The 57,671-nt window shown below is 55.2% G+C and carries 46 protein-coding genes, 1 tRNA gene and 1 other annotated feature; of the genes, 30 read left to right on the top strand and 17 right to left on the bottom strand.

Annotated elements, in window-relative coordinates; genetic code table 11:
* Window positions 1-125 precede the first annotated feature (125 nt).
* Window positions 126-1,871: an ABC-ATPase domain-containing protein gene (locus tag B5E84_RS13520; RefSeq protein ID WP_087223624.1), complete on the bottom strand. Its 1,746-nt coding sequence runs from the start codon at window positions 1,869-1,871 to the stop codon at window positions 126-128.
* A 392-nt stretch (window positions 1,872-2,263) separates the two neighbouring features.
* Here B5E84_RS13520 and B5E84_RS13515 point away from each other — a divergent pair, with 392 nt between their 5' ends.
* The 8 genes from B5E84_RS13515 to B5E84_RS13480 all read left to right on the top strand — a co-directional run bounded on the left by B5E84_RS13515 (window position 2,264) and on the right by B5E84_RS13480 (window position 13,808).
* Window positions 2,264-3,544: a DUF1576 domain-containing protein gene (locus B5E84_RS13515; protein ID WP_087223622.1), complete on the top strand. Its 1,281-nt coding sequence runs from the start codon at window positions 2,264-2,266 to the stop codon at window positions 3,542-3,544.
* 122 nt (window positions 3,545-3,666) lie between these two features.
* On the top strand, window positions 3,667-4,047 hold the full coding sequence (locus B5E84_RS13510) for a hypothetical protein (RefSeq protein WP_143469231.1): 381 nt from the start codon (window positions 3,667-3,669) through the stop codon (window positions 4,045-4,047).
* Between the two features lie 146 nt (window positions 4,048-4,193).
* Complete coding sequence (locus B5E84_RS13505) at window positions 4,194-5,822, top strand: ABC-F family ATP-binding cassette domain-containing protein (protein ID WP_087223618.1); 1,629 nt, start codon at window positions 4,194-4,196, stop codon at window positions 5,820-5,822.
* Window positions 5,823-6,100: 278 nt separating this feature from the next.
* Window positions 6,101-6,943, top strand: coding sequence for an SIMPL domain-containing protein (locus tag B5E84_RS13500; RefSeq protein ID WP_162612865.1), 843 nt, complete (start codon window positions 6,101-6,103; stop codon window positions 6,941-6,943).
* A 132-nt stretch (window positions 6,944-7,075) separates the two neighbouring features.
* A complete protein-coding gene (locus B5E84_RS13495) occupies window positions 7,076-9,289 on the top strand; it encodes a DNA topoisomerase III (RefSeq protein ID WP_087223613.1) in 2,214 nt (737 codons plus the stop codon).
* A gap of 106 nt (window positions 9,290-9,395) precedes the next feature.
* A complete protein-coding gene (locus B5E84_RS13490) occupies window positions 9,396-10,154 on the top strand; it encodes an exodeoxyribonuclease III (RefSeq protein ID WP_087223611.1) in 759 nt (252 codons plus the stop codon).
* Window positions 10,151-11,947: an ABC-F family ATP-binding cassette domain-containing protein gene (locus tag B5E84_RS13485; protein WP_087223610.1), complete on the top strand. Its 1,797-nt coding sequence runs from the start codon at window positions 10,151-10,153 to the stop codon at window positions 11,945-11,947. Before B5E84_RS13490 ends, B5E84_RS13485 begins: the two co-directional genes overlap by 4 nt.
* Before the next feature lie 10 nt (window positions 11,948-11,957).
* Complete coding sequence (locus B5E84_RS13480) at window positions 11,958-13,808, top strand: alpha amylase C-terminal domain-containing protein (protein WP_087223608.1); 1,851 nt, start codon at window positions 11,958-11,960, stop codon at window positions 13,806-13,808.
* A gap of 21 nt (window positions 13,809-13,829) precedes the next feature.
* Here B5E84_RS13480 and B5E84_RS13475 read toward each other — a convergent pair whose 3' ends face one another.
* Window positions 13,830-14,309, bottom strand: coding sequence for an S-ribosylhomocysteine lyase (locus B5E84_RS13475; protein ID WP_087223606.1), 480 nt, complete (start codon window positions 14,307-14,309; stop codon window positions 13,830-13,832).
* Between the two features lie 739 nt (window positions 14,310-15,048).
* Between B5E84_RS13475 and B5E84_RS13470 the strand changes: the two genes are divergently transcribed.
* The 7 genes from B5E84_RS13470 (at window position 15,049) to B5E84_RS13440 (ending at window position 23,227) form a co-directional block, all read left to right on the top strand.
* On the top strand, window positions 15,049-17,676 hold the full coding sequence (locus B5E84_RS13470) for a cation-translocating P-type ATPase (RefSeq protein ID WP_087223604.1): 2,628 nt from the start codon (window positions 15,049-15,051) through the stop codon (window positions 17,674-17,676).
* A gap of 103 nt (window positions 17,677-17,779) precedes the next feature.
* Entirely contained in the window at window positions 17,780-18,589 is an 810-nt protein-coding gene (locus B5E84_RS13465) for a PepSY domain-containing protein (RefSeq protein ID WP_087223602.1), read from the top strand.
* Window positions 18,590-18,889: 300 nt separating this feature from the next.
* Window positions 18,890-19,258, top strand: a complete 369-nt coding sequence (locus B5E84_RS13460) for a RidA family protein (protein WP_087223600.1) — start codon at window positions 18,890-18,892, stop codon at window positions 19,256-19,258.
* A gap of 113 nt (window positions 19,259-19,371) precedes the next feature.
* Entirely contained in the window at window positions 19,372-20,778 is a 1,407-nt protein-coding gene (locus B5E84_RS13455; protein ID WP_087223598.1) for a YfcC family protein, read from the top strand.
* 12 nt (window positions 20,779-20,790) lie between these two features.
* Window positions 20,791-21,972, top strand: coding sequence for a M20 metallopeptidase family protein (locus B5E84_RS13450; RefSeq protein ID WP_087223596.1), 1,182 nt, complete (start codon window positions 20,791-20,793; stop codon window positions 21,970-21,972).
* A gap of 62 nt (window positions 21,973-22,034) precedes the next feature.
* Window positions 22,035-22,925 (top strand): S8 family peptidase, encoded by an 891-nt coding sequence (locus B5E84_RS13445; RefSeq protein ID WP_087223594.1) that lies wholly within the window; start codon window positions 22,035-22,037, stop codon window positions 22,923-22,925.
* A 222-nt stretch (window positions 22,926-23,147) separates the two neighbouring features.
* Window positions 23,148-23,227 (top strand) — tRNA-Leu (locus B5E84_RS13440).
* 251 nt (window positions 23,228-23,478) lie between these two features.
* Here B5E84_RS13440 and B5E84_RS13435 read toward each other — a convergent pair.
* From B5E84_RS13435 to B5E84_RS13415, 5 genes are all read right to left on the bottom strand, one after another.
* Window positions 23,479-24,357, bottom strand: coding sequence for an MBL fold metallo-hydrolase (locus B5E84_RS13435; RefSeq protein WP_087223592.1), 879 nt, complete (start codon window positions 24,355-24,357; stop codon window positions 23,479-23,481).
* Window positions 24,358-24,360: 3 nt separating this feature from the next.
* Window positions 24,361-24,837: a GNAT family N-acetyltransferase gene (locus B5E84_RS13430; RefSeq protein WP_330374262.1), complete on the bottom strand. Its 477-nt coding sequence runs from the start codon at window positions 24,835-24,837 to the stop codon at window positions 24,361-24,363.
* 479 nt (window positions 24,838-25,316) lie between these two features.
* Window positions 25,317-25,592, bottom strand: a complete 276-nt coding sequence (spoIIID, locus tag B5E84_RS13425) for a sporulation transcriptional regulator SpoIIID (RefSeq protein ID WP_087223590.1) — start codon at window positions 25,590-25,592, stop codon at window positions 25,317-25,319.
* Between the two features lie 96 nt (window positions 25,593-25,688).
* Complete coding sequence (locus B5E84_RS13420) at window positions 25,689-26,570, bottom strand: radical SAM protein (RefSeq protein WP_087223588.1); 882 nt, start codon at window positions 26,568-26,570, stop codon at window positions 25,689-25,691.
* Window positions 26,571-26,583: 13 nt separating this feature from the next.
* On the bottom strand, window positions 26,584-27,483 hold the full coding sequence (locus B5E84_RS13415) for a radical SAM protein (protein WP_087223587.1): 900 nt from the start codon (window positions 27,481-27,483) through the stop codon (window positions 26,584-26,586).
* A gap of 181 nt (window positions 27,484-27,664) precedes the next feature.
* Between B5E84_RS13415 and B5E84_RS13410 the strand changes: the two genes are divergently transcribed.
* Window positions 27,665-28,027, top strand: a complete 363-nt coding sequence (locus B5E84_RS13410) for a winged helix-turn-helix transcriptional regulator (protein ID WP_087223585.1) — start codon at window positions 27,665-27,667, stop codon at window positions 28,025-28,027.
* A gap of 146 nt (window positions 28,028-28,173) precedes the next feature.
* Here B5E84_RS13410 and B5E84_RS13405 read toward each other — a convergent pair whose 3' ends face one another.
* The 5 genes from B5E84_RS13405 to B5E84_RS13385 all read right to left on the bottom strand — a co-directional run bounded on the left by B5E84_RS13405 (window position 28,174) and on the right by B5E84_RS13385 (window position 32,309).
* The gene (locus B5E84_RS13405) at window positions 28,174-29,676 is read right to left on the bottom strand and encodes a M56 family metallopeptidase (RefSeq protein WP_242963374.1); all 1,503 of its coding nucleotides are present in this window, start codon (window positions 29,674-29,676) and stop codon (window positions 28,174-28,176) included.
* A gap of 25 nt (window positions 29,677-29,701) precedes the next feature.
* Entirely contained in the window at window positions 29,702-30,061 is a 360-nt protein-coding gene (locus B5E84_RS13400) for a BlaI/MecI/CopY family transcriptional regulator (protein WP_087223581.1), read from the bottom strand.
* Window positions 30,062-30,275: 214 nt separating this feature from the next.
* Window positions 30,276-30,818 carry a chromate transporter gene (locus B5E84_RS13395; protein WP_087223579.1) on the bottom strand — a complete coding sequence of 181 codons (543 nt, stop codon included), beginning with the start codon at window positions 30,816-30,818 and terminating at the stop codon, window positions 30,276-30,278.
* Entirely contained in the window at window positions 30,799-31,377 is a 579-nt protein-coding gene (locus tag B5E84_RS13390) for a chromate transporter (RefSeq protein ID WP_087223577.1), read from the bottom strand. The genes B5E84_RS13395 and B5E84_RS13390 overlap by 20 nt, the downstream gene beginning before the upstream one ends.
* 107 nt (window positions 31,378-31,484) lie before the next feature.
* Window positions 31,485-32,309 (bottom strand): MerR family transcriptional regulator, encoded by an 825-nt coding sequence (locus B5E84_RS13385; protein WP_087223575.1) that lies wholly within the window; start codon window positions 32,307-32,309, stop codon window positions 31,485-31,487.
* Window positions 32,310-32,438: 129 nt separating this feature from the next.
* On the opposite strand from B5E84_RS13385, the gene B5E84_RS13380 reads away from it, so the two are divergent.
* The 10 genes from B5E84_RS13380 (at window position 32,439) to B5E84_RS13335 (ending at window position 45,485) form a co-directional block, all read left to right on the top strand.
* Window positions 32,439-33,827, top strand: coding sequence for an IS1096 element passenger TnpR family protein (locus B5E84_RS13380; RefSeq protein ID WP_087223573.1), 1,389 nt, complete (start codon window positions 32,439-32,441; stop codon window positions 33,825-33,827).
* 372 nt (window positions 33,828-34,199) lie between these two features.
* Entirely contained in the window at window positions 34,200-35,996 is a 1,797-nt protein-coding gene (locus tag B5E84_RS13375) for an N-6 DNA methylase (protein ID WP_087223571.1), read from the top strand.
* Window positions 35,989-36,759: a toll/interleukin-1 receptor domain-containing protein gene (locus B5E84_RS13370; RefSeq protein ID WP_087223569.1), complete on the top strand. Its 771-nt coding sequence runs from the start codon at window positions 35,989-35,991 to the stop codon at window positions 36,757-36,759. Before B5E84_RS13375 ends, B5E84_RS13370 begins: the two co-directional genes overlap by 8 nt.
* A gap of 398 nt (window positions 36,760-37,157) precedes the next feature.
* Window positions 37,158-38,165: a rod shape-determining protein gene (mreB, locus tag B5E84_RS13365; protein ID WP_087223567.1), complete on the top strand. Its 1,008-nt coding sequence runs from the start codon at window positions 37,158-37,160 to the stop codon at window positions 38,163-38,165.
* 111 nt (window positions 38,166-38,276) lie between these two features.
* The gene (gene recD2, locus B5E84_RS13360) at window positions 38,277-40,499 is read left to right on the top strand and encodes an SF1B family DNA helicase RecD2 (protein WP_087223565.1); all 2,223 of its coding nucleotides are present in this window, start codon (window positions 38,277-38,279) and stop codon (window positions 40,497-40,499) included.
* 124 nt (window positions 40,500-40,623) lie between these two features.
* Complete coding sequence (locus tag B5E84_RS13355) at window positions 40,624-41,379, top strand: ComF family protein (protein WP_242963372.1); 756 nt, start codon at window positions 40,624-40,626, stop codon at window positions 41,377-41,379.
* A 97-nt stretch (window positions 41,380-41,476) separates the two neighbouring features.
* Window positions 41,477-41,615, top strand: a sequence feature (ribosomal protein L10 leader region).
* Window positions 41,616-41,650: 35 nt separating this feature from the next.
* Window positions 41,651-42,139 (top strand): 50S ribosomal protein L10, encoded by a 489-nt coding sequence (gene rplJ / locus B5E84_RS13350; RefSeq protein ID WP_087223563.1) that lies wholly within the window; start codon window positions 41,651-41,653, stop codon window positions 42,137-42,139.
* Window positions 42,140-42,196: 57 nt separating this feature from the next.
* The gene (rplL, locus tag B5E84_RS13345; RefSeq protein WP_087223561.1) at window positions 42,197-42,571 is read left to right on the top strand and encodes a 50S ribosomal protein L7/L12; all 375 of its coding nucleotides are present in this window, start codon (window positions 42,197-42,199) and stop codon (window positions 42,569-42,571) included.
* Between the two features lie 265 nt (window positions 42,572-42,836).
* Window positions 42,837-43,412: a biotin transporter BioY gene (locus B5E84_RS13340; protein WP_087223559.1), complete on the top strand. Its 576-nt coding sequence runs from the start codon at window positions 42,837-42,839 to the stop codon at window positions 43,410-43,412.
* Window positions 43,413-43,787: 375 nt separating this feature from the next.
* Window positions 43,788-45,485, top strand: coding sequence for a DEAD/DEAH box helicase (locus B5E84_RS13335; RefSeq protein ID WP_087223557.1), 1,698 nt, complete (start codon window positions 43,788-43,790; stop codon window positions 45,483-45,485).
* Here B5E84_RS13335 and B5E84_RS13330 read toward each other — a convergent pair.
* From B5E84_RS13330 to B5E84_RS13320, 3 genes are all read right to left on the bottom strand, one after another.
* The gene (locus B5E84_RS13330; RefSeq protein ID WP_087223630.1) at window positions 45,482-47,338 is read right to left on the bottom strand and encodes an ABC transporter ATP-binding protein; all 1,857 of its coding nucleotides are present in this window, start codon (window positions 47,336-47,338) and stop codon (window positions 45,482-45,484) included. The genes B5E84_RS13335 and B5E84_RS13330 overlap by 4 nt on opposite strands.
* 80 nt (window positions 47,339-47,418) lie before the next feature.
* Window positions 47,419-49,188 (bottom strand): ABC transporter ATP-binding protein, encoded by a 1,770-nt coding sequence (locus B5E84_RS13325; protein ID WP_087223555.1) that lies wholly within the window; start codon window positions 49,186-49,188, stop codon window positions 47,419-47,421.
* On the bottom strand, window positions 49,151-49,645 hold the full coding sequence (locus B5E84_RS13320) for a MarR family winged helix-turn-helix transcriptional regulator (protein ID WP_087223553.1): 495 nt from the start codon (window positions 49,643-49,645) through the stop codon (window positions 49,151-49,153). The genes B5E84_RS13325 and B5E84_RS13320 overlap by 38 nt, the downstream gene beginning before the upstream one ends.
* Before the next feature lie 206 nt (window positions 49,646-49,851).
* Between B5E84_RS13320 and B5E84_RS13315 the strand changes: the two genes are divergently transcribed.
* Window positions 49,852-50,772, top strand: coding sequence for a LysR family transcriptional regulator (locus tag B5E84_RS13315; RefSeq protein ID WP_087223551.1), 921 nt, complete (start codon window positions 49,852-49,854; stop codon window positions 50,770-50,772).
* 277 nt (window positions 50,773-51,049) lie between these two features.
* On the top strand, window positions 51,050-52,189 hold the full coding sequence (gene nagA / locus B5E84_RS13305) for an N-acetylglucosamine-6-phosphate deacetylase (protein ID WP_087223547.1): 1,140 nt from the start codon (window positions 51,050-51,052) through the stop codon (window positions 52,187-52,189).
* 252 nt (window positions 52,190-52,441) lie between these two features.
* Here nagA and B5E84_RS13300 read toward each other — a convergent pair whose 3' ends face one another.
* Complete coding sequence (locus B5E84_RS13300; protein WP_087223545.1) at window positions 52,442-53,371, bottom strand: LysR family transcriptional regulator; 930 nt, start codon at window positions 53,369-53,371, stop codon at window positions 52,442-52,444.
* Between the two features lie 348 nt (window positions 53,372-53,719).
* Here B5E84_RS13300 and B5E84_RS13295 point away from each other — a divergent pair, with 348 nt between their 5' ends.
* Window positions 53,720-54,556, top strand: coding sequence for an MBL fold metallo-hydrolase (locus tag B5E84_RS13295; protein ID WP_087223543.1), 837 nt, complete (start codon window positions 53,720-53,722; stop codon window positions 54,554-54,556).
* Between the two features lie 21 nt (window positions 54,557-54,577).
* On the top strand, window positions 54,578-55,855 hold the full coding sequence (locus tag B5E84_RS13290; protein WP_087223541.1) for an SLC13 family permease: 1,278 nt from the start codon (window positions 54,578-54,580) through the stop codon (window positions 55,853-55,855).
* Window positions 55,856-56,220: 365 nt separating this feature from the next.
* On the opposite strand, the gene B5E84_RS13285 is transcribed toward B5E84_RS13290, so the two are convergent.
* Complete coding sequence (locus tag B5E84_RS13285) at window positions 56,221-57,513, bottom strand: PspC-like choline-binding domain-containing protein (RefSeq protein ID WP_087223539.1); 1,293 nt, start codon at window positions 57,511-57,513, stop codon at window positions 56,221-56,223.
* Window positions 57,514-57,671 lie beyond the last annotated feature (158 nt).

Genomic DNA, 57,671 nt, shown 5'->3' with positions numbered 1-57,671 from the left:
CTTTTTTTGTATCATGGTAGGAAACTGCGCCCCTATGACACAAAAGCCTCCGGCGGGAGGCGCGCTCCGGTGCGAGTGCACGCTACTGCGCACACTTTTTCGTAGGAAACCGAAACCGCGTCCCCCTATCCCCGGAACCGGTTCAAGCAGGCGAAGATTTCCTGCACCCTGGGCTTTGCCAGGCCGCAGGGCACATAGGAGCTGCAGAAGGGCTCCCAGCCCTTTTTCTCCAGCAGGTCGTTTAGCACCTTCACCGTCTGCTGAACCGATTTTTTCCCGTCGATCACCTGCTCCAGGGCGTAGCGGAGCAGATGGGCCAGGGCGGAGGTCTGCTCGGAGTCCGCCAGCTGCTCTACGTAGCGCAGATCCACGGTCTCCTTGTCCAGGGAGAAGGAATCCCGTCCGAAGGTCTTTACCTTCATGTGCTCGTGGCGGCTGCCGCCGTCTCTCCCACGGCCTCCGTCCCGGCCTCTGCGGAAATCGCCGCCGTCCCGTCCGCCCCGTCTGGCAGGGGGCAGCGCCCGTGAGAAGGCGGGAACGGCAAAGCCGGGAGCCTGGATCCTGGGAGCCAGGTGCTCTCCGCAGAGGGATTTTACCCGTTCAGTGATGTCCACCGGCCGGTAGCAGTCCATCTGTACGATCTTGTCGGCGATGTAGAAAAAGGCGCCGGAGCTGCCCGCCACCAGGATGGTGGAAATGCCAGCCTGCTCAAATAAATCCCTGGCCCGCTCTAAAAACGGGGTGATGGGCTCCTTCTCCCGGCTGATCACCTGCTGCATAAAGTCGTCCCGCACCATAAAGTTGGTGGCGGAGGTGTCCTCGTCGATGAGGAACAGCCGGGAGCCGGCCTCGATGTTTTCCACCACGCCGGCCGCCTGGGAGGTGCTGCCGCTGGCGTCAGGGGTGGAGAAGGAGGTGGTGTCCTTTTTATTCGGCAGATCGTTGATAAACATGGAAATGTTCACGTTCCGGATGGAGCGCCCGTCCTCCGCCCGCAGTTTTACGGCGGTGTCATCGGTGATGACAAACTCTCTGCCATCCCCGGCGATGTGGTCGTAGACGCCGTTCTGGAGGGCCTCCAGCAGGGTGGATTTTCCGTGGTAGCCGCCGCCTACGATCAGGGTGATACCCTCCGGGATGGCCATTCCGGTGATAGCGCCCCGGTGGGGGAGAGTGAAAGTCCGCTCCATGGACGCGGGGGAGCAGAAGGGCACGCTGTCCTTTAAGGGCAGGTCGGAAACGCCGCTTTTTCTGGGGAGAATGGAGCCATTGGCCACAAAGGCCACCAGCTTTTCCTCCTTCAGGATGCGGCGCACCGCCTCCTGATCCTCCGCCAGGAATACGGCCTGTTCCACCGCCTTTCCGTCCAGTTTCCGGTAGAAAAAGCTGCTCTCCACGCAGCGGGGCAGGAAATCAAAGAGGATTTTTTCCAGCTCCCCGGCGTTGATGGTGCGGCCGAAGGCGGGAAAACCTACGTGGAAACGGGCGGTGATGCTGTTTGCGGAAATCTGGCAGGCGCTTCGCTCCAGCACCTCCTGGCCGCAGCGGGTGATGGAGAGCAGGCCGCTTTTTCCGGAGCCTTTTGCCTTGAAGTTAAAGTCCTCAAACTGGGAGGCAAACCGGCGGGTCAGAAAGTCCTGAAGGGCGACGCGGGAGCAGTCCCGCTGGTAATAAGCCGCCGGAAAACCAGCGTTTTTGTGAGAAATTTCCACATGAAGGCTGGATGGTGAGGCAAAGGGGTCTCCCTGTACGTGGTCGATGGACAGCAGATAGGTGCCAAACTGGTAAGTCCCGGCCAGGGATTTGTAGGCCGGGTAGCTTTTATGGTCGATGGAGCGCAGCATGGTGCGCAGCTCATTGGATGATTTCATGATCAGTCTCTCCTCTGAAAAATTAATAGATGTTGGGGCCAATAGGTATTTTGCCCCTATGATACCGGATTGCTCCGCGCGATGTGCTTCCGCAATCCCCAAAAACATTCACAATCCGCTCATTTTTCTTCGGAAAATGACCTCGTATTCCTGTTTTTGGAGGCCCCAAGGCCAAACATTCTCTTGCGGGCAAGCCTGCGCCGGATGTTTGATCCCAGGCCTCTGGTATCATTAATATAGAACAGCATAACGCAGTCCGGCTCCGGTTTCAAGGAAAAAAAGGGTGAAATGTTTATAAAAAATTTCTTTGTGCCAGCGGGGGTTATCCGTTATAATAGAAGAAACTGTAAGAAAAACGGCGCCGGAGGAGGCGCCACGAGGGGGTATGGCGAATGGCCGAGAGACGGGCGTTGACCAGGGGGGAGCTTTACGCGCTGCTGGCGCTGGTTCCGATTTATTTTATTGTCACAGGGCTGCTGTTTCAGCCGCCGGCGGAGATTTTGCAGGGGTTGAGGCAGATCATCCATGAGCCGGATTTTTTGATTACTGATTATTTTGTGGTGGGAGGGGTGGGAGCCGCCCTGATTAATGCCGGGCTTTTAGGTCTGGCCAGCGTAGGTATTGTGTACGCGCTGAAGATGGATTTCACCGGCCACACGATCACATCCTGCTTTCTGATGCTGGGATTTTCCCTGTTTGGAAAGAACATTCTGAATATCTGGTCCATTCTTCTGGGCACCTGTCTGTACGCGTTCTACCATAAGACGTCCCTGACCAGGTACATATACGTGGGCATTTACGGCACCAGCCTGTCGCCCATTATCACTCAGCTGATGCAGGTGATCAACCTGCCCTTTGGGTTTCGTCTGATCATCAGCCTCACGGTGGGCCTGATGATCGGTTTCGTGCTGCCGCCGCTGGCGACCCACGTGCACTACGCCCACAAGGGCTATTCCTTATACAATGTGGGGTTCGCGTCGGGAATCATCGCCACGGTGATCGTTTCCCTGTTAAAATCCTTCGGCGTGGAGATTCAGTCCCGGCTCATCTGGTATACGGGAGGAGACCGGCTGTTTCTGGTGCTGCTGACCATCCTTTTTGGCGGCATGATCCTCTCCGGCGCGCTGTGGCGGGGAAAGGGGACGTTTGCCGCCTACCGGCGCATCTGGAAATCCACGGGAATTTCCGGGACGGACTATGTAAAGGATGAAGGATTCGCCATGACGCTGGTAAACATGGGGATCAATGGCCTGTTCGCCACCTATTTCGTGGTGGCTGTAGGCGGAGATTTAAACGGGCCCACCATCGGAGGCATTTTCACTATCGTGGGATTCAGCTCCACGGGAAAGCACCTGCGCAACATTGCGCCCATTATGCTGGGAGTGTACCTGGCCAGTTTCACGAAGGAATGGGAGATCTATGAGCCGTCGCCCATGCTGGCGCTGCTGTTTTCCACCACCCTGGCTCCCGTGGCCGGGCAGTTCGGGGTGATTCCCGGGCTGATCGCCGGGTATCTCCATTCTTCCGTGGCCTTAAATGTGGGCATTCTCTACGGCGGCATGAACCTTTATAACAACGGATTCGCCGGGGGAATCGTGGCCATTTTCATGGTGCCGGTCATCCAGTCCATCGAGGACCGGAGAGCGAGGGCGAGAGGCAGCCTGTCCCTGTAAAAGGGCGGCAGCCGGTTAAAAACCGTCTTAAGAAAACCGACAGGAAACGTAAGGCGTTTCCCACTTTACAACCTGGAAAAATGGGAGTATGCTGAGCTTAACCACGGAAAGGAGGACGGAACATGAGACATAGAACACAGATGCTGGCCCTGGGTGCAGCGATGATGATAGCCTCCGCGGCTGCGGCCTGCGGACAGAAGACGGAACCAGAAACCACCGCGGCCACTACTGCCACGGAGGCAGTTACGGAAACGGACACGGAGGCAGAGGCTACGGAGCCGGATACGGAGGTTTCAGAGGAGCAGACCGTTACCGGTGAGATCGTGGCGGCAGGGATGAGCTCTATCACCATCAAGGCGGAGGACGGCTCCGAGGAGAGCTATCTGAAGGAGGATACGAAGGTGGAAATGGAAGGCGATCAGGTGGAGGGGACGAAGGTCACTATCACCTATGTGGAGCGGGACGGAATGAAGTACGCCCTGACCATCACAGACGCCCAGTGAGAAAGGGCCCGGCAAAGAGGAAAATTTCCAAAAAACCTTGAAAAATCGGGAAAAACCTGTACAATAAGAGTGATAACAGAGAGAGGGGCCAGCGGTGACCCCTCTTTTCAGGCGCAAGTATAGGGAAACCTTTAAGGAGTAAAAGAATGATTAGTGCAAACAACATTACACTGAGAGTAGGGAAAAAGGCGCTGTTTGAGGACGTAAACATCAAGTTTACGGAGGGAAACTGCTACGGCGTCATCGGAGCCAACGGAGCGGGAAAATCTACGTTTTTAAAGATCCTGTCCGGCCAGCTGGACTCCACCTCCGGCGAGGTGGTGATCGGCCAGGGAGAGAGAATCTCCTTCCTGCAGCAGGACCACTTTAAATATGACGATTATCAGGTATTGGATACGGTGATCATGGGAAATGCCCGTCTCTATGAGATCATGAAGGAGAAGGACGCCATCTACATGAAGGAGGACTTCACCGACGAGGACGGCATCAAGGCCGCGGAGCTGGAGGGAGAGTTCGCCACCATGAACGGCTGGGAGGCGGAGTCTGACGCTGCCAACCTGTTAAACGGCCTCGGCATCGAGACGGAGTTCCACTACAGCATGATGCGGGATCTCACCGGCGCCCAGAAGGTGAAAGTGCTTTTGGCTCAGGCCCTCTTTGGAAACCCAGACATCCTGCTTTTGGACGAGCCCACCAACCACCTGGACCTGGACGCCATCGCGTGGCTGGAGGAGTTCCTCATCAACTTTGAGAACACGGTGATCGTGGTATCCCACGACCGTTATTTCCTCAATAAAGTCTGCACCCACATCGCGGACATCGACTACGGCAAGATCCAGCTCTACGCCGGAAACTACGATTTCTGGTACGAGTCCAGCCAGCTGATGATCCGTCAGATGAAGGAGGCCAACCGCAAGAAGGAGGAGAAGATCAAGGAACTGCAGGAGTTCATCCAGCGTTTCTCCGCCAATGCTTCTAAGTCCAAGCAGGCGACCTCCAGAAAGCGGGCATTGGAGAAGATCGAGCTGGACGACATCCGTCCTTCCAGCCGGAAATACCCCTACATTGATTTCCGCCCCAACCGGGAGATCGGAAACGAGGTGCTGACGGTGGAGCACATTTCCAAGACCATCGACGGCGAGAAGATTCTGGACGACATTTCCTTTATCTTAAACCGGGAGGACAAGGTGGCTCTCGTAGGCCCCAACGAGCGGGCGAAAACGGTGCTGTTCCAGATCCTGGCCGGAGAGATGGAGCCGGACGAGGGTTCCTATAAATGGGGTCTGACCACCACCCAGTCCTACTTCCCCAAGGATAACTCCGCTGAGTTTGACAACGAGGACACCATCGTGGAGTGGCTGACCCAGTATTCCGAGGAGAAGGACGCCACCTACGTGCGCGGATTCCTGGGAAGAATGCTGTTTGCCGGCGAGGACGGCGTGAAGAAGGTGAAGGTGCTTTCCGGAGGCGAGAAGGTGCGGTGTATGCTGTCCAAGCTGATGATTTCCGGGGCCAACGTGCTCATGCTGGACGAGCCCACGGACCATCTGGACATGGAGTCCATCACGGCCCTCAACAACGGCCTGATGAAGTTCCCCGGCGTGCTGATTTTCTCCTCCCGTGACCACCAGATCGTGGAGACCACGGCAAACCGGATTATGGAGATCGTAAACGGGCAGCTGATCGACAAGATCACCACCTACGACGAGTACCTGGCCAGCGACGAGATGGCCAGAAAGCGCCAGGTATTCGAGATGACGGAGAAGGACGACTGATTTTAAAGATCGGGGAAAAGAGAGATTACAGGAAAATAAAACTAGAAGGCAGAGCCTGGTTCCGCGGAAAGTGGCGGGACGGAAGGCTCTGCCTTTTCCCGTTCTGAAAAAGATTTGGGGAAGACAAAACTCCGTAAAATGTAATCGAACCTTAAAGGAAAAGAAATGAACCGTTTTCCCGTTTGTGATATGATAATGATAAGAAGGTAATGAGAAACCGGGGAAGTCGGATGTTTTGTCCGGATCGTCGGAAAACAGACAGGAGGAGGAATCGGATTATGAAAAAAATGAGAAAAATGGAGAATCATACAGGATTTTTAGGGGGAAACCTCTCCGCGGAGGCCGGAAAAAACGGGAAACGGGCAGCGATGGCTTGCGCCGTACTCACCTGCGGGGCCGTTCTGCTCGCCGGCTGCGGGGCTGCACCCGTGTCGTCCAATGTGAGCGTGCCTTCCTCCATCCAGGTGACGAACGTGGAAAATCAGGTGATTTCCGTCAACGCCAGGGAGGAAGTCAAGGTGGTTCCTGACATGGCGGAGCTGGAGCTTTCCGTCACCACGGAGGAGGCGGACGCCGCTGCCTGCCAGACGGCCAACAGCGAGGCAGTGGATAAGGTGGTGGCCGCCATCACCGCCAAGGGGATCGGCGAGGAGTCCATCCAGACCTCCAGCTACAATTTAAACCCCATCTACGACTGGGAAAACGGCCGCACCATCACCGGATATTCCATGGACACCTCCATCACCGTCTCTGATGTGCCGGTGGATGTGGTGGGAGAGGTGATCTCCGTTTCCGTGGGAGCCGGAGCCAACAGCATCCAGTCTGTCACCTATATGTCCAGCAAGTACGACGAGAGCTACCAGGAGGCCCTGGCAAAGGCCGTGGAGTCCGCCTATGCCAAGGCAAACGCCATGGCCATCGCCGGCGGCTGCAGCCTGGGAGATGTGGTAAAGATCGAGGAGCACACCACGAACAGCCAGGCCCGCTACACCGCCGTTACCAATATGAGCGCCAGGGACGGCGCCATGGCTGTCCCGGAGGCCGCAGAAGGCGCGGCAGTGATGCCGGGACAGGTGAGCGTGGTGGCGGATATTTTGGTGGAGTATGCGGTGAACCGGTGATTTTCCCGGTGCCTGCCGTTTTTCAAAACAGAACCGTCTTTTTCCCGGCCGGAGCTTTTCGCCCCGGCCGTTTTGCATTATAATACAAGAGAAGGCCGCCAAAAAGGCGGAAAAGGAAGGAAATCCAAGGACATGAAAACACTGGTTATTGCAGAAAAACCCTCCGTGGGCCGGGACATCGCCAGAGTGCTGGGGTGTAAAAAGGCCTCCGACGGGGCGTTGGAAGGAGAAAAATACATTGTAACCTGGGGCCTGGGCCATCTGGTGGAGCTGGCGGACCCGGAGGGCTACGATCCAAAATACAAAGAGTGGAAATTGGAGCAGCTCCCCATGATGCCGGAGCCCTTCAAGCTGGAGGTTATCGGCCAGACCGCCAAACAGTACAAAATCGTGAAAAACCAGATTCACCGCAAGGACGTGGGAGAGATCGTCATCGCCACGGACGCCGGGCGGGAGGGAGAGCTGGTGGCCCGGCTGATTTTAAAGAAAGCCGGGGCGGAGAAACCGCTGAAACGGCTCTGGATCTCCTCCGTCACCGACAAGGCCATCCGGGAGGGCTTTGCTCATTTGCGGAGCGGAAAAGAGTACGGGCCCCTTTACGATGCCGCCATGTGCCGGGCGGAGGCAGACTGGCTGGTGGGGATCAACGCCACCCGCGCCCTCACCTGCAAGTACAACGCCCAGCTCTCCTGCGGCCGTGTCCAAACGCCCACCCTGGCCATCATTGCCAGGCGGGAAAAAGACATCCGGGAGTTTGTGCCAAAGCCCTACTACGGCCTCACCGCCTACGGGACGCCGGGAGTGACCTTAAGCTGGCGGGATAAAAGCTCCGGCAGCTACCGCAGCTTTGACCGGAACCGCATCAATGAGCTGGAAAAGCGGCTGCGGGGACAGGACGGAGTGGTGACGGAGGTGAAACGGACGGCGAAAAAGACAGCCGCCCCCCTGCTCTACGATCTGACGGAGCTGCAGCGGGACGCCAACCGGCGGTTCCACTACTCCGCCAAGGAGACCTTGAGCATCATGCAGCGCCTCTATGAGAATCACAAGGTGCTCACCTACCCGAGGACGGATTCCCGGTATTTGAGCAGCGACATTGTGCCCACCATCAAAGAGCGCCTGAAAGCCTGCGGCACCGGCCCCTACCGGAAACTGGCGGGAAAGCTGGCTGCCCAGACCTTTTCCCCGAAGGCCTCCTTCGTCAATGACGCCAAGGTCACCGACCATCACGCCATCATCCCCACGGAGCAGTTTGTGAGCCTGGAGCACATGACCATCGACGAGAGACGGATCTACGACCTGGTGGTGCGCCGGTTCCTGGCAGTGCTCTACCCGCCCTATGAGTACGAGCAGGTGAGCCTGACAGTGGACATCGGCGGCGAGCAGTTCGCGGCCGGAGGAAGGACGGTGAAGGCCTCCGGCTGGAAGGAAGTCTATGAGACGGGAGAGGAGAGCTGGGAGGACGAGGAAGAAAACCGGGACTACGAGGCGGGAAAGGCCGTCCGGGAGCAGAAACTGCCGTCCATCCAGCAGGGAGACCGTTTCACGAAGTTAAATTTCACCGTCACTGAGGGAAAGACAAAGCCGCCGGCCCCCTTTACGGAGGCGACGCTTTTGTCCGCCATGGAAAATCCTGTGGCCTACATGGAAAGCGGAGACAAGGCCATGGCCAAAACCCTGGGAGAGACCGGCGGTCTGGGGACCGTGGCCACCAGGGCGGATATTATCGAAAAATTGTTTAAGAGTTTCCTTCTGGAAAAACGGGGAGAGGACATTTTCCTCACCTCCAAGGCAAAGCAGCTGTTGGAGCTGGTGCCGGAGGATCTGCGCAAGCCGGAGCTGACGGCAGACTGGGAGATGCGCCTCTCCAAAATCGCCAGAGGGGAGCTGAAACGAGGCGCCTTTATGAAGGACATCCGCGGCTACACCGTGGATCTCATCGGCCAGATCAAGGCCGGCGAGGGCACCTTCCGCCACGACAACCTGACCAACAAAAAATGCCCCAACTGCGGCAAGCGTCTCTTGGCCGTAAAGGGAAAAAACAGCGAGATGCTGGTCTGCCAGGACCGGGAGTGCGGCTACCGGGAGACGGTGTCCCGCACCTCCAACGCCCGCTGTCCCAAATGCCACAAGAAAATGGAGCTGCGGGGCAAAGGCGACGGCCAGATTTTCGTGTGCAGATGCGGCTACAAGGAAAAGCTCTCCTCTTTCCAGGAGCGGAGGAAAAAGGAGGGGGCCGGCGTCAGCAAGCGGGACGTGGCCAAGTACCTGAACCAGCAGAAAAAGGAGGCCGAGGCCCCGTTAAACAATGCTTTTGCCGACGCTTTCGCGAAACTGAAACTGTGACCGGGTCTGTCGGAGGGAAACTGTGATAATTGTGGAAAATCCCCCGGCGGATGTGTTATACTGTATTTGTCAGGCAGACAAAAAGAAAAGACAAGGAGACACAGCTATGACGAAACTCATTTCCTGGAATGTCAACGGCCTGCGGGCCTGCGTGACGAAGGGATTTTTAGATTATTTTAAAGAGGCGGACGCGGACGTGTTCTGCCTGCAGGAGACAAAGCTTCAGGAGGGCCAGATCGACCTGGATCTGCCGGGCTACCATCAATATTGGAATTACGCGGAGAAAAAGGGCTATTCCGGCACCGCCATGTTTACAAAAGAGGAGCCGCTGTCCGTCACCTACGGAATCGGCGCCGAGGAGCACGACAAGGAGGGGCGGGTTATCACCGCGGAGTTTGAGGACTACTACGTAGTCACCTGCTACACCCCCAATTCCCAGGACGGCCTGGCCCGCCTGCCCTACAGGCGGGAGTGGAACGCGGCCTTTTTGGCGTATTTAAAGAAACTGGAGGAGAAAAAGCCGGTGGTGTTCTGCGGCGATTTAAACGTGGCCCACAAGGAAATTGACTTAAAAAACCCGAAAACCAACCGGAAAAACGCCGGCTTTACCGATGAGGAGCGAGAGGATTTCACCACCCTGTTAAACGCCGGTTTCATTGACACCTTCCGCTATTTTTACCCGGACGCCGAGGGGATTTATTCCTGGTGGTCCTACCGGTTCAGCGCCCGCGCTAAGAACGCCGGGTGGCGCATCGACTATTTCTGCGTATCGGAAAGCTTAAAAGACCGGCTGGAGGGGGCCTCCATTCACACGGAGGTCTTCGGCTCCGATCACTGCCCGGTGGAGGTCGTGCTGAAACCATGAACATTGTAACCATTGAACATCTGACAAAATCCTATACGGAGCGGCTGCTCTTTGACGACACCGACTTTTCCATCCAGGAGGGAGAAAAGGTGGGCTTAATCGGCATCAACGGCACGGGAAAGTCCACCCTGCTAAAGATCGTGGCCGGGCTGGAGGAGCCGGATTCCGGCACCGTGACCCGCAGGCGGGGATTGGACATCCGCTACCTGCCCCAGAATCCCCAGTTTGTGGCGGGGGAGACCATTCTGGAGAGCATCGTCCGGGAAAACGAGGGCCACTCCCACGTCTGGGACCTGGAGAGCCAGGCCAAGACCATGCTCACAAAGCTGGGCATCCATCAGTTTGACGCTAAGGTGGAAACCTTATCCGGCGGCCAGAGAAAACGGATTGCCCTGGTGAGCGTCCTTCTCTCCACCGCCGAGCTGCTCATTCTGGACGAGCCCACCAACCATCTGGACAGCCAGATGGCGGACTGGCTGGAGGACTATCTGAAAAAATTCAAGGGCGCGCTGCTGATGATCACCCACGACCGGTATTTCCTGGACAGCGTCACCAGCCGCATCGTGGAGCTGGACAAGGGAAAGCTCTACAGCTACCAGGCCAACTACGAGGGATTCCTGAAACTGAAGGCGGAGCGCCTGGATATGGCGCTGGCGTCGGAGCGGAAACGCCAGTCTATTCTGCGGGTGGAGCTGGAATGGATGATGCGGGGAGCCAGGGCCAGATCTACAAAACAGAAGGCCCATATCCAGCGCTATGAGGCCCTTCGGGATCAGAAAGCCCCGGAGTTTGACGCCCAGGTGGAGCTGGACTCCGTTTCCAGCCGCTTAGGAAGGACGACGGTGGAGGTGGAGGGCCTGTGCAAGGCCTACGGTGATAAAGTGCTGATAAAGGATTTCACCTATATTTTCCTGAAAAATGACCGCATCGGCATCATCGGCCCCAACGGCAGCGGAAAGTCTACCCTGATGAAAATGATTGCCGGCTGGGTGGAGCCGGACGCGGGCACCGTGACCATCGGCCAGACGGTAAAACTGGGGTATTTCTCCCAGGAAAACGAGGCCATGGACGAGAGCCTGCGGGTGATTGACTACATCAAGGAGGTGGCGGAGTACGTGCCCACAAACGACGGGCGCATCACCGCCAGCCAGATGCTGGAGCGGTTTCTGTTTCCGTCCAGTGTCCAGTACAGCGTCATTTCCAAGCTCTCCGGAGGGGAAAAGAGACGCCTGTACTTATGCCGCATCCTTATGGAGGCCCCCAACGTGCTGATGTTGGACGAGCCCACCAACGATCTGGACATCCAGACCCTCACCATCCTGGAGGACTATCTGGACAGTTTCCAGGGCATCGTGATCGCCGTTTCCCACGACCGGTATTTTCTGGACCGGATCGCCAGGCGCATCTTTGCCTTTGAGGGTGACGGGGCCGTGCGCCAGTACGAGGGCGGGTTTACGGACTATCAGGTGGCCTGGGAGCAGATCCACGGCGGCGACATTCCGGAGCCGAAGAAGGAGAAAAGCTCCGGCCCCAAGGAAAAGCCGCGGGAGAAAAAGCTGAAATTTACTTACAGGGAACAGAAGGAATGGGAGACCATCGAGGAGACCATCGCCTCCCTGGAGGAGGAAACGGCCGCGTTGGAGCAGGAGATAGAGGCGGCCGCCACGGATTACGAAAAACTGAAAGAGCTCATGGCCCGGAAGGAAGAAACAGAACGCCTTCTGGAGGAAAAAATGGACCGCTGGATGTATCTGAACGATCTGGCAGAGCGGATCGCGGCCCAGCAGTCGTAGGGAGGAAAAGATGGGAGATTTTTATATCGCGGAAAATGAGAAATGGTATCCCCTGGGCGTGACGGAGGTGAGGGGCGGCTATCATTTTGCCACCACCGCCGGCAGGGAGAGCTGTGCGCTGGTGCTGTTTAAAGCGGGAAAGGAACAGCCCTTTCAGAAGATTTCATTCCGGAAGGAGGACCGGGTGGGGGATGTGTGGAACATGACCCTGATGGGAACGGATTTCCGGGGGCTGGAATACGCCTATGAGGCGGACGGAGAGCTGATGGCGGACGGCTGCGGCACCGCCTTTCGCGGCCACGAGCGCTGGGGCAATTTGAAGCAGGTGAAACAGGTGCGGAAAACGCCTCTGTGCCAGGAGGAGGCAGACTGGGAGGGAGATCATCCTCTGGAAATTCCCTATCAGGACACAGTGATCTACCGGTTGCACGTGAGAGGCTTTACGAAACATTTATCCTCCGGTGTCCAGGAGCGGGGCACCTTCGCGGCCATCGCGGAGAAGATCCCTTATCTGAAAGAGTTGGGAGTGACGGCGGTGGAGCTTTTGCCGCCTTCGGAGTTTGAGGAAGTGATGATGCCGGAGCGGGCTGACGGGAACCCTTACGGGAAGGACGAGCCCACCGGAAAATTGAACTACTGGGGCTACACAAAGGGCTATTCCTTCGCCCCCAAGGCGTCCTACTGTTCCGGGAAGGAGAAGGCGCCGGCAAAGGAGTTTCGGGAGCTGGTAAAGAGCCTTCATAAGGCCGGTCTGGAAGTGATCATCGAGCTGTTTTTCACCGGCACGGAGCGGCCGGGCTACGCCGTGGATGCGGTGCGCCACTGGGTACAGCACTACCATGTGGACGGCGTCCATCTGGTGGGAAATGCCCCCTTAAAGCTCATCGGCGAGGATCCCTTCCTCAGCCGCACAAAGCTTTTGGCCACCTCCTGGGACGGAGTGGATCCGGGGCGCCACCGCCATCTGGGCGAGTGCAATGACGGCTTTCTGGTGGATGCCCGCCGCCTGCTAAAGGGGGACGAGGATCAGATCAACAACCTGGTGTACCGGGTGCGGAGAAATCCGAAGGATGTGGCCCCCATCAATTACATCGCCTCCACCAACGGATTTACCATGATGGACATGGTCTCCTACGACCGCAAGCACAACGATGCCAACGGCGAGGGCGGCCACGACGGCACGGATTATAACTACAGCTGGAACTGCGGCGTGGAAGGCCCCACCAGGAAGAAAAAGATCCTGGAAATGCGGGGAAAACAGCTGCGAAACGCCATGCTACTGGTATTTTTAAATCAGGGGACGCCCCTCATTCTGGCGGGAGATGAGTTTGGAAATTCTCAAAACGGCAACAACAACGCCTACTGTCAGGACAGTGACCTCTCCTGGCTGAACTGGAACCTGTTAAAGACCAACAGCAGCCTTTACGAGTTCACCCGCTACCTGATCGCCTTCCGCAAGGCTCACCCGGTGTTCCACATGGAACAGGAGCCGAAGGTGATGGACTACAAGGTCTGCGGCTACCCGGACGTTTCCTTCCACGGTGTCAAAACCTGGTGCCCGGAGTTTGAAAACTTCCGCAGGCAGTTGGGCGTTCTCTACTGCGGCGATTACGGGGTGAGACCGGATGGGACAACGGACGATTTCTTCTATGTGGCCTATAATTTCCACTGGGAGCCTCACGAGTTTGCCCTGCCCCATCTCCCCAAGGGCCGGAAATGGCACGTGGCCATCAATACGGACGCTGCGTCCCGCAACGGCATTTACCCGGCCGGGGAGGAGGCGCTCTTAAAGGAGCAGAAGAAATTTATGGTTCCGCCCAGGAGCATTGTGGTGTTTATCGGGAAAAAAGAAGAAGAATAGGAGATGGGCCGGGCCGGAGGATTACTCCGGATATACCAGCCGCTCCTCTCCGATGTCATACAGTACCTCGTCCAGATACTTCCGGGCGAGGTATTTTGCCATGGGAAGATTCATGTCCAGGTAGTTGCCGCAGTCCTTGGCGCAGGCGCCGGGCACTTCGCCCTCATAGTCACGGATGAATTCGAACAGCTCTGTCATCAGGGGCACGATGTCCACAGACTGGAAATCCCCGCACAGCAGCAGGTAAAAGCCGGTGCGGCAGCCCATGGGGCCAAAGTAGATGATTTTATCCCCGTATACCGGGTGATTGCGCAGAAACGTGGCCGCCAGGTGCTCGATGGCGTGCATTTCCGCGGTGTTCATCACCGGTTCGCAGTTGGGGCGGGTCATGCGCAGGTCGAAGGTAGTGATGACGGCGTCCCCCGCCGGGTCTTTCCTGGATACGTAAACGCCGGGCAGAAGCCGTAAGTGGTCGATAGTAAAGCTGGTGATTTTTTCCATAGGGATGTCTCCTTTCTCATAGTCAGCTGTCACTGGAAACAGTATAGCGGACGGGGAGGGAAAAAACAAGTGGGGGTGGCAGAGAAGGTGCTTGGATGGAAACAGTTACCATGTTCTTTGTGACTGTCGCAGCTGGTGTGGTTTGCCACCTCATCAGCAAATGGCTAGACAGGCACGATAAGGGCAACAAATAGCCGAGTGGGTGCTTTGCCACTATAAAAGAAAAGAAGAAACCCTCGGCTGTGCTGCCACACAACCGGGGGTTTCGTTCTTTGTTCATATGGAATTTGCTACATTCCTTTGCCTACTGGCATTATAGCATATGCAAAAAGAATTGACAAGATACATAAAACGATGTGGATTTGCCAATTATAAAATGATGTGTATATGTCAACGAATTACTGGACAGCGCAAAAGGAAAGAGTTCCCCAATAAAAACGCGTAAATAAACCGTTAAACATGAAAAAAAGGGGGTTGCATTTTCCACAGAAATCCCATATACTGTCATACGAAGCATCCGGGAGCCCGGGAACGAAAACAAACTGAATAGGAAAAGGGAGTAGTTTAAACGCCTCGTCAACATACGCGGCCATTCGGCCTGGTGGGGTGTGTCCCGGTATCAGTGGGATTACAAGACTTTTCATGCGTGACGTGTACAAAGTAAAGAGTTTGTACAATTTACGCATGAAAAGTCTTTTTTCGTTCATACCATATAGGATAGAGAGAGGAGAATTAGGCGATGAGAGCATGGTATCAGATGTCGGAGGAGGAAACGCTGCGGTCCCTGGGCGTTGGAAAGGAGGGGCTGTCTGCGGCGCAGGCGGAGGAACGGGGCCGGGAACACGGCCGCAACGTGCTCCAGGAATCGAAGAAAAAGAGTGCCCTCCAGGTGTTTTTAGAGCAGTTCCAGGATCTGTTGGTCATCATCCTGATCGTGGCGGCGGTCATTTCCATGGTGTCCGGAAATATGGAGAGCACGGTGGTCATTTTCGCGGTCATCATTTTAAACGCCATCCTGGGCACGGTGCAGCATGAGAAGGCGGAGAAATCCCTGGACAGCTTAAAGGCTCTGTCCTCGCCCATTGCCAGAGTGATGCGGGACGGGAAAAAGATGGAGATCGACTCCAGGGACGTGGTGCCGGGGGACATCCTTCTTCTGGAGGCGGGAGATCTGGTGGTGGCCGACGGCCGCGTGCTGGAAAGCTATTCCCTGCAGGTCAATGAAAGCTCCCTCACCGGAGAGTCCACCAACGTGGACAAACGGGCAGTCAGCCTGACGGCGGAGAAAGTGGCCCTGGCGGATCAGATCAACATGGTGTTTTCCAGCTCTTTAGTCACCTTCGGCCGCGGCGTTGTGGTGGTGACGGGCACGGGAATGAACACGGAGATCGGAAAGATCGCCTCCCTGATGAACGACACGAAGGAGAAAAAGACGCCGCTGCAGATCAGCCTGGATCAGTTCAGCGGAAAGCTGGCAGTGGTGATTATGGTGATCTCCGCCCTGGTATTTGCCTTAAGCCTTTACCGCCGGATGCCGGTGATCGACTCTCTGATGTTTGCCGTGGCCCTGGCGGTGGCGGCCATTCCGGAGGCATTAGGCTCCATCGTCACCATCGTGCAGGCCATGGGAACCCAGAAAATGGCGGCGGAACACGCCATCATCAAGGACCTGAAAGCAGTGGAGAGCTTAGGCTGCGTGTCCGTGATCTGTTCGGACAAGACGGGAACCTTGACTCAGAACAAGATGACGGTGCAGCAGATTTATATGAACGAAAAGCTGTGCCCGGCGGAGGCGTTAAAGGAGCGGGGAGAGCTCTCCCAATATCTGTTATATGCGGCTGTACTGGCAAATGACGCCGCTTTCACCGATGGAAAAATGATCGGCGACCCCACGGAGTTCGCGCTGATCGAGATGGCAAGGCGGGCGGGAATGGATGAAACCTCCCTTCGCGGCCAGCTCCCCAGAACGGGGGAGATTCCCTTTGACTCTGACCGGAAACTGATGAGCACCCGCCACACCATTTTCGGCACGGACACCCTTCTCACCAAGGGCGCGGTGGACGTGCTGCTGCCCAGGCTGACTCATATCATGACTTCCTCCGGGGTACGCCCCATCCGGAAGTCGGACTGCCGGAAAATCCTGGCCCAGAACATGGATTTTTCCAGGCGGGGACTGCGGGTGCTGGCCTTTGCCTACCGGGAGCCGGAGCCGGGAGAGCGGCTGACGCTGGAGAGTGAGCGGGATTACACCTTTATCGGCCTGATTTCCATGATGGATCCGCCCCGCCCGGAGTCGAGAAACGCGGTGTTAAGCGCCAAACGGGCTGGAATCAAGCCGGTGATGATCACGGGAGATCACAAGGTGACGGCCTCTGCCATCGCGGAAAAGATCGGCATTTTGGAGGACGGCGACCTGGCTGTGGAAGGCGTGGAGCTGGATCAGATGGACGATCGGGAACTGAAGGCGAAACTGGAGCAGATTTCCGTCTACGCCAGAGTGTCGCCGGAGCACAAGATCCGCATCGTAAAGGCCTGGCAGGAAAAGGGCCGCATTGTAGCCATGACGGGAGACGGGGTAAACGACGCCCCGGCCTTAAAGAAGGCGGACATCGGTGTAGCCATGGGAATCACCGGCACGGAGGTTTCCAAGGACGCGGCGGCCATGATCCTGGCGGACGACAACTTCGCCACCATCATCAAAGCCGTGGCCAACGGCCGGAACGTGTACCGGAACATTAAAAACTCCATTAAATTCCTTCTTTCCGGAAACACCGCCGGGATTTTGAGCGTGCTCTACACCTCCCTGGTGGCCCTGCCGGCGCCCTTTGCCCCGGTGCATTTGCTGTTTATCAACCTGCTCACCGACTCCCTCCCGGCCATCGCCATCGGCATGGAGCCGGCGGAGGAAGGCCTTTTGGAGCAGCCCCCCAGAGACCCGAAGGAGGGAATCCTCACCGGGGAATATCTGCGGGACATCGCGGTGCAGGGCGGCCTGATCGCCGTCTGCACTATGCTGGCTTACTACACCGGGCTCTACCGAACCGGATTTATGGGCGCCCCTGGAAACGCCGCTGTGGCCAGCACCATGGCCTTTGCCACCCTGACTTTGGCTCGGCTGTTCCACGGCTTTAACTGCCGCAGCAAGCATTCCATCATCCGTCTGGGGCTGTTTGGAAATCCCTGGAGCCTGCTGGCTTTCGCTGCCGGCGTGGTGCTGTTGGCGGCGGTGCTGTTTGTGCCCGTACTGCAGAACCTGTTTTCCGTGGCGGATTTATCGGTACAGCAGCTGGCTACCATCGGCATTTTCGCCCTTTTGCCTACCCTGATCATCCAGGCGGTAAAGACGGTGAGAGAGAGCCTGGGATAAAATTTCAAAATTTTAAAGCCTTTAATGTTTCTTTAATACTTTTCCCGTATGATAGCATCAACAAGAGGAAAACAAATCCGGAAAGAATCATGGAGGTAGCGATATGAAGAAATGGACCATTGGACTGGGAAGTTTATTGGCGGCCGGCGCGCTGACCGTCGGGATGGCGTTAAACGTGGGAGCGGCGCAGATCTCTGAGGCGCGGGCGAAGGAAATCGCGTTAAAAAACGCGGGCGTGAAGGAAGCGGATGTTTCCTATATTAATGTAAAGACGGACTGGGAAGACGGCAGACAGGTTTACGACGTGGAGTTTTACACGAAGGACTACCGGGAATTCGACTATGAGATCGAGATGGACGGCGGCGCGGTGGTGAGCTGTGATTACGACGCGGAGACCAGTTTCTGGAAAAACCTCTCCGAGAAGGACCGCACCGTGTCCGTCACGGAGGCAAAGGCGAAGGAAATCGCCTTAAAGAACGCGGGACTTGAGGAGGACGAGGTAACCTTTGTAAAGTCTGAACTGGACTACGACGACGGGGTGGCGTTCTACGAGGTGGAGTTTTACGGGGAGAACGGCGCGGAATACGACTACGAGATCAGCGCCTGGACCGGGGAGATCGTGAGCAGGGATTACGACGCCGAGAATTACTGGAAAAAAGAATGGGCGGAGAAAAAGAACAGGCCTTCTACGTCTGAGGCGGATGTGACCGCGGAGGAGGCGAAGGCGGCGGCCCTGAAAAAGGCCGGTTTAAAGGAGTCCCAGGTGGACTATATGGAGGCCCATCTGGACCGGGACGACGGGAGACTGGTCTATGAGGGAAAATTCTTCAGCGGGGAGCTGGAGTATGAGTTTGAGGTGGACGCCTCTACGGGAAAGGTGACGGATTGGGACGTGGAGAGCATTTACGACTGAGCATCGGTTGATTTCCCGGCTGAAGGAGAACCTCCGCTTTCTGAGACAGAAGGCGGGGGTTTTCCTTATGAGCTGGCATTGAATGAGAGGAGATGGGCGCTGCGGGCCGCAGCCGGCGGCCTGGACGGCCGTGTTCTGGAGCTGGCTGAGCTGGATTTTTATGCGTGCAGTCCCTGTTTTGTCTTTTATTTTCCTGTTCCTGCTCCATGTATTGCGGAAAATACTTGCCATAAAACAGTTTAGAGGGTAAAATATTAAGACAAAGACCAAAGACATATTTTGTAAGAGGAGGTAATTATTATGGTAGTAATTTCCACAGAGAAGGCTCCGGGCGCAATCGGACCGTATTCCCAGGGCTTTGAGGTAAACGGCATGGTTTACACTTCCGGACAGATTCCGGTAGATCCGGCAAACGGTGAGGTTCCGGAGGGAATCGCCGCACAGGCAGAGCAGAGCTGCAAGAACGTAGGCGCTATCTTAGAGGCAGCCGGCAGCGGCTTTGACAAGGTATTCAAGACCACCTGTTTCCTGGCTGACATGGGCGACTTCGCCGCTTTCAACGAGGTGTACGCAAAGTACTTCGTTTCCAAGCCGGCCAGAAGCTGCGTAGCAGTAAAGACCCTTCCGAAGGGCGTGCTGTGCGAGATCGAGGCCATCGCCGTTAAATAATTAAGCAGCTAACAAAATGCTTCAGCATCGTCCATGGCGGACGGGAGCTGGAGCATTTTGTGTTTTCTGGGACTGCCTGCGGGGGTGGGCCTGAAAACGGTTAGGAGGGAAGTATGGAGAAAAAGAAAAAGGGGCTGCATATGCCCCACGTGTTTGTGATTTTGTTTTTCCTGGTGTTGGTGGCGTCCATTTCCACGTGGGTCATCCCGCCGGGACAGTTTGACTATGAGCAGGTGGACGTGGGCGGCACCATGCGGGAGCTGGTGGTTCCCGGTTCCTTCCACTACCTGGATCCGTCGGAGGCGTCTCCCACGGGGATTTTGGACTTTTTCTGCTCCTTTCACCGTGGTATGATCAGCGGGGCGGAAATCATGATGATGATTTTCATTGTGAACGCCGCCTTTGGCATGATCATCAAGACGGGGGCTTTTGACTGCATTATGGGCGCCCTGCTGCGGAAGTTTGACGGGAAGGAAAAGATTCTGGTGCCCTTATTTTTCCTGATTTACGCCCTGGGGGCGACGATGTTCGGGATGTGGAACGATTTTAACGGCCTGATTCCCATTATGGTGGGAATGGGAGTGGCCCTGGGGTATGACTCCCTGTTTGGCTTTGCCATCATCGAGCTGGGCATCGGCCTTGGCTTTGCCTCCGCCCTTATGAATCCTTACACCATCGTCATCGCCCAGTCCATCGCCGGGATTCCGGTGTACTCGAATTCTGGGATCCGGATTGCGATGTTTGTCATCTTTTCTGCCATGGGCGTATGGTGGATTTTCCGTTACGGCAAACGAATCAAAGAAAATCCCTCCAGGAGCCTGATGGCGGGAGTGGAGTCCAAGTTTCATTTTGAAAAGAGCGAGCTGGTGAAACTGAAGGTGGGAACGCGGGAAAAGCTGGTGCTGGCGGATATTCTGGTCTGTCTGGGAATCATTATGTACGGATTTCTGAAATCTGGCTGGGGCACCATTGAGCTGACCGGCGTATTTCTGATGATGGGCATTATCGCGGCCCTGATTTACGGCTGGAGCCCGGATAAGATCGCCGTGGAGTTTATCAACGGCTGCGCGGACATCGTGTTCGGCGCCCTGATCGTGGGAATTGCCAAGGCCACCCTGATCGTGCTCCAGGACGGCATGGTCATTGACACCATTATCAACACCATGGCAAACGCCCTCACGGGACTGCCCACAGCGGTGGCGGCTCAGGGAATGCTGGTGATCCAGACTCTGATCAACTTTATCATTCCCTCCGGCAGCGGCCAGGCCACCACCATCATTCCCATTATGGCGCCTCTGGGGGACCTGATGGGGATCAGCCGGGAGATGACGGTGCTCACCTTCCAGATGGGCGACGGTTTCTCCAACCTGCTGTGGCCTACGGCAAATATCGCCATCGGCTGCGGCATCAGCGGCGTGCCCCTGTCCAAGTGGTGGAAATTTTTCCTTCCCCTCTTTGGACTCATGTATGTGGTTCAGATGCTGCTCATTGTGTTTGCCCAGCTGTTTCTGGGATTTTAAAGGAGGTTTTGAATGGACAGGATTAAAGAGCTTACGGCAGCCATGGAGGCGGAGCTGGTGGAAATCCGCAGGGATCTGCACCGCCATCCGGAGCTGTCCAACGAGGAACGGCGCACCTCCGACCTGATCTGCGCCCGCCTGGAGAGTTGGGGGATCCCTTATGAAAGAGGACTTGCCGGCACGGGAGTGATGGCGGTGATCCAGGGGGTAAAGCCAGGGAAAACCGTGGGAATCCGGGCGGATATGGACGCCCTTCCGGTGGAGGAGGCGGGAAATCCCCCGTACCGTTCGGAGTGCCCTGGGGTCATGCACGCCTGCGGCCACGACGCCCACACCGCCATTTTGCTGGGGGCGGCGAAATTGTTTAAAGAAATGCAGGGGGAGCTTTCCGGGACGGTGAAATGCTTTTTCCAGCCGGCGGAGGAGACCACCGGCGGGGCACTGCGGATGATCGAGGCCGGCTGTCTGGAAAACCCTCACGTGGACTATGTGCTGGGCCTGCACGTGAGCAGCGCCTATGAGGCCGGCCATGTGGGAGTGCGCTACGGGAAAATGATGGCGGCGTCGGATGAGTTCACCATTGTGCTAAAGGGAAAATCCTGCCATGGCGCCCACCCGGATCTGGGAAATGACACCATGGTGATGGCGGCGGCGGTGATAGGCGGACTCCAGACCATCGTGAGCCGGAACATTTCCCCCACGGACTCCGCCGTGTGCACCATCGGAAAAATCAGAGGCGGCGTGGCGGGAAACGTGATCTGCGACCGGCTGCAGATGGACGGGATCCTGCGCAGCCTGACGCCTGCGGGGCGGGATTTTCTGCGGGAACGGCTGGTTTCTATTGTGGAAAATACGGCGAAGGCCTACGGCGGCGAGGGAACGGCAGAGTTTCATTTCAGCTATCCGGCCCTGATCAACACGGACGAGGCGGTGGACGCGGTGAAGGCCGCCGCCGTGGAAACCCTGGGAGAGGCGCAGGTGACGGTGGAGACGGAGCCGGAGCTGGGAACGGAGGATTTCTCCTATTTTGCGGAGCGGCGGCCCGCCTGTTTCTGGCATTTGGGCTGTGCCAACCGGGAGCGGGGAATCGGCGCCGACCTCCACAGCTGCTACTTTGACATTGACGAGAGCTGTCTGGCCCTGGGTGTGGAAATCCAGGCGCGGGCGGCCTTAAAGCTGCTGAAAACGGAATAGATCGGGTTGCCAATCGGCCTGTCTCCTGAATATCCTAATAAAAAAGACTGAGGATGATAGGAGTGAATCAGGCAAGAACGGTGATCCGCTGCGAAGAATGCTGGCGTGAGGGCTACACCGGCCGAGGGATCGGCGTGGCAGTCCTGGACACCGGCATTTTTCCTCATGAGGATTTTGGAGACCGGATCGCGGCCTTTGCGGATTTTGTGCAGAAACGGCCGGATCCCTACGATGACAACGGCCACGGCACCCACATTTCCGCCATCATCGGCGGCAGCGGGGCGGCGTCCCAGGGGGGCTACAGCGGAGTGGCCCCGGAGTGCAGCCTGATCTGCGCCAAGGTGCTGGACAAAAGGGGAAACGGCTACGCCTCCGACGTGCTGTCCGGCCTGCGTTGGATCCGAAACAACCGGGAAAAATACGGGATCCGCATTGTAAACGTGTCTGTGGGCTCCTTTGCCCGCCGGGGCATGGGGGAAAATTCTGCCCTGGTAAAGGGGGTAAACGCCGCCTGGGACGACGGACTGGTGGTAGTGGTAGCTGCCGGGAACAATGGCCCCGGGCGCATGACCATCACCACTCCGGGCATCAGCCGGAAGGTGATTACGGTGGGGTGTTCGGACGACCACAAAGAGGTGAATGTGATGGGAAACCGGATGGTGGACTATTCCGGCCGAGGCCCCACGGGAGCCTGCGTGTGCAAGCCGGACATCGTGGCCCCCGGCTGCGCCATCATCAGCTGCGCCAACCGGGACGGAGGCTATCAGACCAAGAGCGGCACCTCCATGTCCACGCCGCTGGTGTCCGGTGTCCTGGCCCTTTTGCTGCAAAAATATCCGGACATGACCAACCGGGATGTGAAACTGCGCCTGCGGGAGCGGGCGGTGGACATGGGGCTGCCGCGAAATCAGCAGGGGTGGGGACTTTTGGACGCGGCCAGGCTGCTGCGGTGAGAGGCGGGGATGGGGAAACTGCGCGCTGAGGTGGTTTTGCCGGAGGGAGCCGAGACGTTTCCGGCCGGAATTGCCTGCTGGTTTTACGCCTGCTGGTTTCCGGCCGGATCAGCGCGTAAATCGTTGACAAGTGACGCCAAATCATATATGATAAGAAGGCAGCAAAATGGTATGGTTCAGCGTGTCAGATACAAAAGAATCTGGCGCGAACCTAGCATATATGCGGGCATGGCGGAATTGGCAGACGCGCCAGATTTAGGTTCTGGTGGGAGACCGTGCAGGTTCGAGTCCTGTTGCCCGCAGGAGAATAGCCACTGCATATCCTGGAAAGGCGGGATGTGCGGTGGTTTTTTATTTAACAAGAAACTGCGTTTTCTGTTAAACAAGAATGCTCCGCAAGGAGGCGCACTCCGAGCAAAGGAAAATGGCTGTTGGCGCAGCCGCGCTCCGGCGCGAGTGTGCGCCGTGGAAATCCGCGTTTTCGATGCTGCAAAACCATCCGGCGCGGGAGTGCTCTGAAACAGAGACCGGTGGGGCTTTGTCAGACGGCCATTCAGGCCTGTTTCCACAGCAGCAGGTTGTCTTCAAATACGGCGTCCAGGCGGCCGCTGTCCTTCAGCCATGCCAGGTAGGAGCGGACGGTGCTGCCGATCAGGACGTACTGTTCAAAATTCATGGTCAGGCCGTACTCGGAAAATACCTTCTGGAGCAGCATTTCAAAGGAAATGGGACGGCCGCACATGGAAACCAGGCGGTCGCCGATGGAGAGCACCTTGTCGATGTTGTACTGCGCCAGGGGAGCGATGTCCTCGGTGGCCTCCGCGTGGGCGGGGACAAACATTCTGGCGTTCAGGGTTTTTACCATTTCCAGGGTGTTTAAGTAAGCGGCCACATCGTAGAGGAAGGTGAGCTGGTACTTGTCCAGGGTCTGGCGGCTGGAGAGGCAGTCCGCCAGATAGACCACGTTGTCCGGCGTCCGGTAGCCGACCATATCGAAGAAATGGCCGGGCAGAGGCAGGATTTCAAAACCCTCCGGGAGCGATTCTTTCGTGAGGGGGCTGGCGTCACTCTCCTGAGCCATGAGAAATTTGTGGCGCAGGTCGCTGGGCGGAAATCCGCCGTAGAGGAAGGCGGGCTCCAGGATGGGATGGCGCGTAAACTCGCATTCAATGCCGGGGGCGTAGGTCTGACATCCCGTTTGGGCCTGAAGATATTTGTTTCCGCCGATGTGGTCGGCGTTGGAATGGGTGAGGTAGATGGCTTTCAGGTTCCAGTCGTTGGCAGTCAGAATCTGGCGCACCTTTCTGCCCGCATCCTTGTCGTTTCCACAGTCGATCAGACAGACGTCCCGGCCGCCGACGCGAATGAGACCGATTTTTGAGGGGCTCTGGATGTAGTAGCTCTGTTCTCCTACGGGAATCAATTCATACATAGTCTATTTTCCGCCTTTCTCTGTGGGTATTTTTTCCATAATATAGTTTGTCAGCAGTACGCCCTGCCGCTCCACCTGCTGCTCCTTTACCACCCGGTATCCTCTGGCCTGGAAAAACGGCCTGGCGGTGATGGAGGCGTGGGTGGTGTAGCGCTCCGAGGGCACAGCCCGCTCCAGCTCCCGGCAGATGGCGGTGGCGGCGCCTTTTCCCTGGAAATCCTTGTGAACAAACAGCCGGTCCAAATATCCGGTATGGTCCATGTCCCCGAATCCCACGATCCGTTCCCCGTCTACGGCCACTACGGTGTAATGTTCCAGAAACGACTGATTCCATTTCTCCAGGTCCACGGTGCCGGTGGCCCAGACGGCAAGCTGCTCTGGGGTGTAGTCTCTGGCGTTTACGGTGTGAACGGTGTCAAAAAATAACTGGCTTAAGGTCCGGCAGTCCTCCGGACGGTATTTGCGGATTTGGATTGGCATGGGAGGCTCCTTTTTAGTGAAATTTGTGTAAATAGGAATAGGTTGATACCAGGGTCAAAAGGTCAGAAATCCGATGCAAGCTTGCAAGAGGATTTTTGACCTTTTGACCCGCCAAAAACATGAATAAGCAGCCATTTTTCGTAGAAAAATGAGCGGATTATGAATGTTTCCCAGGATTGCGGGAGCACGTAGTGCGAAACAATCCGGTATCAAAGGGGTCAAAATACCTTTTGACCCCAACATCATAGGTTCATTTTAGCATGATTTTGAGGGAGAGGGAATAGGGGCGAAAGAAAATCCCGCTGCCCGGAAGGCCAGATGCCGGGAAACGGGATTCTTGTGACGGGAAATTTCAGGGAAACCGCCTGCGCCGGTTCCCGGTTTTGGAAAAATGGGAGAGATGAGCGGAAACGTCATTTCGGTTTGCTGTTCTGGCTGCTACAGGGTGGCGGGAGAGGTTTGAGAGAGGACGGCCCGGTTTATTTGGATTCTTTGCTGCAAATCGCCAACCGGTGCTGATACTTCTCCCTGGTAGCCATTCCGCCCCGGATGTGACGCTCCGACTTGTTCACATCTAGAACCACCCGCGCCCGCGCGGCCAGGGAGGGGTTGATGTGCTCTAAGCGGTCGGTGACGTCCTTGTGCACCGTCGATTTACTGATTCCAAACTTCTTCGCCGTCTGCCGTACTGTGGCGTTGTAGTCTATGATGTAGTTGGCTATGGCCACCGCACGTTCCTCGATATATTCCTTCATGGGCTTACCCCTGAGAACGTTTTTTACATCATATTAGAAAGAAGTACAATTTATGCAGGCTGATGGGAGGGAATTTGGAGATTGTCAGATCGCCGCTTAGCCTAACGATTTTAAGCAATTCCGGTATTCTATCATTTGCGTTTCATCAGTTGTATCAAGGACATCCTGTAATTCATTGATGACAGAATCGCGCTCCTTTGGTAAATATGCCGTTACAGGGTAAAAATTTGATTTGGAATTCGCGAACAGATGAGTGCGTATCTGCAAATTCTTTATAAATATCTGCAACTCTTTCAGCCGTTCTTTTTCTCCCGCAGGGAAAAATGCGCCTGCCTGTGCCATTTGATATAATTCTGTATCAGGAAACAGGGTCAGCGAATCAACAGAAATAAAACGAGGATTTACCTTGCTGAATACTCTTGCGCTGTTTACCGCGTTTCGGCATCCGTTCCCCTTTCCTGCAAGTCCTGTCATATAAACGAAATAGTATTCAATGCCCGCCTCATCCAGCTTTCTGCACTGTTCGATCAGCTCTTTCGCGGTATATCCCTTATTTGCTAAACGCAGTGTGCCATCGTCCCCCGACTCTGTTCCAATACTGAGGCCATTGATGCCTAACGTCCGCAGTTTTCTGAGCTGCCATACTTTTTTGTTCTTTATATCACGAATACTTGAAAACATGGCAATGGTCTGACATTCGGCCAGATAATCGTGTACCAGTAGCGCCCGTTCCACTAAGTTCTCATAGCTCATAGCGAAAGGATTCGCGCCTGTCAAAAAAATCCGCCGCGCGGTGGGCTGATAGTTTGCTAATTCTTCTAAGTCCTCTTTGAATTCCTGTAATGGTGACATACGGAAACACTCATCTTTATACAAGTTGCAAAATCCGCATTTATTATATGTGCAGCCGGACGTTGCCTGCAGGATAAAGGAGCTTGCTTCATACGGCGGCCGCCATGTTCTGCCTGTAAAATGCAAAGGAATCCCCCCATTATAGATGTTTCAGATTTTTCCGGTAATGGCGCAATTCTTCTTCGCTCACACCCGTGATAATTTTATCCAGCGCAGCCAAAAGTTTCTGTTTATCCCGGGGCAGATTCCCGACAATCTGGAAGGCATTGGAGGCTCCCAGAGCGGCGAATGTCACGGGAATTTCTAATTTATCAACGAGTGTCCGAACCTCTTTATATTTTTCCAGCTCGCTTTCTTCGTTCCAGTTTCCCTTCTGGATCTCCTGATACAATTCCGAGTCGGGATAAATGGTCAGCATATTCGCGCCGATCAGAGCCGGGTGGAGCTGATTGCATAGTTCCGCGGTCAATTCGGCTCCCGTTTCTCCCCGTCCTGCCCCGGATATGCCTGTAAGATAGAAAAAGCTGTAGTGAATGCCGGCCTTGTCCAGCCGTCTGCACTGAGTCACAATATCAGTAGCTAAATAGCCTTTATTCATAAATCTCAGGGCGTCATCGTCGCCGGTTTCCATCCCGATCGTCAATCCGTCGTAGCCTGCCTGACGCAGTTTAGTCAATTCTTTATCTGTTTTCAGCGTGACATCCGTAACGCGGGCAAAGCAGCCTATCGTATTACAGGATGGAATGTATTTTTTTATCAGATCTGCGATTTCCAGCAGCTTTTCCGTTTTCAGTACAAAAGGATTGGCGCCTGTGAGGAATGTCCGGCGGTATGCCGTTCCCTGCCATAATTTCATTGTCTTGGCCGTCTCTTTTAGATCCGTTTCAATGTCCTCAGCTGGCGACATTCGAAACGGAAAAGGGAGATCATTATAAAGCGTGCAAAATTTACATTTATGGTGGGTACACCCTGCTGTGACTTCCAGCAATAGAGAAGAAACCTCATAAGGTGGCCGCCAAATGGTCCCGGTATAGTGCATAAGTGTATCGCTCCTTTTCGTTGTTCTCTTTTCATCACTAAAATACCTGATTGCGCGATGGCATACAAGTACTGTCTTTTTTTAGCGGTAGTATCATTTTTCGTACTAAGAACAGCTGATAGGAGCATCTTGTATTTTGAGAAATTTTAAAATATACTCTTGTGGAGAGAGGTGCATATAGATGTCTGAAAACAAGTTTAGTGATAAGGACGTGATTGCGCGCTGCGTGCCTATGAGCAAGCTGCAGTCTGTCATCGGCGGAAAGTGGAAAATTCTGATTTTGTGGTATGTGGCTTTTTATAAGGTACAGCGGTTTGGAGAACTTATGCGCCGCCTTGACGGCATTACGCAGTCCACACTGACAAAACAGCTCCGCGAATTGGAAAATGACGGATTTCTTCACAGGGAAATTTATAAAGAGATTCCTCCGAAGGTAGAGTATTCCCTTACAGATCTTGGAGAGAGCTTTATTCCGGTTCTTCAAACTATGATGACATGGAGTGAAATGTATTTATGCCCGGATTATATCAATCCATATGAATAAACGCTGTAAAAGAGCGAGAGGACAAGTTTTAGATTTGTTTCGTTCTTCTTGGGAATTCTGGCCGCTGTCTGCAACCGCTGTTTTTAGGCCGATAGGAAACTTCATTCCCTATGGCCTAAAAGCCACCGGCGTATGAGCCGCACTTTCTATTCAATCCCATACCGATACGGATAATAATTCCGCAGCTCCTCTGGCCTTACCTCCTTTCCCGCATACGTTTCAAACCACTGGCTGTAATGTGGATTATTCCATGTGGAGCCATCTTCAAAAACCACTTGTTTTAAACAGAACAGGGAATATGCGACCTGGTTTCTTTCGCCGTTTCCAATCACAGGCCAATTCTCCATGGCCTCCCCGTCGTACAAGGACCAGCCGCCGTGATAATCTGCCGTTTCATGGGGAGCGATGCGCAAGCCGTCAATCCTCGCGAGATAGTCATAGCTTTGCTCTTGGCTGCTGTCAAAAAAGTTCCAGTATAATTTTAAAGGTGTGCCATGCTCATCATATGCCAGCATACAATACTCCATTTCAGTTATGGTTCGGTCGGTGTTGTTCGTGAGGATGTCATGAAGATAAGGCCATCCGTTTTCGTAATAAAGGAGTTCCACGCTTTCATGGATAATGGACATAGAATTCTCGGCATCCGCTCCGGTTTTCCCCTTGTCGGTCCCCGTTTCCGTGGCAAAGGGGGTATGGGACGCGGCAGTGTTTGGCGGCGCGGCAGCGGAGGTGGCAAATATACTGATGGCAGCAAATACAGTCAAACAGGAAATCAGTATGGCGGCCATGGGCGGCCGTTTTGTTTTCATAATAGCGGTAATTCGTTCCTCAACCGCGTTTTTGCTAAACTCATTACAAAACGGCATGAAACCGCTTTTCTTTGCCTCCATATGGATAAGCATTAACGCATAGTCCTTCTTGGCGGTTTCCCCGGACAGCCGCACAACGCTTTCGTCACAGGCCAGCTCCATATCCCGGTTAAAAAGAAGGTACATCCCCCACACCAACGGATTAAACCAGTGAACGCACAGGGCAAAGGCGGCAATCAGTTTCGCGGCAGCGTCAAACCGGCGGATGTGAATGTATTCATATAAAAAAATATATTGCAGCTGTCTGGTGTCTTTCCAGTTGGTTGTCTTGGGCATTAAGATAACTGGCTGGAGGATCCCATAAGTCAGAGGGGCAAAAATGCGGTCGCTTTGCCTTATGGAAATGGAGCGCGTCAGCGGATGATCCTTCAGCCATTTTTCCGCGAACACGTTCTGAACGGGCAGCGACATGGAAAATTCAAGCCGGCACCGCAGGTAAGATATGGAAAAAAACGCCGCGAAAAATAGCGTTCCCGCCAGCCAGATGGCAAACGGTGCGGAAATGGGAGAGACAGGCACATTTAAAAGCTCCCCTGTGAATGCGGGAGTCTCTCCCTGCATCATTGCCATAACATTGCCGATGGGAGTTTGCCCGGAATGTGCCGCTGTCCGCTCTAAGAAAGAATACACGCTGAGGGCAGACGGAACGGAAACAGGTATGAGCAATCTTAAAATGGTAATCCACCACAAAATTAAAAAGGTTCTTTTCGGCAATCGGTTGACCGCGACCGCCCGGATAAAAAGAATGAATAAGATCAGCACAGCGCCGGAAATGCTCATTTGCAGTAAACTCATATGCGTCACCTCACTGGAATTCCCCAACGATCTGCTTTAACCGTTCGATCTGTTCCGCGGTAAGTTTCTTCCTTCCCAAAAGAGCGGCGAACAGCTTGTCGGCAGAGCCGTCATAAATCTTATTGATCAGTTCGTTTGTTTCCGATTCCTGAACCTCCTCTTTAGGAATCAGGGCATGGCACATAAAGTTTGGTTCGGAGCGCTCAATCGCCCCTTTTTTGATGCACCTTTTTATCAGCGTATATGTGGTATTTACGTTCCAACCAACTTCTGCTTTCAAAACGTCGGATATGTGTTTTGCCGTGGCATCGCCCTCCCGCCAAAGTACGTTCATCACTTTCAGCTCTGAATCGAATAGTTTGATATTCATCTGCGGCCTCCTTTCTATACGACTGGAGTAGTTTGTGTTTCTGATTACACGATACAGGATTTTTGGGAAAAAGTCAATACTACTGCAGTCGTATAAGGCGGAAAATGGGAAAAACGGAACCGCAAAAAAAGACGGCAGTTTTATTCTATAAAAACCGACCGCCTTTTAACACGAAACAACAAAAAATGATATATCCAATCAACAGCCCAGCAACTCAAAACACCCCAAACAACACAAGCCCCAACCCCGCGCTGAGCAGAATCACCTTGGGAATGCTCACATCCCATTTAAACAGCAGCACAGCGTCGATGGCGCCGATGAGGATGGCCGGGATGCTGACGGCGGATTCGATCACATAGTTAGTCTGCATAAAGGATACGATGACGCCGATGAGCAGGCCGATGCACACGGGGCGGACGCCGGTGAGGATCTGGGTCATGCGCCGGCTTTTCTGGAATTTCTGGAAAAAGACGGCGGCCAGGGCGGTGAGGGTAAGGGTGGGGGTGAGTACACCTAAGTTTGCCACAATGGCCCCGGGAATGCCGGTGGCATGGATGCCGGCGAAGGTGGCGCAGTTTAGGCCCAGAGGGCCGGGAGTCATTTCCGCGATGGCTACGATGTCAGAGACCTCGCTCAAATTCATCCAGCCGTGGGAGACGACCTCATGGCTGATGAGGGGGATCATGGACAGGCCGCCGAAACTGGTAAACCCGATTTTCACAAAGCTCCAGAACAGGTCAAGAATGACGGGAATCATGGTTTTTCAGCTCCTTTCTCTCGTAGTACTCACAGATCAGAATTCCTCCGACGATGCCCATGACCACCAGCTCCACGCAGCTGATGCCAAAGAACAGATACAGGGCAAAGGCCGCCGCAGTCAGAAGATAGCAGGGCGGAAACCGGAACGCGCCCTTGACCATATTGACGGCGGCGCAGGCGATGATGGGCACAATGGCCGCCCGGACACCGGTCATGGCGTTCATCACCCAGACGTTTTCCCGGAAAATCGTGTAGAAATAGGTGATGAAGGACAGAATGATCATCGGTGGGGTGATCATGGCGATGACGCAGGAGATGCCGCAGAGCACGCCGCCCACCCGGTAGCCGTAAAGCATGGCCACGTTTCCGATCATGGTGCCCGGCAGGCTGCGGCCGACGCTGGTGATGTCTAGGAGCTCCTGGCTGGTGATGGTTTGTTCCTCCTCCACGTACAGCTTTTGCATCTGCGCTACGATGCTCCAGCCGCCGCCGAAGGTGAAACAGCCGAATTTGAAGAACTGCCCAAAGAGGATCAGGGCTTTTTTCCAGTTTTTCATGAGTAAATGGTTCCCTCCTTTTGTTTCCTCTGAAGTTTAGAGACATTATAAGCCTTAAACCTTGTGTAAAGTCAAGGAAAGTGTGGGAGAGAATGAAAGATGGCCGGTCAGCCGTTTTCCATTTCCACCGGCAGCCAGACCTGCCGGAACCGGCGGTAGTTTTCCCTTTTGTTCATGGAGAGAAAGGTGCGGCAGACGGGATCCCCTGTGACCGTAATACCGTGGGAGTTTACATAATCCACCAAATGGGACAGGTACTGGACGGCGGACGGGTTTTCCTCAGAGGAAACCTCAATCACCGTGTACAGGCAGTCCGTGGGAGGATGGTAGGAGCCGCAGCACAGGGCAGCGGGCATCTCCAGGGTTTTGGCGTCCTGTTCCAGCACGCCCAGGGCAGAAAAGCTTTCGTCCCGCCCCTGGCTCAGCCCCTGCCAGCTCACCCGCTGGGCGGGAAAGGCAAAGGGAGCAAGTCCAACCCATTGTGGAAACAATTTCAACTGTTCTGAATTTAAGATCAATTCTTCCCCTTTCATAAATTCCAGCCGGTACAGTCCGGGGCTGGTTTCCCGGCGGATGGTCCAAAGCTCCGACGGCAGGAGGTCCAACAGGCCGGACATTCGCCGGAGATAGTCCAGAATCCGTGTCTTCTGGAGGATTTCCGCCTCCAGCGCCTCCGCCCGGCTGTTGTACTCCTGGTGAACGTAGGTCACGTCGTCGGAGTTGATCAGGGCCTCCGTTTCCCGCATGGAAAACCCGTACTGGTGGTAGGCCCTGGCCCGCATGAGGGCGGTGATATCTAAGCGGCTGTAGTAACGGTAGCCGTTTTCCGCGTCCTTTTTGGACGATTTTAAAATGCCGTTTCTCTCATAAAGCCGCAGCGCCTCCGGGGACACTCCCAAAAGCTTTGCGACCGTTCCAATTTTGTATTTCATAAAACCGTTCCTCTCTGTTTATGTAACCAGTATAACAGAAAAGGGAAACGGAAGAAAGCGGTGGATTTTTGCTGGAGGAGTAGATATAATGGAGGAAAAGATTCTGAGCACGGCAAAGGAGCGGATAAAATGTACAAAAAATATACCTTGGAAGTTACAGAACAGAAGAGCGGGGCCAGCAGGACCATTGAAATGGACGGCGGGAACACATTGGACGACTTGAGCAACGCTATTTTAAACGCGGTGAATTTTGACAAGAGCCACCTCTATATGTTCAGCCTGTCCAAAAAACCCTATGGGGAAGGCTATTATCACCCCATGGCGGATTTGGATGACGGTGATAAAAGCGCGGCGGACGCGTCCTTAAACAGCCTGGGGCTGCGGACCAGAAAGAAACTTTTATACGTCTATGACTTTGGAGACGATTGGCATTTTGACGTGACCGTGAAAAAGGTGGAGACAGTGGACGCGCCCTGCAAGACGGCGGTCATTGCCAGCCAGGGGGAACTGACCCAGTACCCCGAATGGGACGAAGAAGATCCGGACTGGGATGAATATGAGGATGAGTTTCTGGAGGATCTGGACTGGGATGAGAGCGAGGAGGACTTTTCGGAGGATGATTTCTCGGATGAGGGAGTAAAGGTCCGTCTGGTTCCGGAAAAGGATGATACGATTCAGAAAAAACTGGAAAAACTGCCGGCCATTTGCCGCAGACAGTGGCAGATCCTGGCGGAGGAGAACATGGAGGAGGCGGAGGAAATGGAGCCTCTGGCCTATTCCGCGGTGGAAAAATGCGGCCTGGTGGTGGCGAAAGATCAGAAGAACGGGTTTTTCGTCGATGTAAAGCGCGGGGAGATGGAGCCGCAGGAGTATCCCTGCATGAAGGAGCTGAACAACCAGATCGCCATGGAGCGCTCATTCCAGGGCCTGGTGTCGGCCTACGGCGTGATTGAGCGGGAAACGCTGCTGGCCATGGCAGAGCAGTACGGTATTGGCTCCAGATTCAGCAGGGAAGAAAAGGAAATGTGTCTGAACCGCCTGGAGGAGTGGGAGCAGATGTATTCCTGGAAGAAAGACGGGCAGAAGTATGAGACTACGTTTCTTCTCCCGCTGGCAAAGGGGATCCAGAAAAAACGGGAGGAGTATCCCGGCTGGAGCTACGCGGAGTGGGATGAGGAGAGCCTGAGGCTTATTTTGAGCGGGGAAGGCCTGGGAGCGTTTCCCATCTGCGAGACGTTTATGAAAGAACTGGTCTTTCGCTGGGGATGGGATCCGGAGGTGGCAGAGCAGCTGCTGCATATGGCGTCTGTGGAAATCACCATGGGAAGCTCCGAGAAGGACTTTCTGAAGGCAATGGATCCCTGCATGAGAGAATACGGCTGCACCAGCCAGGAGATGAAGTCCATCCGCGGCAGCCTGAAGGAGCTGTATCAGAAACTGCCGTCGGCGGTGCTGCGGGGGCATTGCTGGGGGGAGTATGAGAGGAAGGCGAAGGGACAGATGGAGTTGTTTGAGTGAGAGGCGGAAATGGACGCGGGAAATGATCCTTGCGGCAGCCTGTAAAATGAGATAGAGATGTAGAGAAAGGAAGGCTCTGCTCCTGGCGCGAAACGCGGCGCGGGAGAGAGCCTTCCGTTTATTTTAGAGGAAACGTCATATGGAAAAAAGGGATCAAAAGAAAAACAAAACCGTGGTCAGGTTCCGCTTTTGATGTCTCACAATTCGTCAAGGAAGCAAAATCCTTAAAAACAGGCTGAACTGTTACTAAAATATTTCTAGGTATTGGAATACCTGATTGACATTTTGCGCCAAAAGAGATATACTGATTCATATCAAAAGGCGGTTAAGGGCGAAACAGGTCAAAAGCGAGGCAGAAAGGCGGGTGAAGGGATGTTGGAGGCAATTTACAGGGAAATGCGGGGGTTGTTTTCAGCGGAACAGACGACATACCTTCTGATGTGGGCTGTGTTTGTGCGGTATTTGAAAAGAGAAGAACCGAAAGCGGAAAAATGCAAGCTCTTTTATTACCAAAAAGAAAAAGATTTTCTGCGAAATCTGGATTCCTACGATTTTAAACTGGCACTTTGCAGGCTGGAGGATCTGATTGATTTTGATTTTATTCAGGTGAGCTATGAGGAGGCAGAAAAAAAGCTGGATTGGCTGGAACGGCAGGCGGTGAACTGGAATTTCACCAGCGCGGAGGAGGTCAACCGATGGGTGGCCAGGCTCCTGACGGTGGCAGAGGGAGAGTTTGGTTCAATTCCCACTCCGGTTCCGGTAAAACAGATGCTGGTGAAACTGGCGCAGACCTGGGAATTTGGCAGCGTAGCGGAAATCTGCTGCGGAACATCCGGCATCGGGATCGACCTGCTTGGCCGCAGCCATTCCACGAAGAAACTGCCCCGGTACTATGGCGAGGACATACGCCCCTTTTGCAGCATCTGCGCCGCCATTCTGCTTTGGATCAATGGGATCCGGGATTTCAGCGTGGCCACCAGAGACAGCCTGGCTTTTAAAAAGGATGGAGAACAGTACGGCCTGGTGCTGGCGGACATCCCCGTGGGGGCAAACGAAAGCCGCCAGGTGGATCCGGAGGACGATCGTTTTCCGAAAGGGACGGGAAAAAGCGTTTATACGGACTGGATCTTTCTGGAGGAAATGCTGTATCGGATGGCTCCCGGAGGCCGGGGGGCGGCCATTGTGACAAAAGGCGCCGCCGTGCGAAAAAATGAAGCGATTCTTCGGCAGTACGTGACAGAACAAGACTGGCTGGAGGCTGTGGTGACCCTGCCCCAGAACCTCTACCCCGGAGATAAGCAGGGGCGGGAGCTTCTGGTGTTCCATAAGGGAAAACGGGACAGGCGGGGGCTGGTGGCCTTCATTGACCTGAAAGATTTTTGCAGCCGGGAGAATTCCGGCTCTGTCCAGGAGGAGATGGAGCGCCTGGCGGAAAACGGCCTTCGCGAACCGGAACGGTCCTACGGAAAGGGATATGGCCAGCTGGTTTCCACCGCCAGGATACGGGAAAATCTCTACACCTGGAATCCCATGTTTTACCTGACAGACGAGCTCTCAGACGGTGAGGCGAAGGAGACCATCAGCCTGGGAGAGGCAGCTCAGGTCACCAGAGGGCTGCAGTTGGCAAAAAGAGACGAGGAAATGCTGTCCGACGACGGAACCCATTATCTCCTGAACATAAAAAATATTGAGGACGGCAGTATCAACTACGAGGACTGTAAAAAAATCCGCTGGAAAAATGCCCAGTGGATCCACAAATACCAGATTCGGGAGGATGATATTTTGCTGACCAGCAAAGGCACCCAGCTAAAGATGGCCATGGTTCCTCCCAATCCGCCGCCGGCCTTCATCAGCGGCAATCTGACCATCATCCGCACGGATCGGGCGACCTATCACCCGTACGTATTATATGAATATCTTCGGTCACCGGAGGGCCGCAGATGGCTGGAACGGTATCAGACCGGCTCTACAATCCGGGTTTTGAACGCGTCCAGTTTAATGCAGATCAAGGTCCCCCGATATAAAAAGACGCTGATGGAGACGGTGGGAAAGGAACTGAAGGAAAATGACAGACGCTATCGCGAGGCCGTGGAACAGCTGGCCAGTGATTACAAAAGCGCCAGACTGAGGGCGTTGGAAATGTTGAAAGGAGAGAACGATTATGCCTAAGATATTTGTGAGCTACAGCAGCAAAGATGAGGAACTGGTAGACCGGTTTCTTGAGTTTCTCATGCGGGGAATGGGCGTGAGTGAAGACGATATTTTCTGCACCCGGCTTGCGGGAACCTTGCCTGCGGGAACGGATTTCCTGGCAAGGATCCGGACGGAGTTAAGGGGAAACGGCATTGTCATTCCGCTGATCACCCCCAACTATATGAAAAGTGAGTTTTGTCTCATGGAACTGGGGGCGTCCTGGGCGCTCAGCGGGGACGGGGGAAAACGGTTCTATCCCGTACTGGCGGAGACTATGACCTACGAATCCATGAATCACACCCCGCTGAAAAATATTCAGATGCTGCGGATAGACAGGAGGCAGGACTTAGGCGATCTGTATGATCTGCTGTGTGAAGATAAGGCCGCCCGCAGAAGGACATCTGTCTTTAATCAAAAACTGGATGTGTTTATGAATGATCTGGCGAAACGGAATGATCCGGGAAAGGATGGCGACGGATACTATCACGCCATTGTCGCCGATGTGCGGAACGTCCCGGAAAACTACCGCTGCTACAAAATCAACGGCCGGATTGACCTGGGGCCGGGGGTAACGTACCAGGAGGGAGAGACCCACTGGATTTTTTACCACAAAGGGATGTACCCGGATTTACAGCCGGGAGACCGGATCCGGTTTAAGGTGAGCCGCACGGAACTTAGGAATTTCCCTGATTTAAAAAATGCCAGGAACATCTACCTGGACGCCCTGGAGCGCTGCTGAACACGGAATCCAGGCGCTCTCCAGCCCTAAAAATCCAATAGCAACAAAAAGGACTATCCTTGGGGAAGAATAGTCCTTTTTGTTGTTATTGGGAATGGTAGGTATATAAATAAGAAAATGTTATAGGGGGGCCGGACGGTGCTACCCGTCCGGTATGAGTATGAAAAAGCTTTCTAATTCCAAGCATCTGCTGCTTGAAATAAGGCTCGTTATCCTTTCGGATAACTTACTTATAATATAAAGAGTAAATGTGTCAAAAATATGTCCCCATCATAAAAAAACCATAAAATTTCTGACGGAAAAATTAAAAAGTTGGAAAATAAAAAAAAGAAGAAAATCCCTTTAAAAAAAGAAAGAGATTGTATATAATAGGAAGAAGTAAGAGACAGGAGGAGACTATGAATATGTTCATGTCCAATGATATTGGAATTGATTTGGGCACTGCGAGCATCCTTGTGTATATCAAAGGCAAGGGTGTGGTGTTAAAAGAGCCATCCGTGGTTGCGATTGACCGCGATACGAATAAAATTATTACCTTTGGCGAGGAGGCCAGGCTGATGATCGGCCGCACGCCGGGGAATATCGTGGCGGTTCGGCCCCTCCGCCAGGGCGTCATTTCCGACTACACCGTGACGGAGAAAATGTTAAAGTATTTTATCAACAAGGCGGTGGGCAAGCGCACCCTGCGCAAGCCCCGCATCAGCGTGTGCATTCCCAGCGGCGCCACAGAGGTGGAGAAAAAGGCCGTGGAGGACGCCACCTATCAGGCAGGCGCCAGAGAGGTGACCATCATCGAGGAGCCGGTGGCGGCAGCCATCGGAGCGGGCATTGACATTTCCAAGGCCTGCGGCAATATGATCGTGGACATCGGCGGCGGCACGGCGGACATCGCGGTGATTTCCCTGGGCGGCACTGTGGTGAGTACATCCATCAAGGTAGCCGGGGATGATTTTGACGAGGCCCTGGTCCGCTACATGAGAAAGAAACACAACCTGCTCATCGGCGAGAGAACCGCCGAGGAGATCAAGATCAATATCGGCGCCGCTTACAAGCGGCCGGAGTCCCTGACCATGGAAGTGCGGGGGCGCAACCTGGTGACCGGCCTGCCAAAGACCATCATGGTCACCTCCGACGAGACCTTAGAGGCCCTGCGGGAGCCGGCCATGCAGATTGTGGACGCCGTTCACAATGTGCTGGAGCGCACACCGCCGGAGCTGGCGGCGGACATTTACGACCGCGGCATCGTCCTCACTGGCGGCGGATCCCTGCTCAGCGGCCTGGACGCCCTGATTCAGGAAAAGACCGGCATCAATACGATGATCGCCGAGGACCCGCTGACGGCAGTGGCCATCGGAACGGGCCGTTTCATCGAATTTACCCACGGCGGCGAGGGAAAAGAGTTTTAAATAGGCGAGGAAATTGCCTCTGCCCAGGCGGCAGGGGCATTTTTTTCCCGTTTGGAGGAGGCGGAGCCCCGCCCCAGGACAAAGACATAACCAAGCAAAGGAGCGTTCCAGTTGGCGACGGTACAGGGATTTGTGGAGAAAATTAAATATCGAAACGAGGACAACGGCTACACCGTCTTAAGCCTGGCGGCGTCAGACGACGAGTACATACTGGTGGGAACCTTTCCTTATATAAATGAAGGGGAAATGATAGAGGCCTCCGGCACCATGACGGAGCACCCCATCTACGGCGAGCAGCTCCAGGTGGAAAGCTACGAGATCAAGACGCCGGAGGACGCCGATTCCATGGAGCGCTATCTGGCGTCCGGCGCCATCAAAGGAGTGGGCGCGGCCCTGGCGGCCAGGATCGTGCGCCGGTTTAAGGCGGACACCTTCCGGATCATGGAGGAGGAGCCGGAGCGGCTTTCCGAGGTCAAGGGCATCAGCGAAAAGATGGCCATGGCCATCGCCGGGCAGATGGAAGAAAAAAAGGGAATGCGCCAGGCCACCATGTTCCTGCAGAAATACGGCATTTCCGTCAATCTGGCGGTAAAAATCTACCAGGAATACGGCCCCCGGATGTACGGCATCATCGAGGAAAATCCCTACCGGCTGGCGGACGACATTCCCGGCGTGGGATTTAAGATGGCGGACGAGATCGCCAGGCGGGTGGGCATTTTCACCGACTCCGACTACCGCATCAAGAGCGGCGTGCTCTACACCCTGCTCCAGGCGGTGGGAAGCGGCCACACCTATCTCCCGGAGGAGGAGCTTTTGGCCTCCGCCACCGAGCTTTTGCGGGTAGAGCCGGATCTGATCGAACGTCAGCTCATGGATCTTCAGATCGAAAAAAAGCTGGTGGTAAAAGTCCAGGGGGAGAAACGGATCGTCTACGCCTCCCAGTATTATTACCTGGAGTTAAATTCCGCAAAAATGCTCTATGATCTAAGCATCCAGGGCCATTTTGACCAGGGCGAGATCTTGAAAAAGCTGGACCGCATCCAGCAGGAGGAACACATCCAGCTGGATGAAATGCAGGTTAAAGCGGTGGTAGAGGCGGTGGGAAACGGCCTTTTAGTCATCACCGGCGGCCCGGGAACGGGAAAAACCACCATTATCAACACCATCATCCGCTATTTCGAGGAGGCGGGGATGGAGATTCTGCTGGCGGCGCCCACGGGACGGGCGGCGAAACGGATGACGGAGGCCACAGGCATGGAGGCCAGGACGATTCACCGCTTGTTAGAGATCACCGGAGCGCCGGACGACAAAAATTCCTCCGGAACCCATTTTGAGCGGAACGAGGAAAATCCCCTGGAGGCAGATGTGATCATCATTGACGAGATGTCCATGGTGGACATTTACCTGCTCCATTCCCTTTTAAAGGCGGTGAATGTGGGCACCAGGCTCATTCTGGTGGGAGACGTGAACCAGCTGCCCAGCGTGGGGCCTGGAAATGTGCTGCGGGACATCATCGACTCCGGCTGTTTCAACGTGGTAAAGCTCACCAGGATCTTCCGTCAGGCCTCCCAGAGCGACATCGTGGTAAACGCCCACCGCATCAACGGCGGCGAGCCCATCGACCTGACAAAGCGCAGCCGGGATTTCCTCTTTATCCGCCGGGACCATCCCGACGCCATCATCAGCGCCATGATCACCCTGGTGAGGGAAAAGCTCCCGGGCTATGTAAACGCCCACCCCTTCGACATCCAGATCATGACGCCCATGCGGAAAGGGGCCCTGGGCGTGGAGCGGTTAAACAACATTCTCCAGGAGTTTTTAAACCCCGCTGGCGGGGGAAAGGCGGAGCGGGAGGCGGGAGGCGTCATTTACCGGGAAGGCGACAAGGTCATGCAGGTAAAGAACAATTACCAGCTGGAGTGGGAGACCAGGAACCGCTACGGCATCCCTGTGGAGACCGGCCTGGGCGTGTTTAACGGCGACATGGGCGTGATCCGGGAGATCAACGGCTTTGCGGAGACCCTGACGGTGGAGTTTGACGAGGGGAGAATGGTGGAGTACAGTTTCAAGCAGCTGGAGGAGCTGGAGCTGGCTTACGCCATCACCATCCACAAATCCCAGGGCAGCGAATACCCGGCGGTGGTGATCCCCGTCCATAGCGGCCCGCGGATGCTCATGACCCGCAACCTCATTTACACCGCGGTCACCAGGGCCCGTTCCTGCGTCTGCCTGGTAGGCGTCCCGGAGACGTTCCAGTCCATGGTGGACAATGAGACGGAACAGCGCCGCTACTCCGGCTTAAAGGACCGGATCCTGGAATTGGCGGATCTTTAAGCCATCCGGCCTTCGAGGCGCGGAAAAAGAAACGAAACTCATATCTGGCAGGCGCTCCGGCGCCTGCGGCTTTCCGGTCCGGCAGGCGGCGCGTTCCGCCTGGGCCGGGCAGAACAGGAGAAATGTGACATTCATTCCAACCATATCTTATGTGAAAAGCGCGGCCGGTTTTCTGGCCGAGATCCTCTATCCCAGGCGGTGTCCCGTCTGCGATGAAGTTCTTCCCTTTCGTTCCGGGAGTATCTGTCCCGGCTGTTTTTCCAAGCTTTCCTTTACGAAATCCCCTGTGTGCAAAAAATGCGGCAAAGAAGTGACTGGCGAGGCGGTGGAATACTGCTACGACTGTTCCAGGCGGAGAAAATCCTTTGAGTATGGGATCGCCCTTTTAAACTACGACGGCATTTCCAAGCGCTCCATGGCCAGGATCAAGTACCACGGCCGCCGGGAGTACATGGATTTTTACGGCGAGGCCCTGGCAAAACGGTACGGGAAACGGATCGCCCGCATGAAGGCGGATGCCATTATCCCCGTGCCGGTTCACAAAAAGAGGCTGCGGGAGCGGGGATTTAACCAGGCGGAGGCCCTGGCGAGAAGTGTTTCCGCCCATTTGCCGGAGCCTGTCCCGGTGCGCACCGACATCCTGTTTCGCACCAGGAAAACTATGCCCCAGAAGGATCTGACGGCGGCGGAGCGGCTGAAAAACCTTTCCCAGGCCTTCGCGGCGGACAGTAGCAGAGTCCCTCCCGGCCTGGAAACCGTCATTCTCACCGACGACATCTACACCACCGGCAGCACCGCCGAGGCCTGCGCCAGGGCCCTTCTGGGAGCGGGGATCCGGCGGGTGTACCTGTTAAACGTGTGCATTGGCCACGGACGGTAACCGGTATGAATAGCATGGCGAAACGGTTACGAATTTGGCGAAAATTTCGCAAAAACCTTTCCCGACCCCATTGACAACCAGCCATTTCTGTGATATATTACACCAGTATTGACTGCCGAAGACAGTAGGCGCCGCAAGGCATAAGGTAAAACCGCCTACCGAGGAACATACAAAGCTCATAACAGAGAATTTGTAGAGCCCTTCTGTCTTGACAGGAGGGCTTATTTTTCGCAGGTGATACTCTTTCAAATCTAACAGGAGGTAAACCAAAATGGCAAAAGTAGAATTAAAGCAGCCGGTTGTAGCAGAGATTTCCGAGCTTTTAAACGGCGCTGCATCTGCCGTAGTTGTGGACTACCGCGGACTTACCGTGGAGCAGGATACGCAGCTGCGTAAGAAGCTGAGAGAAGCTGGTGTTTCCTACAAGGTATACAAGAACACCATGATTCGCTTTGCTGCAAAGGGAACGGAGTTCGAGGCTTTAGAGCCCCATCTGGAAGGACCGACCGCTCTGGCTGTGTCTAAGACAGACGCTACCGCCCCGGCAAGAGTGCTGGCGGAGTTCGCAAAGACTGCTGACAAGCTGGAGTTAAAGGCAGGCGTGGTAGAGGGAACCTACTACGATCAGAAGGGAATCCAGGTTATCGCGACCATCCCGTCCAGAGAGGTTCTTCTTGGCAAGCTGCTTGGAAGCATCCAGTCCCCGATTACCAATTTCGCTCGTGTGCTTAATCAGATCGCTGAGAAGGCAGAGGCGTAATTACAGGTACGTGTTTTAAAAACCAAATTCAGGAAAAGAAAATAGGAGGAAATTAAAATGGCAAAGTTAACAACTGCAGAGTTTATCGAAGCTATCAAGGAATTATCCGTATTAGAGTTAAATGAGTTAGTAAAGGCTTGCGAGGAGGAGTTCGGCGTATCCGCAGCAGCTGGCGTAGTAGTAGCTGCAGCAGCAGCCGGCGGCGCAGCTGAGGAGGAGAAGACCGAGTTTGACGTTGAGCTGACCGAGGTTGGCCCGAACAAGGTTAAAGTTATCAAGGTTGTTCGTGAAGTGACCGGTCTGGGCCTGAAGGAGGCTAAGGACGTAGTTGACGGCGCTCCGAAGGTTGTAAAGCAGGGCGCATCCAAAGAGGAGGCCGAGGACATCAAGACCAAGTTAGAGGCCGAGGGCGCAAAGGTTACCTTAAAGTAATCAAAGATTTGAAAAGACAGGAGGGGCTTTCCGGAGAGATCCGGGAGGTCCCTTTTTACGTCATGGGAAACCGTATTTTTGTAGGAAACGGCGTTCTCTGTGACGGGGCAGCGTAAAAGCAGCTGTAGGAGGTGCGTTTCGCACGGAGGAAAAGGCGGCCGGCGCCGCCGCGTGCGGGCGTGAGACGTGCGGTTCGATCGCACAGGGGAAAACCTACGGCGGCATTGTGGATAAACAGGATGTGTTCTGGTGATGGAGGTGGAAAATGGAGAGGAAACGGGAAAGCCGGGGAACCGGCCGGCGGGCATGGACGGCGGGGGAGCTGACGGCTATGGGGCTTTTGGCGGCAATTCTCAGCGTGTCGGCCTATATTGTGATTCCCCTGCCCTTTACGGCGGTGAGCATTACGGCCCAGACCATGGTGGTGAACCTGATCGGGATGCTTTTGGGGCCGGCCCAGACGGCGGCGGTGATTTTGGTATGGATTTTGCTGGGACTTGCGGGGCTGCCGGTGTTTTCCGGGGGCGCCGGAGGAGCGGGAAAGCTCTTTGGGCCGACGGGAGGCTATATTTTGGGATTTCTGGTGGCGGCGGTGCTCATTTCCCTGTTCTGCAGGAGGGTAAAGGGGCTGGGAAAGCAGACGGTGTTTTTGATTGTTGTGGGGATTCCGGTGATCTATCTGTTTGGAGTGTCCTGGACCAGGTATACCACGGGACTGCCCTGGCTGGCATTGCTTTTGCGGGACGCTCTGCCCTTTATCCCCCTGGATGTGGTGAAATGCCTGGCGGCCGCGGCCCTGGCGAAAGCCCTGAGACGGGCGCTGCCCGGCGATTTTTCTTGACGCGGGGGAGGTTCTCTGTTATAGTAATACATTGTACGAACGAGGGAGGCAAAGCCTGACGTGGCTGATGCCCCCCTTTTCTTAATTTAACAGGAAACTGCATTTCCTGTTAAATTAAGAATGCTCCGCAAGGAGGCGCACTCCGCGCAGAGGAATATGGCTGCTGACGCAGCCGCGCTCCGGCGCGAGTGTGCGCCAAGCGCACACTTTTTGTGTCGTAGGAAGATGCGTTCCTCATGACATAAGAGTCTCCGGCGAGATGTCTGCCGGAGCCTGCCGTAAAAGGCAAAGCCAGGGCCGTCAGAGGGGCAATTTTCTGCCGGGCCGGATGAATATAGAACCACAGAGATCAGAAACAGAGAATAAGGAGTTTAAATGGAGACAACGAGATTTGATGAAATGGAACTGAACAGCAAGATTTTAAAGGCCGTACGGGACATGGGCTTTGAGGAGCCGTCCCCCATCCAGGCCCAGGCCATCCCCCTGCAGCGGGAAGGCCGGGACATCATCGGCCAGGCCCAGACGGGTACGGGAAAGACGGCGGCCTTCGGCATTCCCCTGCTGGAAAAAATTGACCCGAAAAGCAAGAAACTGCAGGCCATCGCCCTCTGTCCCACGAGAGAGCTGGCAATCCAGGTGGCAGAGGAGATCCGCCGTCTGGCCAAATATATGCACGGGGTAAAGGTACTGCCGGTGTACGGCGGCCAGGAGATCGTGAAACAGATCCGTTCCTTAAAGGACGGAGTGCAGATCATCATCGGCACGCCCGGCCGTGTGATGGACCATATGAGACGGAAAACCATCAAGGTGGCAAATATCCATACGGTGATCCTGGACGAGGCGGACGAGATGTTAAACATGGGATTTCTGGAGGATATGGAGACGATCCTCAGCCAGCTGCCGGAGGAAAGGCAGACGGTGATGTTTTCCGCTACCATGCCCCCGGCCATTATGGAGATCGCCAAGAAGTTCCAGCAGGAGCCGGAGATCGTGAAAGTGGTGAAAAAGGAGCTCACCGTGCCGAAGGTGACCCAGTATTACTACGACGTGAAACCGAAGAACAAGGTGGAGGTGATGTGCCGTCTGCTGGATATGTACTCCCCCAAGCTGTCCGTAGTGTTCTGCAACACGAAAAAGCAGGTGGATGAGCTGGTGGACGCCCTGCAGGGCCGCGGCTACTTCGCCGAGGGACTTCACGGGGATTTAAAACAGGCCCAGAGGGATAAGGTGATGAACAGTTTTCGGAACGGCCGCACGGAGATCCTGGTGGCCACGGACGTGGCTGCCAGAGGCATTGACGTGGACGATGTGGAGGCGGTGTTTAACTACGACATTCCCCAGGACGACGAGTATTACGTGCACCGCATCGGCCGGACGGGCCGCGCCGGCCGGGAAGGCCGGGCCTTCAGCCTGGTGGTGGGCCGGGAGGTCTATAAGCTGCGGGACATCCAGCGCTACTGCAAGACGAAGATCATTCCCCAGGCGATCCCGTCCTTAAACGACATTACGGACATCCGCATGGAGAAGGTGCTGGACGAAGTGACGGATCTGATCGAGAGAGAGGATTTGTCGGAGATGATCGGCGCCATTGAAAAGAAGATCCTGGAGGAGGACTATACCGCCATGGATCTGGCGGCAGCCTTCCTGCGGATGGCCATGGGAGACGAGGTGGAGGACACCATCGACGATTTCCGCACTGCCAGGGATTTAGACGATTTGGACCGCCCCGGCCGCGGCCGCCGCGGAAAAGGCGGCAGAGGCGATTACCGGGACGGCGGCAATGAGTTCAGAGGCCGCGGCCGCCGGGGCGGCTCCCGCAGAAACGGAAACAGCGATATGGTGCGCCTGTTTATCAACGTGGGCAAAAACCACAACGTGAAACCGGGCGACGTGCTGGGGGCCATCGCCGGAGAGTCCGGGATGCCCGGCAGCCTGGTAGGCAGCATTGATATGTACGACCGCTACACCTTTGTGGAAGTGCCGGAGGACTGCGCGGAGGAAGTGCTGGAGGCCATGAAAAACTCCAGAATCAAGGGCAAAAACATCCACATGGAGATGGCCAAGCAGGATTAAGAGGCCTCGATGGCATTTCCGGTGTAGAGCTGATAGTATTTTCCTTTTTCTTCCATGAGCTGCTCGTGATTGCCCCGCTCGATGATCCGGCCCTGCTCCAGCACCATGATGCAGTCGGAATTTTTTACGGTGGAGAGACGGTGGGCGATCACGAAGGTGGTGCGGCCCTTCATCAGCCGGTCCATGCCCTCCTGCACCAGCTTTTCCGTCCTGGTGTCAATGGAGGAGGTGGCCTCGTCTAAGATCAGTACCGGCGGGTCGGCCACGGCGGCTCTGGCGATGGCTAAGAGCTGTCTCTGGCCCTGGCTCAGATTGCTGCCGTCGCCGGTGAGCATGGTGTCATAGCCGTCGGGCAGACGCTTGATAAAGCCGTGGGCGTTGGCCAGCTTGGCGGCGGCGATGCACTCCTCGTCTGTGGCGTCCAGACGGCCGTAGCGGATGTTGTCCATGACAGTGCCGGTGAACAGGTGGGTGTCCTGGAGCACTATGCCCAGGGAGCGGCGCAGGTCCGGCTTTTTGATCTTATTGATATTGATGCCGTCGTAGCGGATTTTGCCGTCCTGGATGTCGTAAAAGCGGTTGATTAAGTTGGTGATGGTGGTCTTTCCGGCTCCCGTGCTGCCTACGAAGGCGATCTTCTGGCCGGGGGTGGCAAAGAGTTTGATGTTGTGAAGGACGATTTTGTCGTCGTTGTAGCCGAAATCCACGTCGTTGAAGGTCACGTCCCCTTCCAGTTTGGTGTAGGTGACGGTGCCGTCGGCGGAGTGGGGATGGCGCCACGCCCAGAGGCCGGTGCGCTCCTTTGTTTCCGTCAGAGAGCCGTCGGCGTTTACTTTGGCGTTTACCAGCTCCACGTAGCCGTTGTCCTCCTCCGGAGCCTCATCCATCATCTGGAAAATACGCTCGGCTCCGGCGGTGGCCATGACGATGCTGTTCATCTGCTGGCTGAGCTGGGTCACCGGCTGGGTAAAGCTCTTGCACAGCATCAGGAAGGAAACCAGTCCGCCCAGGGTCAGCCCGGAGTACCCGCCCAGGGCCAGTATGGCTCCGATGACGGCGCAGAGGACGTAGCAGATATTTCCCAGGTTGGCGTTTAAGGGCATCATGATGTTGGCGAACTTGTTGGCGTTGCAGGCACTGTCCCGCAGCTGGCGGTTTAAGGCTTTGAACTGCTCCAGGCTCTTTTCCTCGTGGCAGAATACCTTTACCACCTTCTGGCCGTCCATCATTTCCTCAATGTAGCCGTTTACGGCGCCCAGATCCTTCTGTTGTCTGGAGAAATACATCCCGGACCGGCCGCTTAAGCGGGAGGTGGAAAACGCCATCAGGCCCACCATGAACAGGCAGACGATGGTCAGTGGGATGTCCAGGATGATCAAACTCACCAGGGTGGTCACCAGAGTGATGGCCGCGTTGATCACCTGAGGGATGCTCTGGCTGATGAGCTGGCGCAGGGTATCCACGTCGTTGGTGTACACGGACATGATGTCTCCGTGGGAGTGGGTGTCAAAGTAGCGGACCGGCAGGGACTGCATATGGGAGAACAGCTCCGTTCTCAGCCGTTTCATGGTGCCCTGGCTCACGTTTACCATGATCCTGGTGTAGGCGAAGGAACAGAGGATCCCGGCCCCGAAAATACAGGCCATGACGGCGAGGACGCGGGCCAGAGGGCCATAGTCCGGGCTGGCGGCCTGAGTGAGGGGCACAATGTAGTCGTCGATCAGGGTCTGCATAAACAGCGTTCCCCTTCTGGTGGCCAGGGAGGAGCCGAAAATGCAGAGCACTACGGCGATAAAGGACCATTTATAATTCTCTGTCATATAGCGGAGTACCCGCTTTAGCATCTGACACATTTCTTTAAAACTGGCTCTCTGCCCCCCGCGGCCGAAATTTCTGCCGGAGCCGGCGGGAATTCGATTGGTACGTTCCACGATTATGCACTCTCCTTTCCAGTATCTGGGGCCGGCTGGTCAAAATCGCCGCTGCCCTGCTGCTGCGTCTCGTAAATTTCCTGATAGATCGGATTGGTTTTCAACAGGTTTTCATGGGTATCAAAGGCATTTACCTGCCCGTTTTCCAGCACCAGGATGCGGTCGGCGTCCTTTACGCTGGAGATTCGCTGGGCGATGATGAGCTTGGTGGTGCCGGGGATCTTTTTGGCGAAGGCCGCCCGGATCCTGGCGTCGGTGGCGGTGTCCACGGCGCTGGTGGAGTCGTCTAAGATCAGCACCTTCGGTTTCTTTAACAGGGCGCGGGCGATACAGAGACGCTGTTTCTGGCCGCCGGATACGTTGCTGCCGCCCTGTTCGATCCAGGTGTCGTATTTATCCGGAAACCGCTCGATGAACTCGTCGGCGCAGGCCTGCCGGCAGGCTTCCTGACATTCCTCCAGGGTGGCGTCCTCCTTGCCCCAGCGCAGGTTATCCAGGATGGTGCCGGAAAACAGCACGTTTTTCTGGAGCACCACGGCGACCTGGCTGCGGAGCATTTCCATATCATAGGAGCGGACGTCCTTTCCCCCCACCAAGACCTGGCCGCTGGTGGTGTCATAGAGACGGCTGATCAGGTTCACCAGGCTGGATTTTCCGCAGCCGGTGCCGCCGATGATGCCGACGGTCTCGCCGGAACGGATGTGCAGGTCGATGTCGTGGAGCGTTTCCTCCCCGCTGCCGCCGTGTTTGTAGGCGAAACTTACGTGGTTGAAGTCGATGCTGCCGTCGGCGATCTCCAGGACGGGATCCGCCGGATTGGTAAGGTCGGCTTTTTCTGTGAGCACCTCGGCGATTCTCCGGCCGCTGGCGCTGCTCATGGTGATCATCACGAATACCATGGACAGCATCATTAAGGACATGAGCATACTCATGACGTAGCTGAACATGGAAGTGAGCTGCCCGGTGGTCAGATCTCCCACCACGATAAAGTGGGCTCCGAACCAGGAGAGGGCGATCATGCAGCCGTAGACCACCAGCATCATAACCGGGTTATTTAAGGTCAGACGGCCCTCGGCCTTTACAAACAGGCGGTAGATGTTTTCCGCCGCGGCCGCGAATTTATTTTTCTCGTAATCCTCCCGCACGAAGGCCTTCACCACGCGAATGGCGGAGACGTTTTCCTGGACGCTGGCGTTTAAATCATCGTATTTGTGGAAAACCTGGCTGAACAGCTTTGTGGCCTTGGACATAATGAGAAACAGGCACACGCCAAGAAACAGGATGGCCACCAGAAAGATCAGGCTCAGCCTGGCGCTGATGACCAGACACATCACCATGCTGCACAGGAAGGTGAGGGGGGCGCGGACCGCGATCCGCATCATCATCTGGTACGCGTTCTGCATATTGGTCACGTCGGTGGTCATACGGGTGACCAGGCCGGCGGTGCTGAATTTGTCAATGTTGGAAAAGGAAAAGGTCTGGATGTTTTCAAACATGGACTCCCGCAGGTTGCAGGCAAAGCCGGAGGACGCCTCCGCGGCGAAACGGCCGGCCAGCACGCCGAAAAGCAGGCTTAGGAATGCCATCACCAGCATGATGGCGCCGTAGAAACAGATCTTTCCCATATCGCCGGCCTGGATGCCCTGGTCGATGATGGCGGAGGTGGCGAAGGGGATCAGCACCTCCATAAAGACCTCCAGGGCGGTGAAAAGGGGAGTGAGCAGGGAAACTTTTTTATATTCCCCGACCTGTCCAAGCAGTATTTGTATCATGTCGATTCCTCCTTATTTGATTGTGTTCTTCTTTTAAGTTGCGGGACATTTGGGTCAGGCCGTTCTCGATGACGGCCAGGTCGCTTTCAGAGATTCCGCGGCACAGGCAGTCCCGCCTGCGCGCCAGAAGGCCGCGGATCCGCTTTCTGGCCTCCAGGGTTTTGGGGGTCAGGAGGATCCGTTTGCGCCTGCCGTCCTCGGGGATGAATTCCATCTCGATATAGCCCTTCTGCCGCAGCTCTTTAAAGAGTCCGGAGACGGTGGCCTTGGAAAGACCTGTCTCCCGGCAGATCACGGCGGCGCAGAACTCGTCTTTTCCGGATTCCAGCAGATACCCCAGCAGAAAGCTCTGAGGCAGGGTGAGGTCCTCGTCCTCCGCTGCCATAACCTCCTTTCCATATTGGTCCAGATACGCGTTTACCTGCTTTAACAGGGAAATCATTCGGTTTCCGTTCATGAAAAGCAGCTCCTCTCTTGTTTTTTTTGTTCCCCTCCAAACGGTTCAGGGCAGAACCTCAGAGGGAATACTAACCATTATACTCACAACCGGTTGAAGGGGAATTCAAAAAATGTTATCATTAATAAAGAAAATTTATTAATCAGGAACCTGGGGCAGGTAAAACCGTCGTTTGTCCCTGCAGGTTTGGTAAGGAGGACTGTGTTTTGAATACATTTCAGATAGCCTGTTTTTTGATGGTGGCGGAGACGTTAAACTTTGCCAGGGCGGCGGAGCGGCTGAGCGTCACCCAGCCGGCGGTGACCCACCAGATCCGCTCTCTGGAGGAGGAGCTGGGGGTAAAGCTTTTCCGCAGGAGCACCCGGCTGGTGGAGCTGACCAGGGAAGGGCTTTTGTTTACCAGCGACGCCAGGACGATCATGGAGACGGCGGCCCGGGCGCGGGCCAGGTTTGAGGCCCCGGAGAAGGAGGCTGTGGTGGCGTTTGCGGTGGGGTGTCAGAGCCATGCCTATCTGTCTGGTTTGTCCGGCGTTTTGCGGGAGCTGAAGGAGAAATATCCCGGCCTACACCCCCGTTTCCAGACGGGGCCGGCGCCCCATATTCACCGCCTTTTAAAGGAAGGAGAGGTGGAGGTGGTGCTGGATTTCCGGGAGTCGGGGACGGGAAAGGGCGCGGAGGTGTACAGGGAGCTTTTGAAGGTCCCGTTAGTCTGCCTGTGCAGCCGGGAAAATCCCCTGGCAGGGCAGAAGTCGGTGTCCCTGGAGGACCTGAAGAAGGAAAAACTCATATTCAGCAACCCGGTGCGGAATCCGGAGGCGGTGCTGCGGGTCCAGGAGCTGCTGATGCGGGGGCGTTCCATCGAGGACATCTACTTTGGGGACTCTCCGGAGACCGCCCTTTTGCTGGCGCGGGCGGGGTACGGGGTGTCGTTTCTGCCGCGGCTGTTTCTGCCGGAGGATCCACTGCTGGCCCAGGTGCCGGTGGAGGGGGCGGGGGAGATGTCCTTTGGAATCTGTGTCCGGCCGGGGGAGGAGAGCCGGGTGGTGAAGGACTTTATCCGGATCGCCAGGAGCCAGGCGGGGAGCCTGGAAACGGAGAGACAGCGGGAGACGGGCGGCGGTTTTTGAGCGGAAGGCCAGTGAAACTGAGGAGTGACGCCTGCGGCGGAAAGGCGGGCGGAGCCGGGAGAGGATGTCCGGGATGGGAAGATGATAGGAGAGGGGAAATGACCTCTGGCCAGGAAGGCTGGCAGGCTCCGGAACAGGATGTATTGGAGGAAAGACCGCCGGGAAACGGCGGCGGAGAAGTTCCGGCCGCAAGTTTCCGGCGGCGGCGGAAAAGTCCTTGTAACCGCGGCCGGTTGAGGGTATACTTAAGGTATGTAAAACAGGAGGTGGATATAAAATGATCATACGAAGCAAGCGAGTGTGGCTGTCCGGAGTATTTTTCCCGGCGGATGTGGAAATCGAGGGCGGGAAAATCGCTCAGATCTGGCCTTACGGGACGAAAGAGGCGGATCAGGACTACGGCGAGAAACGGATTGTGCCGGGCTTTATCGACGTACACACCCACGGCTCCTACGGCTACGACACTAATGACGGAGAGCCGGAAGGCCTTAAGAACTGGATGAAGCGGATCCCGGAGGAGGGCGTAACGGGAATTCTGCCCACCACCGTGACCCAGATGCCGGACGTGCTCACAAAGGCAGTGGCCAATGTGGCGGCGGTGATCGAGGAGGGCTACGAGGGAGCGGAGATCTTAGGCATCCATTTTGAGGGCCCGTATCTGGATATGGAATACAAGGGGGCTCAGCCGCCGGAGGCCATCGCCAAGGCCACGGTAGAGCAGTTTGAGGAGTATCAGAAGGCGGCCAAGGGCTGGATCAAATATATCACCCTGGCTCCGGAGCACGACGAGAACCACGCGCTCACCAGATACTGCTCCACCCACGGCGTGGTGGTGAGCATGGGCCATTCCGCCGCCCGCTATGAGGAGGCGGTGATGGGCATTGCCAACGGCGCGACCTCTATGACCCACGTTTACAACGGCATGACGGCCTACCATCACCGGAAACCGGGCCTGGTGGGAACTGCCTTCCGGTTCCGGGATGTCTACGGGGAGATCATCTGTGACGGCTGCCATTCCCATCTGGCTGCTCTGAACAACTTCTTTACGGTGAAGGGCCGGGATTACAGCATTATGATCACCGACTCTCTCCGGGCGAAACACTGCCCGCCGGGCGGAAACTACCAGCTGGGCGGCCACGACATTGAGATCGGCGAGGACGGACTGGCCAGATTAAAGGGCACGGAAACCATCGCCGGCAGCACTCTGCGGATGAACAAGGGCTTAAAGATCCTGGTGGAGGACGCCATGGTTCCCTTTGAGACAGCCCTCAATTCCTGTACCATCAACCCGGCCAGATGCCTGCGGGTAGACGACCGCAAAGGCCGCATCGCCGCCGGATACGACGCGGATCTGGTGGTGCTGGAGGACAATTATGATGTGGCGCAGACCTATTGCTTGGGTGTGGCGATGCTGTAGAGGGAGAGAGGAAAATAGAAAATAACAGAAAATAACAGCGGGATTTGGCGCGGACACTGTAAAATGCGGTGTCCGCGCTTTTTATGTGCCATGGGAAACGGAAACTGTGTTCCCCGTGACACACAAGCCACCGGTGGATGCGGGTTTCCCGCGGCGGAAGATGGCTGCTGGCGCAGCGGCGCTCCGGCGAGGACGAATCCCGCGTAAGGAAAGACGGCTGTTCTCACATCTGTATTACGCCGTGAGTCCATACTATGGTGTTTCATTTGTGAGCTTTTTCCTCCCATACATCCCCACCAACTCAATAAAATACTTCTCCGGCGCCGTCAGATACTCTCCCTTCAGATAAGCCACGCACTGCATCCAGGACTTGCGGGGGCGGGTGGTGAAGTAGACGATGGGCAGGCTGGGATCCACGTAGGACTGGGGGAAAAACGCGGCACAGACCTGGTTTTTCACCATATTTACCACGGTGGAGGTACTGGCGGATTCAAACAGGATGTTGGGAATGAAACCGGCCTGGCGGAAACAGTCGTCAATCATATCCCGCATTTTTGTAAGCTTGGAAATCAGGGCAAAAGAATCATTTTGCAGCAGCGTCAGGTCAATTTCCGGAAAATATTTCCAGCTTTCTTTTCCGGCCAGGTGGGCCAGGGGATGGCTGGCAGGCAGTCCCAGCACCATCAGCTCCTGGCAGGTTTCCACATACTCCAGGGCCGCATTTTTTCCTTCCCCGAAGTAAGTGAGACAGGCCAGAGTCACTTCTTTTTGCAGCAGGAGCTGCTCCATTTTTTTCACATGAGCCTCGTGAATGCGGAAGGTAACGTGAGGATAACGCTTGTGGAATACGGGGTAAATTTCGGAAAACATTAAGGAACCCCGCTCCGGCGAGTAAGCCACGGAGATTTCCCCGGCATTCTCCTCGGAAATGTCCCGGATGATCTTGTAGGTCTCCTTTTTCATATCCACCATCCGGTGGGCGGTGGCCAGATAGAGCTTGCCTGCGAAGGTGGGGATCATGGAGTGTTTCCGCCGCTCAAAAAGCGGGGTTCCCAGCTCCTTTTCCAGGCGTAGGAGCTGCTGGTTTAAAGCGGACTGGGTGAGAAAAAGCTTTTCCGCCGCCCTGGAAATGCTCTGCTCCTGTTCAATGGCAATGATATTTTCAATTTGGCGCAGATCCATAAGTCCGCACTCCTTTCTTCAAATTAGTCTTAATTAGATTAAGATAAAATATAAAAATCCATAAGTTGAAATAAGAGATATTGGAAATTATAATAAAAATATACAAAAACTTCAAGAGAATTGAAGAAAAAATAGTAACCATTTAGCCATGCCATCCATAATTTGACGGATGCTGCGAAAACGGCCGGCGTCAAATGCTATTAGCCGCCAGATGATTCATGTAGGACGTCCGCCCTATAGAAACGTACGGCAAAACACGGCTTCGTGAGGGAGTTTCCACGCGGCGTGTTCCATATGGTTCTCTATGGCTGAACGGTTGCAAAAAATAAGAAAAGGGGATAGAAGATTATGGCATTCCGTTGTACGAAACCGACACCGCATCCGGTAAAGACGCTGGCTTATGAGCCGTGGGAGCTGGAGATTAAGCCCTTCCAGGTAGCTCCGCAGACCTGGTACGTGGCAGGGCAGACCTGGGTGGGCTGCTACCTGATTGATACGGGAGACGGGCTGATCCTTTTGGATACAGCGATCCCGGAGAGCTTATATTTGCTGGTGGACTCCATCTACCGTCTGGGCTATAAGCCGGAGGACATCAAAAAAATCCTTATCAGCCACGCCCATTTTGACCACTGCGGGGCGGCCGCGGCCATGAAAAAGCTCACCGGCGCCGAACTCTATATGTCTAAGGAGGACACGGAGTTTATGAAGGCCTGCCCGGAGGAGACCATGGTCCTGGATCCGGACTCCCATCCCCAGATGTTTGAGGTGGATAAATATTACTCCGACGACGAGCCCATCACCCTGGGAAATATTTCCATCCGCACCATGCTCACCCCCGGCCACACCATCGGCTGCACCAGCTTTTTCTGGGACGTGAAAAACCCGGCAAACGGGGAGACCTACGTGGTGGGAATGCACGGCGGCGTGGGCGGAAACACCATGAATGACGGCTATTATTCCACCAGCAAATACTTAACCCCCGACCTGCGGGAGCGTTTCTTTAACGACTGCGAAAAGGTAAAATCCATCCACGTGGACATCGCCCTTCCCAGCCACCCCAACCAGATCGAGATCGTGGACCGGGCGGGACAGTACACCGACGAGAGCCAGCCCTACCTGGACGATACGGTGTGGGCCGATTTCGTGGAGGAGCGGGTACGTCAGGTAAAGGCACTGATGAAATAAAGAACGGAGAGGTAAAAAAATATGGAAATGTACATTGTATTGGCAGTGACCCTGTTTATGATGGTCATGTTCATCTGGCATAAATTCCCCTTCGGAGTGACGGCCATGACCTGCTGCGCCGTGCTGGCGGCCACAGGAGTGATCGGACTTCAGGATGCCTTTAACGGATTTGGAAACAAGATCGTTGTCCTCATCGCCCCCATGCTGGCCCTGAGCGCCGTGCTCACAAAGACCAGCCTGGTGGCCAGAATCAGCACCATGATGAACGCCATGAAGGGAAAACGGGGAATCCTGTTAATCCTCATGTTTTATCTCATCGGCGCCATTTTTGCCCAGTTCATCCCGTCCACGGCGGTGATCACCATTATGGTGGTGTTCCTCATGACCCTGGGAAACACGGGAGACATCACGGCGAAACGCCTGCTCCTTCCCCTTCTGGGAATCCTGTGCGCGTGGAAATTCCGTTTCCCCATCGGCATGGGCGCGGCTACCTTCGCCACCTTAAACGGCCTGTATGAGGGCATTTATCCGGAGCCGCAGTACGCGCTCACCATGATGGATCCCTTCATCTACGCCATTCCCAGCATGATCGTGCTCACGCTGTACTGCGTGTTCGCGTGGAAATTGATGCCGAAGGAAGAAGGACTGAACGAGAAGGCCTTAAAGGAGGCCAAAAAGACGGAAACCCTTTCCCACGGACAAGAAATGTACGTATACGCCGTCTTTATCATCGTTATGGTTCTGATGATTTTAAATAAATGGACAGGCAACTTGTTGTACCTGGCTCCCGCCTTCGGCGTGCTGGCCCTGATCTACGGAAAAGTGCTTCGGGTAGACGAGGCTGTGAAAGCCATGACGTCGGATATGGTATGGATGATCGCCGGCGTGCTGGTGGTTGCGGATGCCCTGGGAAAATCCGGCGCCGGTGACGCCATCGGAACCCTGGTTCTGGATCTTCTCGGCGGCCATCCCAGCTCCATGATGGTGATGCTGGTATTCTCCGCCGCGACGGTCATCATGACCACCTTCTTATCCAACATGGCGACCCAGACGGTGCTGATCCCCATCGCAGCCTCCGTTGCCCTGGCCGGTGGCTGGGACCCCAGAGGCGTGGTGCTCATCATCGGAACGGCCAATATGTTCGCCCTGGGATTCCCCTCCGGCTCCGGCGAGGCGGCAGTAGCCTTCGCGGCCGGCGGCTACAACCCGGTGAAGGTGCTGAAATTCACAGTTCCTTACATGATTCTGGCGATCATAAGCTGCGCGGTCACGGCCCAGATCATGTACCCTCTGTACTGATCAAAACGGTGGCCAGAACAGGCTGGCGCCCAGGAACCCTTGGTATCCGCGCTGGCATGGCAAATTAAAAAGAAAAAAGACAGCCCCGGAAAACGGATCCTTTCCTCCGTTCCGGGGCTGTCTGCGTGATGAGTTTCTTCTATATAGTATGTCAGTATTCTTAACAGTATATCGGTATTTTTATCGGTATCGGTACGTTTCGTTCCGTTAGCCGTTTCTCATTTAACAGGAAACTTCGTTTCCTGTTAAATGAGAATGCTCCGCAAGGAGGCGCACTCCGCGCAAAAGAAGATGGCTGCTGAGGCAGCCGCGCTCCGGCGCGAGTGTGCGCCAAGCGCACACTCTTTTAGGGCAACATGGCGGGATTACTGCTGGATCACACCCTCTGTATCCACGGTCCACACCTTGTCATTTAAGTCCTCAAAATCCTTAAAGCCTTTGCCCAGGTCCGGATTCTTCTTGGAGGTAGAGCTGGAGGACGCCTTCTGGATCTGGCCGTTTACGTTTACCAGGTACTGCTTGTCCTCAAAGGTGATGGGAGCTACCCGCAGGTCCGCGTCCGCATCCAGGCGCAGGCCGTTTTCATAGATGATGTTGTCGCGGATGCCGTTGTAGCCCATGCCCTTGTTGGAGCCGTCAGTGCTGAAGTACCAAACCTGGTTCTCCCCTAAATCCTCGTCATAGATGGTCTGTTTTCCCACTCTCATGACGCCGTCCTCACCGAAGTAGTAGTTTCCGGAAATGCCGTCCTCCCTCTCGACTACCTGGAGGCCCGTCTGCATTTCTCCTCTGGTGTTAAAGCCGTACTTTTTGGAGTTTACGCTGAAAATCTGAATGCCGTTCTCCGCATAGTGAGGTTTTCCGTTCTTAAAGAAGAAGGAAAACTCCTCGTCCTCGCCGGCCACTCCGTCAGCGCCCACAATGGTCATCCAGCCAGAGGCCCGCTTTCCGTCCTCGTTGTAATACTGGTAGCCGGCCACGCTGTCCTCCTTGGCCGCCTCGCCGTCGGTGAGCACCCATCCCGTCTGCATCCGGCCGTCGGCGAAGGTATAGTAGGAGCCGTCGATCTTTTTGTCCACTTCATTTACCAGCATTCTGCCGTTTTTGTCAAAGTAAAACCAGGAAAATTCCCGATCCAGGCTCTCGTCTGTCTCCGGCAGATAGAACCAGCCGTACTTACGGGCCCCGTCCTCCCCAAAGTAGTAGGTGCCGTCGCCGATTTCCTCCATGCCGGTCATCATGTGGCCCTCGCTGTCAAAGTAGTACCAGTTTCCATCAATGGACATCCACTTCTCTGTCACCATTTTGCCGTTCTTGCCATAGTAGAACCAGTAGGTATCGGGACCGTCGCTGCCCCATTCCTCGTTCTCCACGGAAAGCCAGGCGTTGGACACTCGTTTTCCGGTCTCATCCACGTAGTATTCGTCCACCTGCTTATTGAAAGCCAGGTTTCCGTCGTCATCTAAATAATACCAGTCATTCCCCTGTTTCTTCCAGGAATCGGTGAGCATATAACCGTCTGTGTCATAATATTTCCACTCTCCGGCCATTTCCTCAACCCAGCCAGCCTTCTCCTGCGCCAACACACTCCCGCTTCCCGCAAGAGCCATCATCGCAGCAGCAGACAACACAGCTAAGAAATTGATCTGTTTTTTCATAATAAGTTCTCTCCTTTTTTGTTAAAAACCGTTGGCCGTGCGGCCGTTGTTTGCTTACGTGGCTCATTATAGCTGACGGATATTTTGAAATCCATATGCGGTTGGTGGCAGAAATGGGAGGATGTGGTGGGGACGGGGAGGGGGTATGTGGTATGTGG

The organism is Lachnoclostridium sp. An14 (assembly GCF_002160755.1).
GTDB lineage: Bacteria > Bacillota > Clostridia > Lachnospirales > Lachnospiraceae > Lachnoclostridium_A.
This window is presented reverse-complemented; position numbering and strand designations above follow the sequence as displayed.

Coding starts and splice junctions, on each gene's coding strand:
- B5E84_RS13520 (WP_087223624.1), bottom strand. CDS start 1,871: ATGAAATCATCCAATGAGCTGCGCACCATGCTGCGCTCCATCGACCAT.
- B5E84_RS13515 (WP_087223622.1), top strand. CDS start 2,264: ATGGCCGAGAGACGGGCGTTGACCAGGGGGGAGCTTTACGCGCTGCTG.
- B5E84_RS13510 (WP_143469231.1), top strand. CDS start 3,667: ATGAGACATAGAACACAGATGCTGGCCCTGGGTGCAGCGATGATGATA.
- B5E84_RS13505 (WP_087223618.1), top strand. CDS start 4,194: ATGATTAGTGCAAACAACATTACACTGAGAGTAGGGAAAAAGGCGCTG.
- B5E84_RS13500 (WP_162612865.1), top strand. CDS start 6,101: ATGAAAAAAATGAGAAAAATGGAGAATCATACAGGATTTTTAGGGGGA.
- B5E84_RS13495 (WP_087223613.1), top strand. CDS start 7,076: ATGAAAACACTGGTTATTGCAGAAAAACCCTCCGTGGGCCGGGACATC.
- B5E84_RS13490 (WP_087223611.1), top strand. CDS start 9,396: ATGACGAAACTCATTTCCTGGAATGTCAACGGCCTGCGGGCCTGCGTG.
- B5E84_RS13485 (WP_087223610.1), top strand. CDS start 10,151: ATGAACATTGTAACCATTGAACATCTGACAAAATCCTATACGGAGCGG.
- B5E84_RS13480 (WP_087223608.1), top strand. CDS start 11,958: ATGGGAGATTTTTATATCGCGGAAAATGAGAAATGGTATCCCCTGGGC.
- B5E84_RS13475 (WP_087223606.1), bottom strand. CDS start 14,309: ATGGAAAAAATCACCAGCTTTACTATCGACCACTTACGGCTTCTGCCC.
- B5E84_RS13470 (WP_087223604.1), top strand. CDS start 15,049: ATGAGAGCATGGTATCAGATGTCGGAGGAGGAAACGCTGCGGTCCCTG.
- B5E84_RS13465 (WP_087223602.1), top strand. CDS start 17,780: ATGAAGAAATGGACCATTGGACTGGGAAGTTTATTGGCGGCCGGCGCG.
- B5E84_RS13460 (WP_087223600.1), top strand. CDS start 18,890: ATGGTAGTAATTTCCACAGAGAAGGCTCCGGGCGCAATCGGACCGTAT.
- B5E84_RS13455 (WP_087223598.1), top strand. CDS start 19,372: ATGGAGAAAAAGAAAAAGGGGCTGCATATGCCCCACGTGTTTGTGATT.
- B5E84_RS13450 (WP_087223596.1), top strand. CDS start 20,791: ATGGACAGGATTAAAGAGCTTACGGCAGCCATGGAGGCGGAGCTGGTG.
- B5E84_RS13435 (WP_087223592.1), bottom strand. CDS start 24,357: ATGTATGAATTGATTCCCGTAGGAGAACAGAGCTACTACATCCAGAGC.
- B5E84_RS13430 (WP_330374262.1), bottom strand. CDS start 24,837: ATGCCAATCCAAATCCGCAAATACCGTCCGGAGGACTGCCGGACCTTA.
- spoIIID (WP_087223590.1), bottom strand. CDS start 25,592: ATGAAGGAATATATCGAGGAACGTGCGGTGGCCATAGCCAACTACATC.
- B5E84_RS13415 (WP_087223587.1), bottom strand. CDS start 27,483: ATGCACTATACCGGGACCATTTGGCGGCCACCTTATGAGGTTTCTTCT.
- B5E84_RS13410 (WP_087223585.1), top strand. CDS start 27,665: ATGTCTGAAAACAAGTTTAGTGATAAGGACGTGATTGCGCGCTGCGTG.
- B5E84_RS13405 (WP_242963374.1), bottom strand. CDS start 29,676: ATGAGCATTTCCGGCGCTGTGCTGATCTTATTCATTCTTTTTATCCGG.
- B5E84_RS13400 (WP_087223581.1), bottom strand. CDS start 30,061: ATGAATATCAAACTATTCGATTCAGAGCTGAAAGTGATGAACGTACTT.
- B5E84_RS13395 (WP_087223579.1), bottom strand. CDS start 30,818: ATGATTCCCGTCATTCTTGACCTGTTCTGGAGCTTTGTGAAAATCGGG.
- B5E84_RS13390 (WP_087223577.1), bottom strand. CDS start 31,377: ATGAAAAACTGGAAAAAAGCCCTGATCCTCTTTGGGCAGTTCTTCAAA.
- B5E84_RS13385 (WP_087223575.1), bottom strand. CDS start 32,309: ATGAAATACAAAATTGGAACGGTCGCAAAGCTTTTGGGAGTGTCCCCG.
- B5E84_RS13380 (WP_087223573.1), top strand. CDS start 32,439: ATGTACAAAAAATATACCTTGGAAGTTACAGAACAGAAGAGCGGGGCC.
- B5E84_RS13375 (WP_087223571.1), top strand. CDS start 34,200: ATGTTGGAGGCAATTTACAGGGAAATGCGGGGGTTGTTTTCAGCGGAA.
- B5E84_RS13370 (WP_087223569.1), top strand. CDS start 35,989: ATGCCTAAGATATTTGTGAGCTACAGCAGCAAAGATGAGGAACTGGTA.
- mreB (WP_087223567.1), top strand. CDS start 37,158: ATGAATATGTTCATGTCCAATGATATTGGAATTGATTTGGGCACTGCG.
- rplJ (WP_087223563.1), top strand. CDS start 41,651: ATGGCAAAAGTAGAATTAAAGCAGCCGGTTGTAGCAGAGATTTCCGAG.
- rplL (WP_087223561.1), top strand. CDS start 42,197: ATGGCAAAGTTAACAACTGCAGAGTTTATCGAAGCTATCAAGGAATTA.
- B5E84_RS13340 (WP_087223559.1), top strand. CDS start 42,837: ATGGAGAGGAAACGGGAAAGCCGGGGAACCGGCCGGCGGGCATGGACG.
- B5E84_RS13335 (WP_087223557.1), top strand. CDS start 43,788: ATGGAGACAACGAGATTTGATGAAATGGAACTGAACAGCAAGATTTTA.
- B5E84_RS13330 (WP_087223630.1), bottom strand. CDS start 47,338: ATGTGTCAGATGCTAAAGCGGGTACTCCGCTATATGACAGAGAATTAT.
- B5E84_RS13325 (WP_087223555.1), bottom strand. CDS start 49,188: ATGATACAAATACTGCTTGGACAGGTCGGGGAATATAAAAAAGTTTCC.
- B5E84_RS13320 (WP_087223553.1), bottom strand. CDS start 49,645: ATGAACGGAAACCGAATGATTTCCCTGTTAAAGCAGGTAAACGCGTAT.
- nagA (WP_087223547.1), top strand. CDS start 51,050: ATGATCATACGAAGCAAGCGAGTGTGGCTGTCCGGAGTATTTTTCCCG.
- B5E84_RS13300 (WP_087223545.1), bottom strand. CDS start 53,371: ATGGATCTGCGCCAAATTGAAAATATCATTGCCATTGAACAGGAGCAG.
- B5E84_RS13295 (WP_087223543.1), top strand. CDS start 53,720: ATGGCATTCCGTTGTACGAAACCGACACCGCATCCGGTAAAGACGCTG.
- B5E84_RS13290 (WP_087223541.1), top strand. CDS start 54,578: ATGGAAATGTACATTGTATTGGCAGTGACCCTGTTTATGATGGTCATG.
- B5E84_RS13285 (WP_087223539.1), bottom strand. CDS start 57,513: ATGAAAAAACAGATCAATTTCTTAGCTGTGTTGTCTGCTGCTGCGATG.